Here is a 53266-nt window from a genome sequence, read left to right as displayed (position 1 = left end):
ACGCCCCGGGCTGGCGCATCGTGCGCCGCATCCCCATCATGGGGCCGGAGGAGCATGGCGGGCATTGCGAGCTGGAGTTCGACGGCCTCACCATTCCCGCCGGGGACGTGCTCATGGGCGAGGGCGACGGCCTGAAGGTGACGCAGATCCGCCTCGGCCCGGCGCGCCTCACCCATTGCATGCGCTGGCTGGGCCTCGCCATGCGTTGCGTCGCCATTGCGCGGGACTATGCGGCGGTGCGCGAGGGCTTCGGCGTGCGCCTCGCCGACCGGGAGAGCGTGCAGACCATGCTGGGCCGCGTCGCCATGGAGATCGAGATCGGCCGCCTGCTGACCATGAAGGCGGCGTTCGAGCTGGACCGCGGCGGCCTGGCGCGCAAGGAGGTGTCCATGGCCAAGATCAAGGCGGCCAACACTTTGCACCTCGCCGCCGACACCGCCATCCAGATCAACGGCGCGCGCGGCTATTCCAAGGACACGGTGCTGGAGTGGATCTACCGCTATGCCAGGCAGGCGCGCATCGTCGATGGCGCTGACGCGGTGCACGAGATGGTACTGAACCGCTTCCTCGACAAGGAAGGCGACGCCTTCTGGAACTGGCCCGTCGGCGAGGGCGCGGCGTGAGCGCTCCGGACGCGATCCCGGCCGGCGACGGGCCCGGCTTCGATACGGCGGCGCTGGATGGCTGGCTGAAGGCGCGCGTGCCGGGCCTTTCCGGAATTCCGCGCTTCGCGGCCATTTCCGGCGGCCAGTCCAATCCCACCTTCTTCGTCACCTATGACGCGCGCGCCCTCGTGCTGCGCAAGCAGCCGCCCGGCACCCTGCTCCCCTCCGCCCATGCGGTGGACCGGGAATACCGCATCATGCGGGCGCTGGCCGGCAGTGGCGTCCCGGTGCCTCCGGTACTCGCCTTGTGCGAGGACCGCGCTGTCATCGGCACCTTGTTCTACGTGATGGAAAAGGTGGAGGGCCGGGTCTTCCACGACTGCACCCTGCCGGGCGTCCCGCCACAGGAGCGCCGGGCCATGTATGACGCCATGGCCCGAACGCTGGCGGCGCTGCACAATGTGGACGTGGAGGCCGCCGGCCTTTCCGACTTCGGCCGCCCCGGCAATTACTTCACCCGGCAGATCGCCCGCTGGACGCGGCAGTGGGACCTTTCGAAGACGCGGGAGGATGCGAACATCGACCGCCTCGTGAAGTGGCTGCCGGAGCATGTCCCGGCGGACGACACGAGCCGCATCGCCCACGGCGATTATCGCATCGGCAACCTCATGTTCCACCCCACCCGGCCCGAGGTGGTGGCTCTCCTGGACTGGGAATTGTCCACCCTCGGCCATCCGCTGGCCGACCTTGCCCACTGCGCCATCGCCTGGGTGTCGCGGCCTGAGGAATATGGCGGCATCGACGGTCTGGACCTCGATGCCCTGGGAATCCCGCCCCTTGAGGCCTTCACCGCCCAATATCAGGCCTCGGCGACCCACGGCCTAAGCCTTGAAGGCTTCCACATGGCCTTCGCGCTGTTCCGATGGGCAGTGATCTTCGAAGGCATCGCGGCGCGCGCCAGGGCGGGGAATGCGGCGGCCGAGGGCGCACAGGAAACCGGGCGCCTCGCCGCCGCCTTCGCCAAGCGGGCCGTGGCGTTCACGACCTAGGGCGCGAGCGCCTTCGCGACGAAGGCGGTGACGCGGGCTGCGTAGGTGGCGGCGTCGATGCCGCGCTCGCGATACTTGCCGCGCTTCACATACCAATCCTGCAGCAGCGGCTTGAGCAGCGTCGCGACAAAGGCCGGATCGTCCGACTCGAAGACCCCTTGCGCGACGCCTTGGGCGATGACCTCGGCGAACATGCGCTCCGTCGCCCGCTCACTTTCCACCGCGCGCTTTCGCGCCTCGGGCGGAAAAGCCTTCGCCTCCATATAGGCAAAGACGAACCACGCGTGCATCTCCTCGGTGAGGCGAACGTGGGCGTCGATGAGCCATGCGAGATGGGTCGCAGGGTCGGTGCGCGCCGCGGCCGGCGCTCCAGCCAAAGCCTCTTCAGCCGCCTGCGCCACCTCCTGAAGGATCATCAGGAGGAGGGTGTCCTTGCTGTCGAGATATGAATAGAGCCCGCCCATACTGAGGCCCGATTCTTCGGCCAGCAGACGGAGCGTCATGGCGTGAAAGCCGTGGCGATTAGATAGGGTCAGCGCCGCCGCGATGATGCGGGCGAGGTTCGCCACGGCAACGTGCGGTTTCTGAACCTTGATGGTGTCGCGGTGCCGCGCATGAATGCGCGCGGCACGAACTTCTAGGGCGCTGGCTTCCAGGGCACTGACCTTCAGAGCGCCTCTGCCGGCAGCATCCGCACTCGCGTCGGCGTCCAATCGCGTTCCCCGTGTCACACGGGCGCCAGACTGGGCGGGCGAGGGCGAAAGTCAAGCCGGGGCGGGCACCCCCGGCTCAGACCATGGCGCAGAGCGCTTCCATACGGGCGCAGAAGTCGGTGAGGCTCGCCGGGTGGCCGGTCGGCTGGGACAGGAGCAGGTCGGCGAGGTCGCCGGCTTCCTGCTGGCGAAGGAACTTCACAACGTCGGCGACGCTGGAGGCGTTGGTTTCGGCATCGCCGATGACGATACGGAGGGAAGAGGCATCATTCAAAGGAAGGCTCTGGCCCATGTCGGTCTCCGTTGCGCCCCTCGGCGCTTGAAATCAACCGGAGAGTAAACGCGGCCGTGGCGTACCGGTTCCCTGTCCTTTCATCCCGCCTCGGCCGGGCGGGGCCGGCGCCGGAGGGCGGCGCCGACGCGGCCTCAGGCGCCGTGCTGGATCAGGTCGGGGAGGCGCCGGGCAAGGGTGCGCAGGACGCTCTGGGAGCCCTTGGTCATCACGTCGAACACGCCGTCGGAGGCGGTGTCGGTGCCGAAGCCCTCGTGAACAAAGCGGAAATGGGTGCCGCCCGATGCCGTGGGGGTAAGCGTCCAGGTGACGAGCGTGTCGATGAAATGGCCGAAGCCCTTCAGCTCCTCATGCCCGCCCTTCCAGATGAAGGACAGTTCGCGCGGGGCCACGGCGGTCTTCACCTGGCACTGGAATTCTCCGTCCCAGCGCTCGATGGGGCGGCCCCAGATGGTGAACTTGTGGCCGTCCAAGGGCTGGATATCATTGGGAAAAAACCACACTGCGAGCCACTCGGAATCGGTCATGGCGCGCCAGACGGTCTCGATCGGGTGGTCGAACTCGGCCTCGGTCTCGATGGAACGGGTCTCCACAACGTCCGACATGGCAAGCAGCTCCAGTATGCGGTCAATGAATGGCGGGTCGGCCCGCTCCGGGTGAAAAAGGGCAGAAGGCCCGACTTCGGCGAAGCAAGAACCGGGCCTCACGGCCCCGCCGCACCGGCCAGGGCCGTGGCGAACCGTTCGGCAAAAGCGGCGCTGTCCACCGGGTTTTCGAACAGGATATCGGCGCTCCACTCGGTCGTTCGGCTGCCGTCGGTCCAGAACCGCTCGGCCCGATGCCAGGCGAGGCGCGGCCAGCGCGGGTTGCGCGCCGTCGACCCGTCGGCCCCGCGCGCCGCCGGACGGCCGAGATGGCCGCTCAGCCAGTCCACCGCCTCAGGCCGGAAGGCGAGGGCGAAGGCGACCCCGTGGCGGATGGTGCGGGGCGGGGCGCGCAGCAGGCTCTGGCCGATCACGGCATAGCCGGCCGGGCCGTCGCCGGACGCGAGCTCGCGCAGCACCAGCAGGCGGAAGCCGGAGGGCAAGGCGGTGGCGGGGACAGCGGCGATCGCGGTGGCGTCGGGCGGGGCGAGGTTGGTCACGGCGCAGGCCCCTGTGGCATCGATCCTGCTAGGCCCGATCCTGCGAGAGGCGGCCTTGCTCGATGCGATCCGGCGCGACGCCCGGGCTGGCCCGGCCGGAGCTGCGCGGAACGGAAGGAGGCGGCGTGACCAAGGCGGACTACATCCCGGAACTGAGCGAAGCGCGCATGGAGCGCCGGGCACCCGAGGCGCCATTCCGGCTGGAGGCGGAAGACCGCGCCTATGTGGAAGGCTGCCTGCGGCAGGTGGAGGCGGCATTCGGCGAAGACGCATTCCCCGGCATGCCGTTCGAGGCCATATCGGGACGCGCCCTCATCCGCCGCTTCATCGTGTGGTGGCGCACCCTGGAGCCGGAGAACCCGGCCCAGGTGGAGGCCCACGCCCAATTGCCCGGCGCGATCCGTCTGCTGGACACGGTTTCGACCTTCATGGCGGAGCGCGCCGCCCGCGGCAGCCGGTGATCCGATCCGCGTGGGCGGCGTGGGCGGCAGCCGGGGCCGCAGCCGGGGCCCCATGGCTCAGGCCTTCGCCGCGCCCGGCTCGGGCGGCGGGCGGTCGGCGGCCTTGAGCGCGTCGATGCTGGCGAACAGTGCCTGCCGTCCGTCGGCCTCGGCCGCCTCGGGCGTCTCGCCGACGCCGAGGCAGCCGGGCACGTCCGGGAAGCTGGCGACGAAGCCGCCGCCATCCTCGTCCGGCACCGGCGCGACGGCGCAGGGATAGGCGGCAAGGTCGAGGGGCGTCTCGGTGCTCGCCGGCTTGTAGCGGATGGGCGGCCCGCCGGCATCCATGCGGTCCACCATGGCGACGAACGCCTTCACGTGGACCGCGCGGATCCGGTTCTTCATGGGCACCGCCACGCAGTCCGGCACGGACGGGTGGGTGAACACCACGTGGGTTCCGGTCACCTTGCGGAACTTGATGGCATATTGGGAGGCGGTGATCTCCAGATCCGCCGGCCGCCGCTCCTCGCCGGGATTGGCGCGCAAGGCCTCAAGCCTCTTATTGTGCATGACACGATCCATTCAATGAAAAAGCAGCGGCTTTGAAAGGCTTCAGTGTAGGCGCGGGCGGCCACCGGGCAAGCCGAAAAGCTGGGCAGCGGGGAGGGGAGGGGCAAGGGGAGGGGGCTCGACGCGAGCGGCTCCTCGGCCCCTCGCGCCCGCCTTTCCCCCCACCCTTGCCACCGCCGTCGCGGCGGGTGTAAGCGTCGCGCCTCGCCCGCTTTTTCAGTCTGCCCTTGCCTTGTCCCTCACTGTCTGCACCTGGAACATCAATTCGGTCCGCATCCGGCTCGACATCGTCCGCGCCGCTGTCGAGCAGCTGCGGCCGGACGTGCTGTGCCTGCAGGAGACCAAGTGCCAGGACGACAAGTTCCCGCTGAACGCCATCCGCGACATGGGCTTTCCCCATATCGCGCTCAACGGCCAGAAGGGCTGGCACGGGGTGGCGACCTTCTCGAAGCGCCCGTTCGCGGCGGTGGCCAAGGGCGACTTCTGCGGCAAGGGCGATGCCCGCCATGTGGCGGTGACGCTGGCGCCCGCGGACGCGCTGGGCAAGCCGCTCACCATCCATAATTTCTACGTGCCGGCCGGCGGCGACGTGCCCGACGTGGAGCTGAACCCCAAGTTCGCCCACAAGCTCGCCTTCCTCGACGAGATCACCCAATGGCCGCCCCTCGCCGCCCAGGCGCGGGATGCCGGCCAGCATGCGGTGGTGGTGGGCGACCTCAACATCGCCCCGCTCGAAACCGACGTGTGGAACCACAAGCAGCTGCTGAGCGTGGTGAGCCACACCCCGGTGGAGGTGGAGAAGCTGAACCTCTTCCAGCAGTCGGGGCCGTGGGTGGATGTGATGCGCACCTTCGTGCCACCGCAGGAAAAGCTCTTCACCTGGTGGAGCTACCGCTCGCCCGACCATACGGTGAACGATCGCGGCCGCCGGCTCGACCACGTGTGGGCCAATGAGAGCCTTGCGCCTTCGGCCAGCGCCATGACGGTGCTGAAGGCCGCCCGCAGCTGGGAGAAGCCCTCCGACCACGTGCCGGTGGCACTTACCTTCGGCTGACGGCGGGCCGCGGGACGGTCCGCGCCCCGGGGAGATCAGTGTCGCGGCAAGATCAGGGCTTGGGGGCTGGCGCGTCGCCACCGCCACCGCCAGCTCCGAGACCCAGACCGCCGAGGCCGGGAATGGCGCCGCCGAAGCCGAGAGCGGCGCCGAGCTTGCCCTTGGGGACCTTCAGCACCTGAACGCCCGGCGGGAGCTGGAAGAGCTTCGGGTCCTGCGCCGCCCGCGTCAGCTGGGTGGTCTCGAACACGGTCTGCTTGCGGCCCTTGATCTCCACCTCAGTGCGAAGAGCGATGCCGTCCGGCGTGATGCAGGCGGTCGCGGGGCCGACCGAGGAATTGACCTGCGGGTCCACGCGCCACAGATCGCACGGCTCCCCCGCCACCTGCTGGGCCTCGCCGATGCGCTGGCCCCGGCCGGCGAAAATGCCGAGGGCGTATTCCGCCGGCAGGTCGATCTCCAGCGCCATGTTGGCCAGATTGGGCGTGCGCACCACCATGCTGCGCGCCTTCAGGTCAATGAGGCTGACCACGCTGCCCGGCAGGTTGGGCTTCATGATCTCCACCCTGAGCCGGCCCTGGCTGTGGGCCACGTCCAGGCTGCCGCCACGCTTGAGATCGGCCTTGAGCGAAAAATCCGTGCTGGGCAGGGGCAGCGGATCAGCGAGGGCCGGCGGTCCCGGCAGCATCCCGCACAGCGCCATGGGGCCCGCCACGGCCGCCGCCATCAGGGGGCCGCGCGCGGCGACCGGGCGCCGGGGGTGCTCTCGCATGGTCATGGTCTCCGCTTCGAGTTTCATAGCAGAAGATGAAGAGAATCGGCCAAGCTCGTGTGACCCGACGCGGCCCAACCCTCATCAAAACGCGCGCGGCGCCCCATCCGACGCGAGCCGGCTCATCAAAATTGGGGTAGGAGCGCACGGGTGGGTGCCCCATGCATAGGGAAAGTCCGAAAAATCACCGTTCCGACACTGTCGTAATGCCTTCTTGGAGCGGCGCGAGCATCGAGAAAACATCACCCCCTCGGGCGATTCGCCACAGGGAGGACACGGGAGGTATGCGGCGCATGGTGTCGGCCGGACCAGAGGAAGGTATCCCTGCCGGGACCGGCGGGATCAAGGTCGATGCGCCGCCGCGCGGTTCGGGGTCCGTCGCTCCCGCCAGCCGTGCCGACGCCGCCATGGCTCCAGCGCGGCGTGATCCGGCCGCGGAAGCTGCAACCTTCGCGCTGGCGGAGGCCGCCGCCGCCGCTGCTCCCGTTTCTCCTGCTCCCGTTTCTCCTGCTCCCGTTGCGCCTGCCCCTGCCGCGCCGATGGCGCGCCTTCTTCCCCGTTCGCCGTCCGTGGCAACGGCGCCCTCAGGCGGGCGCAGCCTTTGGGCCTCCCTGCTGCTCGGCGCCTTGGGCCTTGCGGTGGTGGCCGGGGTGATCGCAGACGGTATCCATCCGGCGCTCGGCGCGGTGCTGGCGGTGCTTCTGGTGGCGCTGGCGCTGGTGCCTGCGCGCGCGGGGGCTCCCACCATCGAGCCGGTGGTGCGCGCGCCCGAGCCGGTCACCCCGCCGCCACCGCGCGAGGCCCAGGCCGCCGCCGTGGTCGCCGCCTTGCCCGAGCCTGCTTTGCTGCTGTCCGCCAGCGGCGAGATCGTCACCGCCAACGAGCGGGTGGCCCTCGCCATCGGCCCGACGCGGGTGGGCGATCCCCTGTCCTTCGTGGTGCGCGTGCCCGAGGTGCTCGATGCCGTGCGCGCCGCGGCCGCCGACGGCCTGCCGCGCCGGGTCGAATTCGCCGAGCGCATTCCCCTCGACCGCTGGCTGGAGGCCCATGTGGTGCCGCTGCGGCTGGAGCCGCCCGGCGGGCGCAACGCCCCGGACGCGCCCGACGCGGTGCTGCTGACCTTCCGCGACCTCACCCAGCAGCGCCGGGTGGAGCAGATGCGCGCCGACTTCGTCGCCAACGCCAGCCACGAGCTGCGCACCCCGCTCGCCTCCTTGTCCGGCTTCATCGAGACGCTGCAGGGTCCGGCGCGCAACGATACCGCCGCGCGCGAGCGCTTCCTCGCCATCATGGCCTCCCAGGCCCGGCGCATGTCGCGCCTGATCGACGACCTGCTCTCGCTCTCGCGCATCGAGCTCAACGCCCATGTGCGGCCGCAGACCAAGGTGGACCTGTGCGGCATCCTCGCCCACGTCTGCGACACCCTCTCGCCCCTCGCCCGCGACCGCGGCGTGACCCTGGAGCAGGTGGCGGACGCCGCCGACCTCGAGGTGTTCGGCGACCGCGACGAGCTGATCCGCCTGTTCGAGAATCTGGTGGAGAACGCCCTGAAGTACGGCGCCGCCGGCAAGAAGGTGGAGGTGCGCCTCGCCCGCGAGAACGGTACGGCTGTGGTGAGCGTGCGCGACTTCGGCCCGGGCATCGCGCCGGAGCACCTGCCGCGCCTCACCGAACGCTTCTACCGGGTGGACGTGGCGGCCAGCCGCGACCAGGGCGGTACGGGGCTGGGACTGGCCATCGTGAAGCACATCGTGGCCCGCCATCGCGGCCGGCTGGGGGTGGAAAGCGAGCTCGGCGCCGGGGCAATTTTCTCCGTTCGCCTGGATGTTTTGCCGGAACGAGAAAAAAAGCGCGAAACCGCAAAGGCCTAGATGGTCATCTCCGTGTCATGGGCGCGTCATAGAACCTTGGCCCGCGGGGACTAAGAGTCCTGAGCCCAATGTTGCCCCGGCGCTTGCCTGGGATGCGCAACGAATTTGGCAAGGAGATATACCGTGAAGCTCACCACCGCTCTCGGCGTAATCGCCGTGGCCGGCACGCTGTGTGCTGGCAGCGCTTATGCCGTCGATTTCACTGGCGCTGGCGCGTCCTTCCCGGCCCCCGTCTACCAGGCCTGGGGCGCGAAGTTCAAAGAGAAGACCGGCAACACCCTGAACTATCAGTCCATCGGCTCGGGCGGTGGTCAGAACCAGATCATCAACCGCACCGTGGACTTCGGCGCCTCCGACGCCACCGTGCCGAGCGAGAAGCTCGCCTCCGCCAACCTGCTGCAGTTCCCGACCGTGATCGGCTCGGTGGTCGCGACCGTCAACCTGGACGGCATCGCCACCAACCAGCTCAAGCTCACCGGCCCGTTGCTCGCCGACATCTATCTCGGCAAGATCACCAAGTGGGACGACAAGGCCATCGCCGACCTCAACGCCGGCGTGAAGCTGCCGTCGCAGGCGATCGTGCCCGTGTACCGCTCGGACTCCTCGGGCACCACCTCCATCTTCACCTCCTACCTCTCGGCCGTCAGCCCCGAGTGGAAGTCCAAGGTCGGTTCCGCCACCTCGGTCCAGTGGCCGATCGGCGCCGGCGCCAAGGGCAATGAGGGCGTCACCGGCACCGTCAAGAACACCAAGGGCGGCATCGGCTACGTGGAGTTCATCTACGCCGCCTCCAACAAGCTGGTCGTCACCCAGCTGCAGAACAAGTCGGGCAAGTTCGTGAGCCCCGAGGTTGCCGGCTTCCAGGCCGCCGCCGCCTCCGCCGACTGGAAGGGCGCGAAGGACTTCGCCGCTTCCATGATCGACGCCCCGGCCCCCGAGGCTTGGCCGATCGTCTCCCCCACCTACATCCTTCTCCCTAAGGACCCGAAGAATCTGGACGCCTCCCGCGCGACCATGGAATTCTTCAAGTGGGCCTACACCAAGGAAGGCGCCGAGGTCGCCGAGAAGCTGCACTACATCCCGCTCCCCGAGTCGGTGGTGAAGCAGGTCGAGGAGGCCTTCAAGGCGGAGATCAAGGGTCCGGACGGCAAGCCCGTCCTCTGATCCAGGGCTGAAGCGTGCCGCCCCCTCGGGCGGCACGCCGCCTTGAAGTCATCGGGCCCATCGGTCCCGCAGGCTCCGACGAGGGCCGGTGACGCCGCCCGGCGTCCCGCCCACACAGCGCGAAATCGAGACCAGCCGCCGGCTGCGGCACGCGGGGGACAGGCATCCAATGGACGCGACGGTGGAGAGCATGCGGTCTGGCTCGGTCCAGCCCATCACCAAGGCCAAGGGGACCGGGGCGGTGACCGACCCCATCTTCGTTGGCCTCCTCTGGGCGAGCGGCATCTTCGTCCTCGTCCTGCTCGGCCTCATCATCGCCGAGCTGTTCAAGGGCGGCTTTCCGGCGCTCCAGCACTTCGGGCTCGACTTCATCTGGTCGCCCGCCTGGAACCCGGTGACCGAGAATTTCGGCGCCCTGGTGATGATCTACGGCACGCTGTTCTCCGCGGTGATCGCCGTGGTGGTGGCCCTGCCGCTGTCGTTCGGCATCGCCTTCTTCCTCACCGAGATCGCGCCGCAGCCGCTGAAGCGCCCGATCGGCGTCGCCGTGCAGCTGCTCGCCGCGGTGCCCTCCATCATCTACGGCATGTGGGGCTTCTTCGTCATCGTCCCGCTGATGGCCGCCTACGTGCAGCCCCCGCTCATCGACACGCTGGGCAACGTGCCCATCATCGGCGCCCTGTTCGCCGGCCCGCCCCTCGGCTCGGGCATGCTCACCGCCGGCCTGATCCTCGCCGTGATGATCCTGCCCTTCATCACCGCCATGTTCGTGGAGACGCTGGAAAGCGTGCCGCCCATGCTGAAGGAATCGGCCTACGGCGTCGGCGGGACCACCTACGAGGTCTACAAGAACGTCTCGATCCCCTATGGCAAGACCGCCATGGTGGGCGCGGTGATGCTGGGCCTCGGCCGCGCGCTGGGCGAGACCATGGCCGTCACCTTCGTCATCGGCAACGCGACGCGCATGTCGGCCTCGCTCTTCGCCCCCGGCGCCACCATCGCCTCCACCATCGCCAACGAATTCCCGGAGGCCCCGATCGGGTCGCTGAAGCTGACCTCGCTGCTGCAGCTCGGCTTCATCCTGTTCGTGATTTCCTTCATCGTGCTGGCACTGTCCCGGGCGCTCGTGCGCTCGCGGCTCGACTGACCCCGGAGCACAGGCAGACCATGGCCTCCCTCGCAGCGCGCCGCGCCAAGGACACGACCATCAAGGCGGTGTCCACCGCCTTCGCGGTCTTCGCCATCTTCCTCCTGGGCTGGATCCTGTGGACCCTGCTCTCGCGCGGGCTGCCCGCGCTCGGCCTCAACGTCTTCACCGAGGTCACCAAGCCGCCGGGACAGGGCGGTGGCCTGCTCAACGCCATCGTCGGCTCGCTGATCCAGATCGGCATCGCCATGGCCATCGGCGGCCCCATCGGCATCTTCTGCGGCACCTTCCTCGCCGAGAACGGCAAGGGCACGAAGATCGGCGCCGCCGCCCGCTTCGTGAACGACATCCTCCTGTCGGCGCCGTCGATCCTCGTCGGCCTGTTCATCTACACGCTGCTGGTGGTGCCGTTCGGCGGCTTCTCCGGCTGGGCCGGCGCCATCGCCCTCGCCATCCTGGTGATCCCGGTGGTGGTGCGCACCACCGAGGACATGCTGAACCTCGTGCCGGTGGGCCTGCGCGAGGCGGCCTTCGCCCTTGGCGCGCCGCAGTGGAAGGTGGTGATGTTCATCACCTGGCGCGCGGCCCGCGCCGGCATCGTCACCGGCATCCTGCTCGCCATCGCCCGCGCCGCCGGCGAGACCGCGCCGCTGCTGTTCACCTCGCTGGGCAACAATGCGCTGTCCACCGACCTGTCGCGGCCCATGGCCAGCCTGCCCATCGCCATCTATCAGTTCGCCGGCAGCCCCTTCGACGACTGGGTCTCCCTCGCCTGGGCCGGCGCGCTCCTCATCACCGTGGGCGTGCTCGTGCTCAACGTGGCGTCCCGCCTGTTCCTCGCGCGGGGCCACTAGGCTCCGCCGCGCCACACCCATTCCGCCTTCCTCCGAAGCGAGGCCGACCAGATGACTTCAGCCGTCGATCCCACCTTCAACATCTCCTCCTCCGTCGCCGCGCGGCCCGACGCCCCGCCGGCGCCCGCCAAGATCAAGGTGGAGAGCCTGCAGTTCTACTACGGCAGCAACCACGCGCTCCGGAACATCAACTTCGAGGTTCCCGAGAAGCGCGTGACCGCCATGATCGGCCCGTCGGGCTGCGGCAAGTCCACCCTGCTGCGCGTGTTCAACCGCATGTACGACCTCTACCCCGGCCAGCGGGCCGAGGGCGCGGTGCTGTTCGACGGCGTGAACATCGTGGGCAAGGAGCTCGACCCCACCATCGTGCGCACCCGCATCGGCATGGTGTTCCAGAAGCCGACGCCCTTCCCCATGACGATCTATGACAACATCGCGTTCGGCGTGAAGCTGCACGAGCGGCTGAACAAGGCGCAGATGGACGAGCGGGTGGAATGGTGCCTGCGCAAGGCCGCCATCTGGGACGAGACCAAGGACCGCCTGCACACCTCGGCGCTCGGCATGTCCGGCGGCCAGCAGCAGCGCCTGTGCATCGCCCGCACCATCGCGGTGCGGCCGGAGGTGATCCTGCTGGACGAGCCTACCTCGGCCCTCGATCCCATCTCCACCTCGAAGATCGAGGACCTGATCGACGAGCTGAAGCAGGAATTCACCATCGTCATCGTGACCCATAACATGCAGCAGGCCGCGCGCTGCGCCGACATCACCGCCTTCTTCTACCTGGGCGAGCTGATCGAGGTGGCGCCTTCGGACGTGATCTTCACCAACCCGAAGGAAATCAAGACGCGCGACTACATCACCGGCCGCTTCGGCTGACGCGGGAAAGGCGCCGGCGGGCTCGCCCGGCCGGCGCATCTTCCCTCAACCCCAAGGGAGCGAACGCCTCCGCCGGCCGGCCTGTTGGCCCGGGCCGGCTGGCGGGCTCCAAGGAAGGACCGATCCCATGCCGGAGCATACCGTTGCCTCTTTCGACGTCGAGCTGAAGGAAATCGGCCGCAAGGTGGTGGAGATGGGCGGCCAGGCCGAGCGCCTCGTGGCCGACGCCGTCACCTCGCTGATCCGCCGCGACGGCGCCATCGCCCAGAAGGTCGTGCTGCTCGACGCCACCGTCGACCAGGCCCAGCGGGAGATCGAGGACCGCGCCATCCTGGTGATCGCCAAGCGCCAGCCGGTGGCCAACGACCTGCGCGAGATCGTCGCCGCCATCCGGGTCGCCAACGACCTGGAGCGCATCGGCGACCTCGCCAAGAACGTGGGCAAGCGCGTGATCGCCATCGAGGGCGAGTATCATCCGCAGAAGCTGGTGCGCGGGGTGGAGCACATCTCCGACCTGGTGCTGGAGCAGCTGAAGGAGGTGCTCGACGCCTACGCCGCCCGCAACGAAGCCAAGGCGGTCGAAGTGTGGGGCCGCGACGGCGCCATCGACACCATGTACACCTCCCTGTTCCGCGAGCTCCTGACCTATATGATGGAGGATCCGCGCAACATCTCGGTGTGCACGCACCTGTTGTTCTGCGCCAAGAACATCGAGCGCATCGGCGACCACGCGACCAACATCGCCGAGATCGTCTTCTACATGGTCACGGGCCAGAACCTGCCCGAGACCCGCCCGAAGGCCGACGCCTCGAGCGAGACCACGCTGCCCTTCCCGGGCCGCACCGTCCAGGGCTGAGGCCCGGACGGGCGCATGACGGAGCGCGAGCGGCCGGATCGGGTTCGGTCCGATCGCCCGCCCTCTCATTTTGCCAAGAGGACGCGTGGCGCGGGTTGCCCAGCAGCCGGCCGCCCCGGTCTAACGAACGGATGAATGACAGTGCCGGCGCGTATTCTGATCGTCGAGGATGAGGAGCCTCTGACCCTCCTGCTCCGTTACAATCTGGAGTCGGAAGGCTACGGCGTGGAGAGCGTCGGCCGCGGCGACGAGGCCGAGACGCGGCTGCGCGAGAGCGTGCCGGATCTCGTGATCCTCGACTGGATGCTGCCCGGCCTCTCCGGCATCGAATTGTGCCGGCGCCTGCGCACCCGGCCCGAAACCGAGCGCCTGCCCGTCATCATGCTCACCGCGCGCGGCGAGGAGACCGAGCGGGTGCGCGGCCTCGCCACCGGGGCGGACGACTATGTGGTGAAGCCCTTCTCGGTGCCGGAGCTGCTCGCCCGGGTGCGCGCCTTGCTGCGCCGGGCCAAGCCCGAGCACGTGGCGACGCTTTTGCGCGCCGGCGACATCGAGCTCGACCGGGAGACCCACCGGGTGCACCGCGCCGGCCGCGAGGTGCATCTCGGCCCCACCGAGTTCCGCCTGCTGGAATTCCTGATGCAGTCTCCCGGCCGCGTCTTCTCCCGCGAGCAGCTGCTGGACGGGGTGTGGGGCCAGGACGTCTATATCGACGAGCGCACCGTGGACGTGCACGTGGGCCGCTTGCGCAAGGCCATCAACCGCGGCCGCCAGTCCGACCCCATCCGCACCGTGCGTGGCGCAGGCTATTCCTTCAACGAGATGTTCGCCCGCGCCCATTGAGGGCGGGCCGTCGGGCTGCTACGGCCCGCGCGTGCGGCTTGCGAGGGTGGCGCGGGTCGCCAGGTGCTCCGTCGGGGCGCAGACGCCCGCCCCCTCAACCGGAGCGCACCCCGATCAGTCCCAGAACCTGCTTGGCCGCCCGCTCGCCCGAGAGCCAGGCGCCGCCCACCGTGCCCCACAGGGTCTCATGGGCGTGCTCGCCGGCGAACACGAGGCGGCCGGCAACCGTCTCGGTGAAGGCGCGGCGCATGTTACCGAAGCCGGGGAGGGCGCAGGAGAAGGCACCCAGCGCCCACGGCTCCTTGCTCCAGCGGGTGGCGAACACCTTGCCAAGTCGGGCCGCCGTGTCGGCGCCGAACTCGCGCGTGAGCGCCGCCTTGACGAAGGCTGCGGCGGCATCGGGCGGGCTGTCGGCGAGGCCGGTGGCCACGTCCCCGCCCACCTCCAGGCTGTAGAGGTCGCTGCCGCCGATACGGGCCCGCAGGGCATAGGCGCGCGGCCCCTCGGCGCGGAAATAGATCAGCTCGTCCACGCCGAGCCCGGCGGGATTGCGCGGCAGGCGGAAGCCGATGTGGTCGAAGGCGCCGAGGGTGATCTTCTCCACCGCCGTGCGCTGGCGTTGCGGCAGGCCGGGCTGGATGCGCAGCTTGCCCGACGCCATGAGGCTCGGCGGCACGGCGATGATGACGGTGCGCCCGAGCACCGTGCCCCGGCTTGTCTGCACCGAGACGAGACGCGGGCCGAGCTCCACCGCCCGGGCCGGGGTCTCCAGCCGCACGGTCAGCGGCCGCGCCAGCTGCGAGACGAGGGTGCCCACGCCCTGCCGGCAGATGTCCTCGCCCTCGCGCTCGTCGGCACGCGAGACGTCGACGGTGGAGATCTGGTCCAGCTCCTTGGCGCAGGCGAAGGGGCCGAGCACGAAGCGCGCGCTGGCGCCGTAGGCGCCGAGGTCGGGCAGGGCACGGGCGGCGGGCATGTCGCGCCCGGCGTCGCCCGCCGCCACGATGGCCCGCTCCCCGCGCCGCACCGTGGCGATGAAGTCCTCATAGTCGGCATCGCCCGCCTCGCGGCCGTCCTGATAGAGCCGGCCGCCGTCGGGCGCGCGGTAGATGTCGAGCCCCTCGGCCCGCCCGTAGGCGGCCATGGGGCGTGCCGCCGGCATGTTCAGGCGCGGCGCGCCGAGATCGAACGGCACGCCGAACTGGGCGGTGTCGGTGACGGTGCGGCCGCCCACGTGGTTGGAGGCTTCCAGCAGGATATAGCTGCGGCCCGCCTCGGCGATGCGCCGCGCGGCGGAGATGCCCGCGGCCCCGGCGCCGATGATGACCACGTCCGCCTCGTTCTGCGGCTGGCCGAGCGCGCGGGATGTCGCCAGCGTCATGCCGGCGAGGGGCGCCGCGGCGATCGCGACGCCGCGGGCGATGAGGGCGCGGCGCGTGAGGGAAGAGCGGTCGGGATCGGTCACGGGCGGAACGCTAGCATGGCGCGCACGGACGGGCGAGGCCGTCGCCTCAGCTGCGCCGCGCCGCGACGAAGCGCGCCGCCTCGGCCAGCACGGCGCCCTTTTCGCCGAACGGCGCGAGGGCCTCGCCCGCCTCGGCGACCAGCCGGTCCAGCACGGCGCGGGCGCCGTCGAGGCCGAGGCGGGAGACCAGCGTCGCCTTGCCGGCTGCCTCGTCCTTGCGCACGCTCTTGCCCACCTCCTCGGTGGTGCCCTCCACGTCCAGCAGGTCGTCGGCGATCTGGAAGGCGGCGCCCAGCGCCCGCCCGTAGGCGGCGAGCGCCGTCCGCGCCGGGGCGTCGGCCCCGCCGAGGATGGCACCGGCCTCCACCGAGACGGCGAGCAGGGCGCCGGTCTTCATGGCCTGCAGGTCGCGGATGGCGTCCTCCTCCAGGGCGAGGGGCGCGCCGCCGGAGAAGCGGCCCTCGGCGGCGAGGTCCAGCATCTGGCCCCCCACCATCCCGCCCATGCCGGAGGCGCGTGCGAGTGCGCGCACGAGGGCGATGCGCACCGCGGCGTCGGGATGGGCATCGGTGCCGGCGAGGAGGTCGAAGGCGAGGGTCAGCAGCGCGTCGCCGGCGAGGATGGCGGTGGCCTCGTCATAGGCCTTGTGGACGGTCGGGCGGCCGCGGCGCAGGTCGTCATTGTCCATGGCCGGCAGGTCGTCATGCACCAGCGAATAGCAATGCACGCATTCCACCGCGGCGGCGGCGGTGACGGCGGCGGCCGGCGGCAGGCCGAACAAGGCGGCGCTCTCGATGACGAGAAAGGGGCGCAGGCGCTTGCCGCCGCCCAAAGCGCCGTGGCGGATGGCGCCCATGAGGCGGTCGGGCCGCAGCCGCTCGCCTGCCGTCGGCGCGTCGGCGAGGGCGGCTTCGAGGCGGGCCTGCGTGGCGTCGGCGGCGGCGTCGAGACGATCCTTCAGGGAAAATGTCACCTTGGGCCTGCGTCGATGATAGCGGTGCGGGAACGCCCGGGCCGGGCGCACCGTTGACGGGGGCCACCGGGTGCCCCAATGCGGCGCGCAGGTCAAGCGCGCGCCGCGCGGGGTCGCGGCGGTGGCCGGTCGGGGCATGATGGGTTGCCGAAGGCAGCCGCGGGACGGGCGCGGGGTCGGCCGCGTCGGGGGAGGGCAAGGGATGGTCCGTCTGGTGCTGCGCGTGATCGGGGCCATCATCGCTTTGCCGCTGGTGCTCTCGCTGCTCTACAACGTGATCAATCCGGTCTCGACCCTCATGATCGGCCGCTGGATCACCGGCGAGCGGGTGGAACGCATCTGGACCCCCATCGAGCGCATGTCGCCGGCGCTGGTGCGCACCGTCATCGCCTCCGAGGACGCGAGCTTCTGCCAGCACTGGGGCGTGGATCTCGACGAACTGCGTGCCGCCCTCGACAAGGCGGACGAGCTGGAGGACACCCGCGGCGCCTCGACCATCCCCATGCAGATCGCCAAGAACCTCTTCCTGTGGCCGGGCCGCGAGCTGATCCGCAAGGCCATCGAGATCCCGCTCGCCGTCTGGCTCGACCTTGTCGTGAGCAAGCGGCGGCTCATCGAGATCTATCTCAACATCGCCGAATGGGGGCCGGACGGCGAGTTCGGCGTCGAGGCGGGGGCGCAGCGCGCCTTCGGCATCCCGGCCTCCCAGGTGGACGCGCGGCAGGCGGCCCTCCTCGCCGTGATGCTGCCCAATCCCCACCGGCGCGACGCGCGCAACCCCTCGGGCGGGGTCCAGCGCCTCGCGTCGCGCCTTCAGGCCCGGGTCCCGCGGGAGGGGCCGGAGCTCACCGCCTGCCTCGGCCTTGCGCCGTGAGCAGGCTTGATTGTTCCAACAACAAGCGCCACATGGGAAATGTCGCGCCGCCCGGCCGCTCCTCGGCCCGAGGCGGCGGTATTTTCCTCCTGCCGGCCCTCCCATGACCCGATCCGCAGCCGTCGCCCCCCGCAAGATGAGCCCATGGCTGAAGATTGGCCTGGAGCTCGGCCCGCTGGTCCTGTTCTTCGCCGCCAACGGCTATGGCGGCATCTATGTGGCGACCGGCGTGTTCATGGTGGCGACCCTCGCCGCTCTGGCCGCCATGTGGATCCTCGCCCGCCGCGTGGCGGTGATGCCGCTGGTGTCGGCGGTGGTGGTGATGGTGTTCGGCGGTCTCACCCTGTGGTTGCAGGACGAGCATTTCATCAAGCTGAAGCCCACCATGGTGAACGCCCTCTTCGGCGTGCTGCTGCTGGGCGGGCTCTATCTGAAGAAGCCGCTGCTGCCCTACGTGTTCGACGGCATGGTGAAGCTCACCGACGAGGGCTGGCGCCGGCTGACCATCCGCTGGGGCCTGTTCTTCCTGGCCATGGCGGTGCTGAACGAACTGGTGTGGCGCTCGGTCTCCACCGACACCTGGGTCGCCTTCAAGACCTTCGGCTACCTCCCGCTCACCTTCGCCTTCGCCATGGCGCAGGCCCCGCTCATGGCCCGCTTCGAGCTGAAGGACGAGCCCGGCGCCGGCTGACGCGGCGACGCCCGCCTTTCCCCGGTTGACGCCGGCCCGCCGGCTCCCCATAAGCCCGCGAGAGGGCGCAGAATGCTGACGAAAAAAGGAAAGTACGGTCTTAAGGCGGCGGTCCACCTCGCCCGGCTGCCGCCCGGCGGCTCGACGCAGGTCGCCGACATCGCCGAGGCCAACAACATCCCGAAGAAATTCCTCGACGTGATCCTCGGCGAGTTGCGCAACGCCGGCTTCCTCTCGTCCAAGAAGGGCAAGCTCGGCGGCTACCGGCTGGCCAAGTCCCCCGAGGACATCGTGGTGGGCGAGATGATCCGGGCGCTGGACGGCCCCCTCGCGCCCTTCCCCTGCGCCAGCCGCAACGCCTACGAGCCGTGCGAGGATTGCGACATCGCCACCTGCGAGGTCCGCCTGCTGATGGTGCGGGTGCGCGATGCCATCGGCACCGTGCTCGACACCTACACGCTGGCGCAGATGCGCGACCTGTCGCAGGAGCAGCTGGCCTCCTTCGTCGATTACATCTGACCGCCTTATTGCTGGGCGGCGAGGAAGGTGCGGAAGCGCGCCAGCGCCACGCCGAAGAACAGCGCCCCCATGCCGAACGTGGCGGCAAAGCGCGGCCACACCGTCTCGATCCCCGCTCCGCGATACAGGATGGCCTGGGCGAAGGCGACGAACTGCGTGGAGGGCGACACCTGCATGGTGGTCTGCAGCCAGGACGGCATGCTCTCCAGCGGGGTGAAGCCGCCGGACAGCATGTTCATGGGCAGCACCATCAGGAAAAACAGCAGGCCGAACTGGGGCATGGATCCGGACAGCGTGCCGAGGAAGATGCCGAGCGATGCGGTGAAGAACAGGTAGAGCGCCGTCCCCGCGAGGAACAGCGGGATGGAGCCGGAAATGCCCATCCCGAGCCCCCATTTCAGCACCACCACGACCGCGAAGGCGGTGGCTGCCAATATCACCGCGCCGTTGGCCACCACCTTGGACAGCATGATCTCGGAGGGGCGCACCGGCAGCACCAGCAGATGCTCCAGCGTGCCGTGCTCGCGCTCGCGGATCAGCGCCGCCCCGGCGAGCAGCACCGACAGCATGGTGATGTTGGTGATGAGCCCCATGGTGCCGGTGAACCAGGAGGATTCCAGCCCCTGGTTGAAGGCGGCGCGGATCTCGAGCCGCACCGGCGTGTCGATCCCCTCCGCGTGGCGCAGCACGAAGCGGTTCACCTCCGACTGGAAGATGCCGGAAATGTCGTTGGCCCCGAGGCCCGCCTGCATCAGCGCCGTGGCGTCGATGAGCAGCTGCACCGACGGGGAGCGCCCGGCCAGCACGTCGGCCTGAAAGTTCGGCGGGAAGTTGAGGACGAAGGTGTAGCGCGCCGCGTCCATGGCGCGGTCCACGTTCTGCGGCGCCAGCGGTACGGGCGTCTGGAAGCTCGGCGGCAGCAGCGCATCGAGAATGGCGTTGGAGAGCACCGAATTGTCCTCGTCCACCACGCCCACGGTGGCACGGTGGAGGTCGTGGCGCATGCCGTTGGCTTGCAGCACGATGGCGACGGTGAAGGCGTAGACCACCAGCACCAGCAGCGCCCGGTCGCGCCACAGGCTCAACAGCTCCTTCACCACCAGATGGCGCACGTTGCCGAGGGGCGAGCGGCGGGGAGCGGGAGCGCTGGCCGCCATCTCACGCCTCCTGCTTGCGCAGGATGAGGTACGCGAGGGCGAGCAGCGCCGGCCAGAAGGCGAAGGTGGCGGCCACGAAGGGCAGAAGCTCGAAGAAGCCGAGCCCCTTGGTGAAGGCGCCGACGCTGACGCGCATGAAATAGGTGGTGGGAAAGAAGGTGCCCAGCACCCAAGCGCCGCCTTCCAGCGTCGCCACCGGCTGCATCATGCCGGAGAATTGGGAGGCGGGCATCATGGTGCCGATGGCGGTGCCGAACAGGGCGGCGACCTGCGTGTTCGTCAGGGTGGAGGAGACCAGCCCGATGGCGGTGGTGGCGAGCACATAAGCGAGGGCACCGAGGGCGAGGCCGAGGAACGAGCCCTTCAGCGGCACCCCGAACAGGAACAGCGCCATCAGCGTCATGATGCCGAAATTGAAGAAGGCCAGCACCACGTAGGGCGCCTGCTTGCCCAGCAGGAATTCCAGCTTGGTTACCGGCGTGACGTAGAGATTGGTGATGGAGCCCAGCTCCTTTTCCGTCACCACGCCGAGGGCGGTGAGGATGGCGGGGATGAAGATGAGCATGAGCGCGATGGTGGCCGGCACCATGGCGTCGAGGCTGCGGAACGACTGGTTGTAGCGATAGCGCATCTCCAGCGTCGCGAAGGTGGAGAGGGTGCGGCCCGCGGCCTCGGCGGCATCGGCGAGGAATTGCAGGTGGACCGCCTCCACATAGCCCTTGATGGTTTCGGCGCGGAACGGCATGGCGCCGTCGATGGTCACCAGCACCTCGGTGGGCCGGCCGGCGTTGAGGTCGGCGCCGAACTCCGGCGGCAGCTCGATGGCGAAGGCGATGGCGTTGGACTTCAGCCGCCGGTCGAGGTCGGCGGGGTCGGCAAGGGGCGGCTGGACGCGGAAATAGGGCGAGTGGGCGAAGCCGTCCACATAGGCGCGGCTCTGCGGGGACTGGTCGCGGTCGAGCACGGCGAAGCGCAGCTTGTCCACGTCCAGGGTGATGCCGTAGCCGAAGATGATCATCAGGAAGGCGGTGCCCAGCAGGGCGAAGGCGAGGCGCACCGGATCGCGCTTCAGCTCCAGCGCCTCGCGCCAGGCATAGGCGCCGAGGCGGCGTGGCGAGAAGCCGGCAGGGCGGCCCTGCGCGCGGTCCGCAGCCGGCGGCAGGCGCACGTCGGCTCCCACCGCGCGGCCACCCATCTCCATGTAGGCAACGAAGGCCTCCTCCAGGCTCGGCGCCTTCTGCGCGTCCTTCAGCGCCTGCGGCGTTCCGGTGGCGATCACCTTGCCGGCGTGCATGAAGGAGATGCGATCGCAGCGCTCCGCCTCGCCCATGAAATGGGTGGAGACGAAGAGGGTGACGCCCTCCTCGCGCGACAGGCGCTGGAGATGGTCCCAGAAATTGTCCCGCGCGACCGGGTCGACGCCCGAGGTGGGCTCGTCGAGGATCAGCATCTCCGGCCGGTGCAGCACCGCCACGGCCAGAGACAGGCGCTGGCGCACGCCGAGGGGCAGGCCGTCGGCGAGGTCGTCGAGATGGGCGGCAAGGTCGAAGGTCGCCACCAGCTCGGCGATCCGGGCCCGCGCGGCGTCCTCGGGCAGGGAGAACAGGCGGGCGTGCAGCTCCAGATTCTGCCGCACCGTCAGCTCGCCATAGAGCGAGAAGGCCTGCGACATGTAGCCGACCCGTCGGCGGGTCTCGATGTCGTCGGGGTCCACCGGCACGCCGAACAGCAGGGCCTCGCCCGACGTCGCCGGGAGAAGGCCCGTCAGCATCTTCATGGTGGTGGACTTGCCGCAGCCGTTGGAGCCGAGGAAGCCGAAGATCTCGCCGCGGCGGATGGTGAAGCTCACATGGTCCACCGCCACGAAGTCGCCGAAGGCGCGGGTCAGGCCGCGCGCCTCGATGGCGACGGGCGCGTCCGGTGGGATGGCGGCGGGCGTTCCTGCGCCCGCGCCGTCGCCGCGCCGGCCGTCCGGCAGCAGCGAGATGAAGGCGCGCTCGAGGCTCGGCTGGCCGGTGGCGGCGAGCAGGTCCGCCGGGCTGCCGTCGGCGAGGATGCGGCCGGCATCCATCATCACCACCCGGGCGAAGCGCGCCGCCTCCTCCATGTCGGCGGTGGCGACCACGAGCGTCAGCTTCGGCCGTCCGGCGCGGATGGTCTCGACGAAGTCCCAGAACTGCCGGCGCGACAGCGGGTCGACGCCGGTGGTGGGCTCGTCCAGCAGCAGCAGGTCCGGGTGGTGCACCAAAGCGCAGCACAGGCCGAGCTTCTGCTTCATGCCGCCGGAGAGCTTGCGCATGAGGCGGTCGGCGAAGGGGTCGAGCCCGGTGGCGGCGAGCAGCGGCGCGACGCGCGGCCCGTCCACCGCCGCTTCCTCGCCGAACAGCCGGGCGAAGAATGCGATGTTCTCGGCCACCGAGAGGTTGGGATAGAGGTTGCGCCCGAGGCCCTGCGGCATGAAGGCGATGCGCGGCTGCACCGCCTCGCGCGCGGCGCGGCCGGCAAAATCGGCGCCGAGCACCTCCACTCTCCCGGCCTGGATGCGCTTCGCCCCGGAGACGAGGCCGAGCAGCGTGGACTTGCCCACCCCGTCCGGCCCCACGAGGGCCACGGAGGCGCCTTCGGCCACCACGAGGTCCACCCCGTCCAGCGCCACGGTCCGCCGGTAGCGGTGGCGGATGGCGGAGAGGCGGAGTGCGGCGGGCGGCGCCGGCTGCGGCTCGCGCGCGTCCGCGGTCATTTCGCCGGGGCGTCCTTGGCGGGCTCCTTGGCGGGCTCCTTGGCGTTGGTCGGGTCCGCCCCTTCCGCCTGCCGCACCAGATCGGACTGCAGCCAGGCGGGCCATGGCGCCGCCGGATCGAGCCGCACGTAGCCGACGCCGGTGATGCCGGTCTTCACCTGCTCCAGATGCTGCTCCACCAGCTGGCGGGCGACCCGCAGCTTGACGCGGAACATCATGCGGTCGCGCTCGCGCTGGGTCTCCACCTGCTTCGGGGTGAACTGCGCCCGCGCCGAGACGAAGGAGACGGCGGCCGGAATGGCGCGGTCGGGCAACGGCTCCAGCAGCAGGCGCGCCGCGGCGCCGATGCCGATGCGCCCCGCGTCGGCGGCGGGCAGAAAGATGGTCATGTACACGTCGGAGAGGTCGATGAGGGTCAGCACCTTGCCGCCAGCCGCGAGCACCTCGCCCGGCTCCGCGAGGCGGTAGATGACCCGGCCGGACTTGGGCGCGACAAGGGTGCCGTCCGCCACCATGCGCGTCAGCCGCTCCACCTCCGCCTCCGCCGCGCGGATGGCGCTCTCGCTCGCCGCGAGGCTCGACTGGGCGGCGGCCAGCGCCGCGGCGGCGGTGAGCTTCGTGGTGCGATACTGGTCCACCTTCTGCTCGGTGGCGAAGCCCTTGGCCACCAGCGTCTCCTGCCGCTCCAGCTCCTTGGCCGCGAGGTCGAGCTCGCCCTTGCGCTGCTCGACCACATGGGTGGCGGTGTCGCGCGACTGGCGGGCCTGCGCCGCCTGGGCCTCGGCGGTGCGCAGGGCGGCGGTGGTCTCGGCCACGTCCATGTGCGCCACCACCTGCCCCTGCTGCACGAAGTCGCCTTCCTCGGCCAGCACGTCGAGCACGCGGCCGGCCGCCTTGGTGGCCACATCCACCTGCGTCGCCTCGATGCGCCCGTTGCCCTGCGCGAAGCCGGCCGGCAGCGCCCGGCTGCGCTGCGCCAGATGCCAGGCGCCGGCGCCGCCCGCGGCCGCCACGGCGGCGATCACGGCGAGGATGGCGAGGGAGCGCTTCATGGCAGACCTTCCGGGCGGGCAGCATGCCCCGCGCGGTGCCGGAACGGCATGCGGCGCCCGCGGGGCATCGGGAACACGTCAGTCGGTCACCTTACCGCGGTGCAGCACGGCCACGTTGATCAAGGTCAAGCGGCCCAACTCAGCTCTTGTCCACCGCCGTCTGCAAGGCCATGGCGCCGGCCGGATTGCGCACCTTCGCGCCACTGATGAGATAGATGAAGACGTCGCGCGCCGGCGCCTCCGCCGACGCCTTCCCGGCGGCCGCCTTACCCTTGGCGGCGGCCTTGCCGGCCGACTTGCCGCCCTCGCCTGCCGCCGCCTGATCGAGCGGCGCGAGCCCGTCGGGCATGGTCCCCTTGGCCCAGGCCTGGCCGGCCTTGGCCCAGCGGGCGATGCCGGCGGCGGAATAGCCGGTCGTCACTTTCTCCTGCGTCTGCTGGAGGCGGGCATAGGTGAAGTCGGCGGTGAGATCGGGGATGGCGGGATAGGTCTCGTGGTCGGCGAAGACGACGGCGACCTCGTGCCGGCGGGCGAGCGCGACGAATTCCGGCACGGCGAAGGAGGGGTGCCGCACCTCCAGCGCGTGGCGCAGAGTCACTCCGTCGTGCGCCTTCGGGAGGAGAGCGAGGAAGGCTGCGAAATCGTCCGGGTCGAACGCCTTGGTGGCGGCGAACTGCCAGTTGATGGGACCGAGCCGATCACCCAGCTCGACGATGCCGGACGAGATGAACTTGCCGATGCTCTCCTGCGCCTCGGCCAGCACCTTGCGATGGGTGACGTAGCGCGTCGCCTTCAGCGCGAAGACGAAGCCGTCCGGCACCTGCCGCGCCCAGTCGGCGCAGGATTTGGCGCTCGGGGTGCGGTAGAAGGTGCCGTTGATCTCGATGGTGGCGAGATGCGTGGCGGCGTAGGCCAGCTCCTTCGCCTGGCTGAGGCCCTCCGGATAGAAGACGCCGCGCCAGGGCTCGAACGTCCAGCCGCCGATGCCGACCCTTATGGCCATGTGCTGCTCCTGAGGCGCCGGCCCCTCACGGCAGGGGCAGGACGTGGGAATATTTGACCTGCTCCAGCGCGAAGGAGCTCTCGATGGAGGCGATGCCGTCGAGCCGCGTGAGTTTCTCCTTCAGGAAGCGCTCATAGGCGTCGAGGTCCGCCGCCACCACCCGCAACAGGTAGTCGCGCGGGCCGGTCATCAGATAGCATTCCAGCACCTCCGGCCAGCCCCGGATAGCGGCGGAAAAGGCGTCCAGCGCCTCCTCCTGCTGGCGTTCCAGCTTGATGGAGACGAACACGCTCACCGGCAGGCCGGCGCGGCGCTGGTCCAGCACCGCCACATAGCGCGAGATGAGTCCGTCCTCCTCCAGCGCCTTCACGCGCCGGAGGCAGGGGGAGGGGGAGAGGCCGACCTCCCCGGACAGCTCGGCGATGCTCTTGCGCCCGTCCTGCTGGAGGGCTGCGAGAATCTTCCGGTCGATGGCGTCGAGGCGCACGATATCGCTCCCTGGGGGGTAATTGCCGACAGCTTATTGCGCATAACGGGTCTCTGTCAGTCGTATTCGACCGGAAGTTTCGAGCGTTCGGCGCTAGACTTGGCGTCGACTTGACGCGCCCGCCAGAAGGCGCAGCGCCAGCGCCCCGAGGACACCATGGGACAAACGCCGCTCCGCCCCGCCCCCGCCGCCCTCCGCGCGCCCTCCGCGCCGCCGAGCCCGGACGATCTCGCCGTCATGGCCGAGCTGGAAAAGAAGGTGCTGTGGCTCGCGAGCTACATGATCCACAACGCCAATCACCTGCGCCCCGGCGCGGACGGGCTGAAGGTCGGCGGCCACCAAGCGTCCTCCGCCTCGCTCTGCGCCATCCTGTGCGCGCTGTATTTCCATGTGCTGCGGCCGGAAGACCGGGTGGCGGTGAAGCCCCACGCGAGCCCCATCTTCCACGCCATCCAGTATCTGTTCGGCCGCCAAAGCCGGGAGCGGCTGGAGAATTTCCGCGGCTTCAAGGGGGCGCAATCCTATCCCTCGCGCACCAAGGACGCCGACGACGTGGACTTCTCCACCGGCTCGGTGGGCCTAGGCGTCGCGCAGACCCTCTTCGCCAGCCTGGCACAGGACTATGTCCACGCCCACGGCCTCGCCGGTGACCGCCCCAAGGGCCGCATGATCGCGCTGGTCGGCGACGCCGAGCTCGATGAGGGCAACGTCTTCGAGGCGCTGCTGGAGGGCTGGAAGCACGAGGTGCGCAACACCTGGTGGATCATCGACTACAACCGCCAGAGCCTCGACGGCGTGGTGCGCGAAGGGCTCTACGAGCGCTTCACCGGCATCTTCGAGGCCATGGGCTGGCAGGTGGTCGTGCTGAAGTACGGCACGCTGCAGCAGGCCGCCTTCGCCGAGCCCGGCGGGGATGCGCTGAAGCGCTGGATCGACGCCTGCCCCAATGCCGAATATTCCGCCCTCACCTTCCAGGGCGGGGCGGCCTGGCGCAAGCGCCTGATGGACGATCTCGGCGACCAGGGCGCCGTCTCCGCCCTCATCGCCCGGCGCTCGGACGCCGAGCTTTCGGCGCTCATGACCAATCTCGGCGGCCACGACATCGCCGCCCTCATCGCCGCCTTCGACGCCATCGACCACGACCGGCCCGTGGCCTTCCTCTGCTACACGGTGAAGGGCTTCGGCCTGCCCCTCGCGGGCCACAAGGACAACCACGCCGGCCTCATGACTCCCGCCCAGATGGAGGCGCTGCGCGCCGGCATGCGGGTGGGCGAGGGCCGCGAATGGGAGCCCTTCGAGGGCCTCGCGCGGCCCGAGCGGGAGGTGCAGGCCTTCCTCGACCGGGTGCCCTTCTTCCGCGCCGGGCCGCGCCGCTACAGCGCGCCGGCGCTCGCGGTGCCGCCCATCGCCCCGCCGCCCAACGCCACCCTTTCCACCCAGGCCGGCTTCGGTCTCATCCTGCAGGATCTCGCCAAGGGCGGCGGCGCGCTGGCGGACCGCATCGTCACCACCTCGCCCGACGTCACCGTCTCCACCAATCTCGGGCCATGGGTGAACCGGCGCGGCCTGTTCGCCCATGCGGAGCTCGCCGACGTGTTCCGCCGCGAGCGCATTCCCTCCACCTTCGCCTGGGAATTCTCGCCCAAGGGCCAGCACGTGGAACTGGGCATCGCCGAGATGAACCTGTTCCTCACCCTTTCCGCCTTCGGCCTCAGCCATTCCCTGTTCGGGGCGCGGCTGGTGCCGGTGGGCACGCTCTACGACCCCTTCATCTGCCGCGGCCTCGATGCCCTGAACTATGCCTGCTACCAGGACGCCCGCTTCATTCTGGTGGCGACGCCCTCGGGCATCACGCTGGCGCCGGAGGGCGGGGCGCACCAGTCCATCTCCACCCCGCTCATCGGCATGGCACAGGACGGCCTCGCCGCCTTCGAGCCGGCCTTCGTGGACGAACTGGCGGTGCTGATGGAATTTGCCTTCGACTACGTCCAGCGCGACGGCGACGGCACCGCCGACGAGCGCAACTGGCTGCGCGACGAGACCGGCGGCTCGCTCTACTTCCGCCTCTCCACCCGGCCGCTGGAGCAGCCGAAGCGGGTGTTTTCGGAAGCGCAGAAGCGCGCCATCGTGGATGGTGCCTACTGGCTGCGCGAGCCCGGCCCCAATTGCGACGTGGTGATCGCGGTGCAAGGCGCCCTGACGCCGGAAGCCATCGACGCGGTGGCGCTGATCGCCGAGGACCGGCGCGACGTGGGGCTCCTGGCCGTGACCTCCGCCGACCGCCTCAACGCCGGCTGGACCGCCGCCGCCCGCGCGCGCGAGCGCGGCTTCGCCGGCGCGCAGAGCCATGTGGAGCGGCTGCTCGCGCCGTTGCCGCGCCATTGCGGCATCGTCACGCTCATCGACGGCCACCCGGCGACCCTGGGCTGGCTCGGCGCCGTGGCGGGGCACCGGGTTCGGGCGCTGGGGGTGGAGCATTTCGGCCAGACCGGAAGCCTCGCCGACCTCTACGCCTATTACGGCCTCGACACCCCCGCCATCGTCGCCGCGGCGCAGGCCGTCTCCCCCGGCCGCCCCATGCGCCACCTCAAGGCGGTGTAGCGCGCTTGGTAGCAAGCCGCCGGGCCATCCCTCGATGCCCCAGCCTTCGCAAGAGCCGTCTTGTCCTCGTGGCGCGGCTCCGCTAGAAGCGCATGACCACACGCCCCGGCGCCCGCGCCGGGCTCTGCGGAGAGGTGGCAGAGTGGTCGAATGCACCGCACTCGAAATGCGGCATACGGGCAACCGTATCGGGGGTTCGAATCCCTCTCTCTCCGCCAGTTTCATCAGCTAATCACCTGAAAATAAAGCGATAATTGATGCTGTGCGAAATCGTGCCCCAGCATCTGCCCTAGCACGTGCGTTAGCTCGTGGTGGTCTGTGGTGGACACAAGCGGGATTTGCCGGGATCGCGCGGGAAGAGAGGGGACGGCGATGGTCGCCGCCCTGCCCGGGCGCTTCGGAGCGTCAGGCCGCTTTGGCTTTCGCCGGCTTCAGCGCCTTGGTCAGATGCTTTCGGACCCGCTCGGCGAGTTCGTGTTGCACCGCTGGCGCGAGAATGAAGTTGCGGCCGGCCATGGCCTCATCCCATGCTTCGGCGAAGTCGAAATTGTCCATCGCCTGAAGCAGCGCGCCACCAGCATCCCTCCAGTGGACGTTTCCGCCGAGGACTTCACAAAGGGCCTCCACCACTGTGGCCCGCACCCAGCCGGGGTTGCCGTCTCCGTTTTGCGTGATGCACTGAAGCGCGGTGATGAGCGTCTCCCTGCCATGGGCGTCAAGGCATCTCCGTAGCGCTCCGACGGCCTGCGTCTGCCCCTTCCTCATCTTCGCTTGGACCAGATTGCGCCGGTGATGAACACTTCAGCCGCGGCGCACACCTCCGCAAGTTCCTTCGCCTGCGAGTCGCCCGCCATCAGCCGCGCATGGAACAGCTGCTGGGGCGTCGTCTTTGTGACGTGCCCGTTCACGGCAGCGAACGCCTCGGCCTGCTTGGCCCGATCCGCCTGAACCACCTAGCATGGCACGCTCTCGATGCCGCGGAGCATGGCGGCAGTCGTGCGGTGCTGTCCATCTACGACGGCAAAACGTCCGCCCTCCACAGGCGCCACTATGACGGGCGCAAACTTCGACCAATCGAAGTTCTCAGAGATCCGGCGGACGTTGGAGACGCCCCGACGGCTCATTTCCCGTTGGTACTCCGGATCGACAACGAGCTTTTGGACCGAGAACCCTTCCGTTGAAAGCTCTTTGAGCATTGATCCCTCCTTTGCCGCGCGGGAAGCAGGCTCTGAAGGGCGAGGCGAGTCATGCTGTGGAGGCGAGATATCCCCGGCATCCCGAGCCGCAGCGCACACGCTTCAGCGGCGATAGGCGAGGCACCGGCGCGCAGGTGCCGCGATTGGGGCGTTGCGCTCCGCCGGAAATTCTGCCGCACCTCAACCTCCGTTCTTAATCCGACCTACGGCGCAGGGCTGCCACGGGAGCCTTGCAGGAACTGCATGCCGTTTTCCCAGGCGGGCCGCTATAGAAGTCTCGCCAACGACGGCCGCCGGACTTCGACCACACCACATCATGAACGTTCCTGCGGGCATTGCCCTGCAAATCAGCGCGACTTTCTTCTTCGCCATCATGTCTGCGCTCGCGCGGGTGTTGGCCGAGGACGTGCCGAGCGGCCAGATCGTTTTCTTCCGCAGTGCCTTCGGCCTGCTTCCGCTCGTTCCCTGGCTTTTGTGGACCGGTCGCCTCACGAGCGCGCTGGTGACGCGCCAGCCGTTCGGTCATGTGGTTCGCGGCCTAGTGGGGGTCACCGCGATGTGGTTTAGCTTCGCCGCCCTTGCCTTTATCCCGCTCGCGGAGGCAGTCGCATTCACCTACACCACGCCAATGGTGGCGGTCATTCTCGCCGCAATTCTGCTGGGCGAGCGGGTGCCCGCCTTTCGATGGTTCGTACTGTGTATCGGCTTCAGCGGAGTGATCCTCATGCTCTGGCCGTCCTTATCCCATGCATCTCTGGGAGTGGGGAACGGCCCGATCATCGGCGCCGGATGGCGCTGGCAGGGGCGATCGGGGCCGGCTTCGCCATCACCCAGGTGCGCCACCTGACGCGTAGCGAGACGGCGGAGGCCATTGTGTTCTATTTTTCCCTGGTCGCCTCGCTGGCTGGCCTCGCCACGCTGCCGTTCGGCTGGGTCAAGCCCGACCCCCAAACTGGCGCCATCCTCGTAGGACTGGGTGTTGCCGGAGGACTCGGCCAAATCTGCATGACGACGGCAACTCGCTACGCGCCTGCCTCGGTGGTGGCTCCCCTGAACTATGCGACCTTACTATGGGCGACCCTCTTCGGCGTTCTGGCGTTGGGCGAATGGCCGGACGGGCTAGTGCTGCTCGGCGCAGCCGTGGTGGTCGCCGCAGGCCTGGCGCTCGTGGTAAAAGAACACCGCTTCAAGAAGCGGAAGTAGGGTGAGGCAAAGTGTTCACCCTGCACTCGGTACAGGTTCTTCGGGCAGCTTTTGATTTTGCCAAACGCCCGGGTCAGTGCCACACCAACCGATCTCGAGGTGTGAAGCGTCCGACCATCCACCTACAAACACAAGCGCGACAATTGGGCTCGTTACCGCGCCTTCCACATAAGCGCCAGCAGGCAGGCAGCCTCGAGCACCAGCAATGTCCATAGGACCACAATCGAACTATTCATGCGGCACCCTCCTCGCGACAAAAAACAGGCGAGGCAGCCTTTTGTTTCGCGCCGCGACAAACTTGATAAATGCACTGACGGCTGCCCTGGTTGGCAGCTCGGACCTGGGCCAGTCCACCGATGGAAAATATGTAGCCACGTCTTCACCTTGACGACTGGCTTCAATCCCAAGGTGCAGCTACCCTCTCACTGCTTTCCCCGTTAACTTTCGCCGGGGAAATGTAGCCGGATGGCTGGCTTCACCGCCGGCCATCCGGTTCTCCGCAGCGAGCCCTTAATGTGCTATGCAGCATCTGCTGCCTTACACGCCATGTCGGGTAGCATGGACCCGGGCGTGGCCGCGAACTGTCGCCCGGGTCCCCTTTGGCCTTCGAGTTTGTGCGCCGAGCCTAGCCGCGGTCCCCTGTCTTGAGGTGCGCAAGCCCTCACGCATGACCAGCGGCCATCACGAACGTTCGGATGGCCGTGCAGATGGCTTCAAAGTCGTCGGCATCGGGGCTCGGGCCTCCGCCATAGCCGTCGTGATCCGTGAGCATGTCGAGATAGGCCAAAAGCCCGGCGCGCGTCGTGGGCGTAGTGTTCAGAAAATCCCACCACGCATCCGCGTCGGCATCGCAGGCCGCGTTGTATCGCTCCTCAATTTCGTCACCCTCCGGTGAGGACGCACAGAACGAGACGCCGCGCTCGGAGCACCGCGCCTCGTGCTCCTCCTGGATCTTGAGCACAGCGTTGAACGCCGAGCGCTTCGCCCGGAACTCGGCGATAGCCGCGAACACGGGATCGGAGACGGGAGCGGCCGAAATCACCGCAGCCGTTGCCCCGAGGGAGAGCGCGGCAGCTCCGAGGAGGGCGCCACGGCGGGAGAGGGGGCGAGGCTCACGCATGGGCCACCTCCCCCCCCATGTGATAGGCGCGGACGGTCGCGAGAATGGGGCGGACCTCCTCTTCGGGAATGGCGCCCTCCCAGGTGCCGGGAGCCCACACGAGGGCGAGCCACGCTTGCATTCCCTCCTTGGTAGTCGGGACCGTGCGCACGGTGCGGCGCAGTGCGGCCGAATAGGCCGAACAGGAGCCCATCACCTCGGCATCCGTCTCGGCAGCGATATGGCCCGCGGAATGCTCCACATCGAGCTTGCGGTAGAGGCGAGCGCGCTCCTGCCGGGCGCTGCGGACAGCCGCGAGTGCGGCGAACACCGGGTCGGCTTCCGCGGCTTCGACCTTCGGGAGGACGACGACCGGGGCCGCCAGCGCGGCGACGGTGCCGAGGGCAGCGCCGGCCTTGAGGAAGGCGCGGCGGGAGGATGCAGGCATAGGGGCGGCGTTTGCCGCCGCGGTGGGCTTCGGCATGGGTAGGCTCCAGGTGTGTGAGGTTCAGGAAATCGGAGGCGGTCGTGCCGCCTCGGGATCAGGTCGCCCGTTGCAACTGGCGCAGGGCCGAAGGGTCGGTGGGGTCCTCCTTCTTTTGAGACGGGGATCAGGCGATGCGAGCGAGCCGCAGGGCTTCGTCTGCGGCCCGGACCTTGGCCAGCGCTGCGGGGACACCGCCCCAGGGCACGACGGCCGTGCGGACCTTCTCGGCGAGCATGGCGTCCGTGCTGGTGAAGGCGAGCCGGTCAGCGGGACCGATCAGCCGGCCGAACTCGACGCCGTTGCGCTTGAGAACGTAGGCGGCACCATCGCGCTTCGCCGTGTAGCTGGTGGCAATGCCAGCCGCGGCCTTCTCGGTGCGCAGGATGGCTTCCACGTTGGCGACGCGCATCAGGTCGTTGGAGCGGTGCTTGCCCGCCGTCCACGACGATGGCGCGCCCGCCCGGCTGTACTTGGCGGACCGGGATCGGGCTTCGGCGAGGGCCTTTTCCAGCTTGCCGATCACCTCGGCCCGATGGGCACCGCGCGACACCACGATATAGCGCTGGAGCACCGCCCATTCCGTCACCGGGGCGTTGCGGGCCTCGTGCCAGGCCTGCCGCAGGTGGGCAGCGAAGGCCGGCCGGCTGTAGGGCGCCATCGACTGGCGCAGAAGCGACCAGGCGCGGCGCATGATTTGGGAGAGGTTGGGCATGGTGGGCGCTTTTGATTGGGTACCAACGCCATTAATCTGGCGTTAGTACCTAAGCGCTTATCTCATGTTGCTGTCAACCACAAAATTAGGTATCACACCCAATATGAGCTTGAGCACCGGAAACCAGTTGCGCGCCGCACGAGCCCTTGCAGGCGTCGAACAGAAATGGCTCGCCGACAAGTCGGGGGTCAGCATCAACACGATCCGAAATATGGAGGCGCGAGGCGCCGAACCGATCACGAGCGGCGCCATGACGGTTCGCAAGGTGCAGATTGCCCTCGAAGAAGCCGGCGTCGAGTTCCTGAACCATGGGCAGCCGGGGGTGCGGCTGAAAAACCAGGTCTGAACGTGAACAGCGGAATCAGCCCCATGCTGATGGTTGCCGTCGTCGCGCTGTTCCTTATAGGGTTCGCGACTGCCGCGGCGGCTTGCCGGCTTGCCAGCCGTCTTCGCGAGGTCGCCGAGCCGGAATGGCGCCGGCTCGGCTCGCCATTGGTCCGCCTGTTCGACCTCCGCCTTTCACCCGGAGCTTGGCGAAACCACTTCTCGACCCAGCGGCTGGTTTTCTGGGCCCTGCTGACGGAAGGCCATTCGCGCATTCATGATGCAGAATTGAGCCGATGGGTGTGCCTCGTCCGAGCGGGATGCTGGCTGCAAATCATCGCGTTGATCGGGGCAGCCTATTTTAGGCCGTGACCACCCCGCCGGCGTGATCTTCGTGGCGGAGAACGGCGAGGGCCCGGGCGTGAGGCTGAGGAAAGTGCCTGTTTAGCCTTGGTCGGTCCAGCGGACGGCCAACAAGCCATCAAGCGCTTTTGTCGCTCTCCCGATAGCTCTATAGCTTATATTTCCAGTGTGCCAGTTGCCCTTCTGGAAGTAGGGCTTTGTTCTGGCCATGTCGTCAAGATCGACCATGGAAATATTTAATTTGAACGCTCTAGCGCGAATTTGATCTATTGGAGGAATGCCGGTCGACTTGAAGGGTCGGCGTTGACGGTGAATGCCGGCTTCGCGCGCCTTTGCTTTGATCTGCCCAAGCTCCACCCCTGGGAATGCTGCCAGCAGAGTCTCCTTGTCGGCCGTGGGAAAGAGTTTGCGGAGGCGGGAAACTTCGGCGCCGGTCCACAGGTGCCGCGTCGTTGTAAGCCCCATTGCGCGGGCCCGCCCCCTTACGGCGGCGTACGTTCGCCGCTGCAATACGGCTACAGCGCGCTTGTAATCTGGGAAGATCACCGCCAGCAGCGCCATTTCGCGATCCGTCCAGACGGGGTGCCCACCCGGCGCTATCCCCGTTTTCGCAATGCGCTCTCTGGCCATCGCCGCCGCCCTCGCGCCCCTGGCTGCCCACCGCAGTTGCATGTCGCACTCCTCGGCCAGAATGCGAGCGTGATCCCGATGGAGAGCCAGGGAAAGGCGACGCCGGCAATGATCCTCGCTATCCTCAGGGGCGGTCTGAAGTACCGCAATCAGTGGCTGGCGCGATACCTTTCCACCATCTGCTCCGTAACGTCGCTCTCGTAACAGATCGGCGCATAGCCTCCCGGCTTCGAATATGCGCTCCGCGCCCCGCACCGTCGGCCACCTCGATCTGTGTCATAGGGGCATGCACAAGAGCCCGGATAGCTGGCCCGAGATTCGGCGATGAGACGCTGTGCAATGACGGCAATCGACAACGCGGGCGCTGCGGGAGGCTTCACCTCCGGAACTGGCTTCGTGGGCTTTGCTGGCTCCGCTCCGCCCTGGCCGTCCACTGGACCGAGGAGCCTGGAGAACACCCATCCTTCCCGGCCTGTCACCGGGTGTCGCACCTTGGACCATTCGCCGGCGCGGTCGATTTCTTCCACCTTCAGGCCCTTCGCGAGCCGATCGATGATCGCGGCGTCTCGCGATGGCCCGGCTCGGAACGCGACGTTAGATCCCCTGACCTGCAGGCGGTCCGGGTCCGGCGCCGTCGGCTGGATCTTCGACGACGTTGGCGGCGCGAGCGAAGCCGGAGGACCGGACGGCAGGACCATCGGTCGGCTCGGGGCTACTGCTTGCGGAGATGGACCAGGCGAACTCTGCGGCGCCCTGTTGCCGCTCCCGAGCTGGCCGATGAACCAAAGGGCGGTCCCGAATGCCACGACGGCTATGGTCGCACGGCGCCCCATATCAGGCGCGCCCTAGCCGAATTGCGCCGCCCCGACGCAACGGTGTGGCCTGAACGGCTGCGGGTGCGAGTAAACGGCCGTTAGGCGCGGGCCGGCGCCTCTTGCGCCACGTCGACCTCATGGCGCTCGCCACCCACGTTGATCGTGATCCGATAAGCCTTCTGATCGCCCGTCGACGTCTGCGGCGGATCAAAAACTACCTGCCCGCCGTACCACTCGCCGGGCATCATCGTATTGTCCTTGATCACGTCCCGCTCCAAAGCGGCCATGTTCTGTTGCCCACGCTCCACCGCGGAATTGATCATCTGGGCATTCTGGTAGGAGGCGTTCGCTTGGGCGATGGCGTTCGCCGTGGGGCTATAGCCAGAGGTTACGACCGTCGCCGATCCATAGGACGAGTAGACCCGTGACGTACTGTTGTAATAGCCGGCGTTGGCCGCAGCCGCAGCGTTGGCACCGGCGGCGACACCGACGAGCACGGCGGTTATCACTTGGCGTGTCTGCTCCTCGCGCACGAGTTCTTCGTAGCTGTAGACCTTGAGGGGCTTCACCGGCTGACCATCGATCAGCTGTTCAACAGTGATGTCTTCGGCCCTCAAGGTGATCGCGGCGCCGGTAGCGTTGAACACGCCCACCACGTAGACGGGCCGAGCCCCTGGCCGGAGGCCGCGGGAGGCGGGCCGGACGAGGGCCACCGTCTTCGTCTTCTTGGACACCAGGGCCGGCTGCCCATCGCGCACGATGGCTTCCTGTTGCGCCTTCGGCTGGAAGCGTGCCACTTCCGTGGTAACACAGCCAGCCGTGAAAAGCGCGGCCGTCGCCGCCGCGCCGATGCGAATCCCCCGCCTGAGCATTGCTTCCGCCCCCAACCTTTGGGAGCATCGTCAGGGATATGCAGCCGGCTGTCGAGATGAGTTAACGTTCAGTTAACAACCTGAGGCAGCAGCGTGGCTGTGGAGCCACACCCTGGCGCGAGGCTGGGCTCCCGGTCTATTGCCCCACAGCATCCTTGACGCACTTGGTTGTGAAGCTGGTTTGCGCAGCGCCGTGAAGCTTCTTGTCGGTCGCCTGGGTGTTGCAGGCCGCCGTCGCATCCTTCTGGCACTTGGTGAGGAAGCTGGTGCGGGCCGCGCCGGCGAGCTTCTTCGCGTCGGCGTTGGCAACGCAGGTGTCCGCCGAGGCGGCGGCGGCAGGAAGTGACAGCAGGGCGAGCGCGATGGCGAGCGTCTTCATGATTTCCTCCTACGGACGAAGCCGGTGACGGGAGGCTATCACTGCTCGGGCCGAGGCTCGATGGCGCCGCAGCGTCAGGCCGCGAACCACCAGCGCCACAGCCGGACGATGGGATCGAGAAGCATCAGGATCCACGCGCCGACGATGCAGAGCGTGAGGATCACGCTCCCAGCCCAGCGCTTCCAGCGCGGTGCGTCAGGCGAGGTCCAAGGCTGGTCCTTCATCTGCCCTTTCCTACTGGAACTGGTTGCCTCCCGGCTTCGTCCATCTTAGCTCAAGGAACACGCCAGCCGCGTTCACCGCTGCCATGAGGTCCGAAAGCGCGCGGTACTCGGGCGAGCCGATCGGGCAACGGCTCAGCAATGCGATGATGCTGTGTCGGATCGAGCACACTGCTTGGATGAAGGCCTCTTGATCCGCGTGGCTCCAATGCCGCGCGCTTCGTCGGACCATCTCAATCACCCAGCGCGTGGCGGCGCCGGCGGAAGCCGGACGACGCGTCCGCCTGGAGGCGGGACATCTCGTGCTCAAGGTAGGCTTGCCCGACGAGGAGTGAGCGGATCGTCGCGCGGGGATCCCCGTCGCAGGCCGCCAAGGCCTCCTCGATCTCCGCGTCGCTGACGTCAAAAGGGGTCTGCTCGGCGGGCTGGGGCTCGCTCGACATGGGTCATCTCCGGCGCTGATCTGCTCCTATGGATTCCACGAGAACGAAAAGAGAACAAGCCACGAGATATAGGGGGTGGAACGGCGGCCAAGCGGGTTAGCCTTGCTGGAGCAATAGGCGTCGCGTTGACCCCCTTGACGGGCTCAAAGTCGTTTCCAAAATCAACCGCGCCGGCATAGTACCGGCGAGGCATCGCACAGACGTGCGAGGTGCTTGTACCCATGTTGCTCGAAGGAGGATGTGGCTATGAGAACCACGCGAAGCGGGCGGCCAGTGGCGCCGCCGTCCATGCAGTCATCAGCTGTCCTGGTTCACCCGGACCAGATTCTCGATCACCCGTCGATGAGCTTGGAGGAGAAGCGCGCGACGCTTTCGTCCTGGGCGTCGGATAGCCGCGCCGTCGAGAACGCGCCTGCTCTCAGGCGCCTGGACAGCGGCGCGGTCGTGCCGGTGGACGACATTCTTGCCGCCCTGGCGTCGCTTCCCGACGAAACCCCGCCAAGCTCAGATTTGGCCTGGACCCCGCTTGACCGGCGCCAGCGTCCATTTCTGGCGTCTTGGCGGAAAGCACTCGCCCGCGGCAAAGGTGGACTTCCTCCGCGAGGCGGCGGGGGGGGGGCGGCCGCGCTCCGGCTGGTGCCGGCTTTGAACGTGAACGCGTGACGAGCTAAGGCACGGCACTGGTGCAAGCCGGCGCCCTGCCGTAGCCTCGGCCCATGTGCAACCTCTACAGCCACACCTCGAACGTCCAGGCGATCATCGATCTGGTGCGCGCGACGCGGAACCTCGCCGGCAATCTGCCGCCGCAGCCCGGCATTTTCCCCGACTATGAGGCGCCCATCGTTCGCACTGGCGCCGACGGCGCGCGCGAGATTGCGATGGCGCGATGGGGCATGCCGTCGTCCCAGCTGGCGCTCATGGAGGCCGCGAAGAAGCGCGCGGCGAAGCTGGAGGCGAAGGGGCAGCCGGTCGATTTCAAGGAACTGCTGCGCCTGGAACCGGACGCCGGGACGACCAACATCCGCAACACCAGCAGCAAGCACTGGCAGCGCTGGCTTGGCCCGGCGACCCGCTGCCTCGTGCCCTTCACCAGCTTCAGCGAGTTCAATAAAGCCGCCGGCGGGGACGTGTGGTTCGCCTTCTCGGAGGCGCGCCCGCTGGCCGTGTTCGCCGGGATCTGGACGCCAGGATGGACCTGCGTCCGCAAGATGAAGACGGGCGTCGAGACTGTGGACCTGTTCGGGTTCCTCACCACCGAGCCGAGCGAGCCGGTCGCCAGCATCCACCCGAAGGCCATGCCGGTGATCCTGAGGGAGCCCGAGGAGATCGAAATCTGGATGACGGCGCCGTGGCAGGATGCGAAGGCGCTGCAAAGGCCCCTCCCCGCCGACACGCTTCAGATCGTGGCGCGTGGCACGAAGAAGGACGAGAGGTAGGCCATGGCCCGCAACAAGGATAAGCCCACCCCTGTCATCGAGCCGCGCTGCCTGACGTTGCAGCAGGCCGCGGATTACTGCGCCCTCACGCGCAGCGGCTTTTCCGCCTGGCAGCGGCAGGGGCTGGTGCCGGGTCCGATCCCAGGCACGAACCGATGGGATCGCAAGGCGCTTGACGCGGCCCTCGACAAGGCGAGCGGCCTGCACGAGGCTCAGGCCCAGCCGGAAGACGCCTACACGGCATGGAAGCGCGAGAGAGATGCGGCAATCTGCCGGGGCTCGCTAGCGCCAGCAAGGCGCTCGCGGATGGCTCGAGGCGAACCTATCGAGGATGATCATGAGCGCTAATCACGACAATATTGATAAGTTTAAAATTGTTTCTGGGATTGTTATACAGTCGTTGATGGAAAAATTTCCCCAACAAGAATTTGTTGAATACGAAGATATATGTGGCGTTTATTGCGAAAAGTTCTATCCAGAAGCAGTGAAAAATAACACAACCGAGTTTGTTATTGACGAGGAGTTCGTTGAGTCAACGATAGAATGGCTCGTTAAAGAGGGGTACCTTAGGCGAGAGGCCGGAATGTTTACTCTGACGGAGAAAACATTGGCAGCTTTGAATGTTATTCCGCTCGGTAAGAATGAGACTATTGGGGCAACTCTTTCGGGCGCAGCCAAAAAGGCAGCCGGTGAAACAGCAAGATCCGCGATTAGCTCTGTAGTTGGAGAGCTTATTGGCGCTGCCGCAAAAGGTTTTATAGGAGCGTAGCTGCCTCTCGACCATCAGCCAGCGTCACCCCTGTAAGGGGTAATGCCATCCACAATGCGCAGCAAATGATTGGCAAGCATGATAATTTCTGCTGCTTCATCAGGGTCGTCCAGCGCAACGTTACGATGAGAGTGCGGATTTTTGTAGCTGCCAATGGCGCCTGCAAAGAAATGCGCTCGCGCCTCTCGCTCACCCTCCGGTGCATTTACATCTCGTAGAGGTCCAGCATTCTTATCAAAGGCTCTTCGCATTAAGGCAATGCCGAGTTCAGCTTTAAGTCCGGACGCTTCTCTAACTGCAATTTCAACACCTTTCATGGCGACGAAAACCGCGGTGTCAAACTGTGCCCGATGGAAGAGCGCCCATACCTCTTCCCGGATAGATGGATGCAACGGTCCTTTTGGAAGATGCCGAGGAACCGTCACCCTTCCGGATTGGTCTTCTTTGGCAAGTCGCTGGGCTTTTCGGCTGAGCCGCCTGACGTCGTGATGCCCGACAAACTGCGGCGAAGTTATCAAGAGGGCCGCTCCTTCGAGCCAAGCCCAAGCTTCGCGCACGGCCCACTTAACATCATCCGCTCTGGGTCCGTATGCGCTGTCCATCTGGCGTAAAGCCGCGCCTAATTCGCATTCCGCAGCGGGCAAAGATGCGAGCCATGGGAGCATTCGCAGACCGAGCTCATCAGGCTCGAGCGCTTGGATCACGTCGGCGTCTGGAAGAATGTCTGCAATGTGCATCGGCGAATCGCTTCATTCGGGACACCACAGCCTCGAGATTGCGACTGTCGACCTCTCCTCCGCAAGGCAGGCGTCGGCGGCCTGCCTCCCTGTCGCCCGCCCCCCTCAATGCACCGCCTCGCCCTCGCCGAACGTGAGGCCGAGCGCTGCCGCGAGCTGGCGGATGCGGCGAGGTTATCCCGACACCTTCAGCAGGGCCTGCGCCACCTGTTCCAGGCGGGGGCTGTGCGAGGCGCTTACAAGGCCTCGCAGCATCATTGCTTCGGCAACTGCTGCATGTGCAGGGTTGCCGTCCTTGAGGCTGCTCCGCCGGGGGGCGGCATTCCGGACCGATGGCACGGTGGGTGTCAGGCTTTGCGGCTGGCCTTCGTCCCGGTCCGGCAGAGACAGCGCCCTCATGTAAACGCGGGCCAAGCTTAGGGCTTCCTCGGCGGTCGGCTCGCCGTTCACCTGCGCCAGCAGCGCGCGGGCACGTTCGGGATTGAGCATCGCGTCGGTTACGATCTGGTCCACGCTCTGAAGGCCGGCCTGACGCATGGCCTGGATGACGCGGCCGAGTTGGGCGCCCCCGCCGGCCCCCGCCGCCGCGCCGATGCCACCACCTGCCACGCTCCCCGCCGCCGCGCCGGCGCTGGCGAGGGCGCCCGGCGACAGGATGCGGGAGAGCCAGCTTTCTCCGCCGTTTACCTTGGCGATGCCGTTCAGGTCCTGCGCCGTGTTGGAGCCGCCGGGCAGCTTCACCGCCGCAATCGAGCGGTTGGACCGCTTGAGGTCGGCCGCGATGGCCTGGAGGGTCATGATCTCCGGGCCGGAGAGCACCTGCCGCAGGGCCGGCGTGTTCTGGCGTAGGAACTGCTGGAAGGCGTCCGAGCGCATCATGTCGGTGCCGGAGGTCGCCCCCTCGGTGTTGCTGATGAAGCGCAGGTTGACAAAGTCGGCCACGGCCTTGCGCAGGCCGTTGCGTGCCTCCTCATTGCCGGCGGTCTCGCGGGCGAGGCGCGTCATCTGCTGCACCGCGTCCTGACGCGAGAAGATGCCGCCGATGATCTTGGACACGTCGGCCGGGTCTTCCACGTTCAGCAGCCGGGCGACGGCGCCCTGCTGGAAGGCGTCCATCTGCTCCTTGCGGGCCGTGGCGAGCCGCGCCAGCGTCTCCGACGCCTGCACTGGATCGGCAAGCATGCGGTCAACCTCGGGCATGGCGCGCAGTGCGTCGGCGTGCTTCTGCCGCCAAGCCTGCACCTTGGCGGGGTCGAGCGTGCCGTCAGCCGGGCTCTGCGCGGCCTTGCGGAGCGTGCTGATGGCATATTCCCGGACCTGCGCCATCGCGCCGGGAGAGGCGTTGCGCAGCGCCTGCATGGCCTCATAGCCGCGCGGGCCGGGCACGAAAAACCGGCCGGGCACGACAGAGGCTTCCATCTGGAAAGGCCCGGTCGCGCCGCTGCGCTGGATGGTGCCGCCCACCCGGCCGCTGTCGAAGGTCTGCGCGCGCTGCTTGGTCGCCTCGCTGGCCGCCTTCAGTCGTCCCGCGGCTCCGGCGTCGAAATTGGGCTGGAGGTCGTTGGGGAGGAAGCCAGTATCGCCTTGCAGGCCCGAATCTCCCGCAGATACGCGAGGTCCCCGTCGCGCCGGGCCTTGGCTTCCATATCCTGAAGGAACAAAGGTCGCTGATGCGGTTCCAGCGTTTCCAACGCCAACAGCATCGCTTCGCCCGGCTTCGTTGGCCGCCTGTCTGGCTTTCCAGGCATCCGCGTCCTGCTGCGCCCGCCGGAGCATCGCCGCCATCGTGTCCTCTTCGGACATCGTGCCGGCCTGCACCGCCTGCTGTTCCATCTCCGCTTTCGCGGCCACGGCGTTCTCAATATCACGCTCGATGGCGCCGCGAAGCTGCGACAGGCGAGCATACACGCGCGTCTGCCCGTTCGTCATCATCTCCTGGCGCATGGCGTCCGATACCCGGCTGCGGAGCGCCGTCATCTCGCGGAACGGCACCACATCGGGATACTTCAGGGCGGTGACGATGGTGGCGCGCTCCTCGCCGACCAAGGGCGCGGCGGACTTCTCCAGCCCCTTCACGATGGTGCGGGCCGTGTCGCGCACGCCGGTCGCCGGCAGGTTCAAGTCGCCATTGGGGTCCACAGCCTGCCACAGGGCGCGCTCGCGCTCCTTGGCCACGCCGCGGGCGTCCATGATGCTCTGGCGGATCGCGCCGCCATAGGCCTCCGGTGCACCCTCGCCTCCCAGCCTGCCCGTGGCCTGTCGGGCCGTGGTGGTCGCAGCTTCCAGGGCCTGCCCGGTCTGCTGATCGAGTGCGGCAAGGTTCTGGCGCAGCACGCCGACCACCTGCTCCGGCGCGCCCTTGGGCTGGATCGCCTCCAAGGCGCCGACGCGGGCCGTATTCTGGTCTGCCCTGCGCGTCATGAACTCGGCCGGGTTCTGCGCCGCGCTCGCGCGCTCGAGGGCGCCAAGGCCCATGTCTCCCGTCAGCTGGAAGGTCGTGGGCTCGGAGCCGGCCACCAGATTGCGCGCCACGGCGCCCGGCTCGGTCGGCAGGCCGACACCGCGCGAGGCTGCGGCCGCGTCCAGCGTGTCGCGCACCGCGGCGGGATCGGTCGCCCACTGCTGGAGGCGCTCTCCCGCCACACGCCCTTGCGTTGCCGGGTCGGACAGGCGGAAATCACGCCACGCCTGCGGCAGGCCGGCCACGCCGCGCCCGGCCGCCACGGCGCCGACACCCACGCCAGCCCCGGCCATGCCGCCCACCGTCTCCGCCAGCGGCTTCCACGGCTCCGGCACCACCTGGCCCGCCATCTGCCCACCGACGCCGGCCGCGGCGCCGACACCTGCGTTCACGGCGGCATCGCCCACCGAGGCCGAGCGGCCGAAGACTTGGCCCAGCATGCCCATAGCGCCTTCGCCGACCACACCGGCGCGGTTCAAGCCGCCGAGCACCGCCTCGGGCGCAAGCATGCCGCCTGCACCGGTGCCCGCGGCGCGCGCCAGCTTCTCGCCCATGCTGCCAGCCTGCACCTTGGCGGGATCGTTCACGCCCACGGCCTCGCCGGCACCCGCAAGCCACCGGCTCGAACCGGGAAGGTTGGTGCGCGCCTGCGGCAGCTCGGCACCGGTCACGGCGTTGATGCCCTGCACGGCCTTGTTCGTGAGCCATGTGGCCGCGTCCACCGGTGCGCCCAGGGTCGAATAGATCGCCTCATTGGCGCCGGCCGTAAGGTTGTTCCACATGCCGGACGGCGGCGCGGGCTGCTGGGGCGCTTTGGGGGCTTCAGGCGTGCTCCAATCCATCTCCCACGGCATCGGCCCGGCCTGCTGGGCGGTCTGAGGCTGCGGAGCGGCGTTCGGCCAGTCCATTTCCCACGGCATGCGGGTATCAGGCCGCGCCTGTGCCGCCGAAGGCCGGGGCGGGATCGGATCGGCGCCGGGGACCGGGCGGATGGCGCCTTCGATGGCCTGCACGCCGGCCGGGCGCGGCTGTTCCGCCATGTAGGCCATGGGTCCACCCTGTCGCGGCACGAACTGCACCCCGGAAAGCCCCTGATTGGTGTCGGCCGGTCCCATGTCGCGCCCAACGGGCACGTCGAACCGGCCCTCGGGTGCATTGCGGAACGCGCTGCCGGTGTCGTGCACCACCACCGGAACGTTCTTCAGCACATGGCGCTGACCGCCGGCCTGATAGCTGACCTCGGGAATGGTGTATTCCCGCCCGTAGAGCGCCGGGTTGCCGGCGATGGTGACGAACGGCGCCTGTCCCGTGCGGAAGTCCTCAAGGGTGCGCACCACGGCATGCCCGTCCGGGCCCGGACGCGACGACTCATAGCCGCCTTCCATCGGGTCCCCGCCACGCTGCGGCGAATAGGTGGTGACGCGGGGTGCCGACGGCTGGAGGGGGGATCGCCGAGTGGCGGCGGCGGGAGCAAGTTCGCGGGTCCAATCCATGTCCCACGGGTTCATTGCGTGCGCCCCCATGAGTTCGGGTCCTTCGGATTGCCGCCGCGATAGACGAAGCCGTTGACCACCGCGCCGGGCGCGAGGGCGCCGGGCTGTGGCGCGGACCGCGACGGCGCCGGCTGGGCACCGCCCGTGCCCGGCTGCTGCCCACCCGGCACCATGCTGGCCTGCGACCGCAGCTTGGCGAGGCCGGTGGAAAGCGCGTCGCGGAAATCGGCGAGGGCGGCCCGGTAGTCCTGAAGGTTCTGCGCTGCGCTCAGGCGGGCCATGGCGTTCTCAGCCTTCAGGCCCTCCACCTCCGTGATGGCACCGCCGCCCTTGAGCATCTGATAGCCTTGGAGGAACACGCCGCCCTTGAGCTGATCCATCCGGGCTTGCACACGGGCGGCGTCCGCCGACACGTTCGGCATGCGCGAGGCCAACGGCCCCAGCATGTTCGGCAAGTAGGGATCGTTGGCGAGTTCGTCGATGTGCTTGCCGATCTGGCCCGCCATGCCTTCGGCGCCGGGAAGCTGCGCCTGTGCTTCGCCGGACGCGGTGCCGAGGGCCTTCTGTTGTGCGGCTCCTGCCACGTTCTTCGGAACCTGCCCGATGGGCTGGCGCGTCACCGGGTCAATGAGCACGAAGTGCGTCCCGGCATCCATCTGGAGCGGCTTGTTCGAAACCGTCACGCCCTGCGGCATGACCGAGCGCACAACGGTTCCGTCATCACCCGGCTGCATGACAACCGGGTTGCCCTGCTCGTCCACGCCATAGATCGGCTGGAGGCTGCGGCGCGGCCCTTCACCGGCGCCCCGCGCCGGAACGCTCGCAATCGGCTTCCCATCCGCTCCATAGCGTACCGAGCCGGGAGAGAGCGTGAACGGTTCCGGCGGCTTCATGGCATCCATTTTCTGCTTCAGCAGAGCGCCGACAACGCCGCGCTGCCCGGTGGAAAGCCAAGGATTTTCGGATGCTGCCATCACGTCGGCCGTCGGCGCCTGCCCGCCGCCGGAAAGCGCCTGAGCAATCCTGCTGTAGGCCTCGGACGCCTGCGCGCGGCCCTCGGATGCGGCTTGATCGGCATCGCGCCGCTCCAGCCCACCGCGAATGGCCTTCGCCACACGCGCGAGGCCCTGAGTCCAATGCCCGATAGGGGAGTAATCCGAGCCCTGGGCGACTAGCGCGTCCGCGGCTTCGCGCCGCCGAGCGACTTCCTCTGGCGTGAGCATGGCGCCACCAGCGCCCCACATGAACGGTGATTGCGCTTGCGTCGCCATGGTCGCCCCCTCAATACCAGCCAGTGGTCTTGGGCCGCATCATGCCCATGCCGGCGCCGGCAATATCGCCCGCCGCTCCGAACAGCCCGCCCATCATGGAGCTATAGGCCTGCTGCTCGGCCTGGTACTGGTCAGACACCAGCCCCGCATAGTCCACGCCCGCGACCTGCGTCTGCGGGGTGTTCACGAACTGCGGCTGGCTCACCTGCGAGCCGGTCAGGAGCGCGTTCAGTTCGTTCAGGTTCTGATTGCGCTCGGCGGTCAGCTCCTGGTCGGCGAGCTGGCGCCCCTGGAGCAGGAGGTTGTTGTAGGCGTCGTTCCGGCCGTAGCTGAAATTCGCCATCTCGCGGTCGAACGCCGCCGAGCCGGGCTTGATGCCGGCATTCGCGAGGCGCGTGCGCATGGCATCCTCGGCCTGGGCAAACTGAGGATCGAGCCGCTTGGACCCGAGCTCGTAAAGCCGCGCTTCGGTCGCCTCGTTGCCCAGCTTGAGCGGGTTGCTCATGGCCTGTTGCGCATTGGCGGACAGCGTGGATGCCGTGTTCGCCATGTTGGTGTGCGCCTGCTTGGAGGCGTCATAGATGCCCTGGTTCACGTCCGACAGCGTCTGTGTCGCCGTGTAGACCGGGATTTCCCGCGTCTTGCCGAAGGCGTCCACATAGGTGCGGGTGCCGTTCTGTGTGTAGTTCAGGGAGCCGTCCGGCGTCACCTGATCCATCATGTTCATCTGCTGCTGCTGGATCGCGGTGTTCTGGTTCAGCTTCGCCTGCATGAGGGCCGTCGCCATCGGGTCGGGCGCGGAGGGCTGTTCCATCAAAATCTCCATTCCGCCCTGAGGAAGGGCGCGAAGCGGCTCGACATAATCAGCCCTCCCGTTTTGAAAGGGGCTTCACGGCCGGCGGAGTGACGCCCGTCCGCTCGATGCGCTCCAGGATGGCGCGGCGGACAAAATCGCTCGGCCTGAGGCTTTCCCGTGCTGCGGCTTCAATGATCGCCGCGTTGAAGCCCTGCGGGCCTCGGAGGCTCATCACCTCGATATGGGTTGCGGACATCTTCAAATCTCCAGTCGATGAAGAGTACCGCAGCTCGCGAAATCTAACTACGTAGTCATCAATTGAATTGCTTGATGTATTACATTTCGGCAGAGTTCGCTGACGATCATTTGGGAATAAGCTATCAATTTAATTGAAGCTTCCGGGCAATCTCGGCCTCTCGCTCCCGTTCGCCTTCGATGAACCGCTTCCAGTGCTCGGCCTCGTGCTGGGAGGCAGCGCAGAGGTCTAGAAGGCAGGCGTTACGCCGGCCGAGGTCGTCCATGCACTCCTGATGGATCTGGATTTGCAGGTGCAGGCGATTCCGCTCGGCATTCAGACTGGCCACCAGGTGTTGAAGAGCTTCCACCTGTACATCGAGATCCTGGCAGTAGCTTTGGAAGAAGTCTGAGAACGCTGCGCGGGCCTTCAGGCGCTGGCGAGAACGGCGGCGACGTTCGGCTCGGCCACTCTTGGGGACCCCATGGGGGGCATTGGCCCAATCCACGACAGTGCGCAGCATGGCGACGAAAAGCGAAGGCGTTTGTCTCGGCATCGAAGACCTCCAGATGATTTTTCCCGGTTTGTTTTTTCGAGGGAGCAAGGCGGCGGTGATCTATTTCCGCCTACTTTAGGCAGGCGTTCGAGACGTTCGCCTGCGCCATGCGGCTGCCGGTGCGACTGGTGGCGTGAGGCGAGGCCGGTCGGAGCGGGAGGGCTCGCACGCGCGGGCGTGCAGGCGCACGCGAGGCCGGGGACCGAAAGCCGGTCATTTCCCACCCCCCACGCTATCCAATGCCCCGAAGCCAAATTCCGCCAGGAGGGGTGGCGGAACGCGGCACCCGGAAAATCCAGGCCCTGGCCCCAGGCTTGAAGGCCAATTCCCGGAACGCTGGAAAGACATCACCAGTGCCCGCCAGTCCGGAGAGATGCTGGCGGTCGGCTCCGAAGGGCCAGCGTTGGCAAACTCCTCCCAAAGACGCCCGTTGAGCCAGGTCCGGGCCTGCTTCACGAACGGCGTTCCCTCGTCACCGCGTCGCCGGCAATCGGCCGCGTACCGCTCTGCTCCGCCGACGATGGTCTCCGGATCAACGCCGGCCTTCACGGCCCGGTCGAAACTCTCCCGCGCCTTTGGCCAATCCTGTGACCCGTCTCGGCGTGGATAGACTTTCCGAAACCGGTCAAACGCTCCTGCGTCAGCAGGATCATGTTCTTTCTCTTTCTTACTTCTATCTTCTATATTCTTAGCTTTATCCCCTCCCTTATCGTCTGGGTTATCCGGGGGGTTAACCCCCTCGTTAAACCGAAGGACATTCGGATTGCCACCCTTTTGGCCGTTTGCCTTATCCCTTTGTGCCTTATCCTCGTCCCGCCGCATGCGACGGCTATAGACCACCTCGCCGTCGCGGCTGAAGACGCCAGCATCTTCCAATTCCTCAAGAAATGCCGCCGCTTCCTTTAGCGAGCAGCCGCAGAGAGCCGCCAGCTGGCGCGCCGAAACCGGGTGGCCCTTGATGAGCAGCGAACCTCGCGGCTCAGCCTCGTGCATGAGGCAAAGCATCTCCATCCACATGCCGCGGGCACCCATGGAGCACATGCGCAAAGCCGGGTCAGCGCGCCAACTTGTGGGGTAGAATTTGAACCACGGCGCGGTCATCGCATCCCCCTGTCCCGCACAGCACTGGCGCCGGGATGGCAGAACGTCTCCACAACTCCGACCGCACCCATCCGGCATTTCGCTACGATGATCTCCAAGGCGAACTCGCAAGCCAGGAGGCGAGCCATGGACTCCGGGTCGGTCCTGTCTTTGAGGTAATAGGCCTCGCGAAAGAGCAGCAGCACCACGTCGGCGTCCGCCTCGATGTCCCCGCTCTCGCGAAGGTCGGAAAGCTCGGGCCGCTTGTCCTGCCGCTGCTCCAGCGCCCGGTTGAGCTGGGCGAGGAGCACGACGCAGACGCCAAGGTCTTTTGCGAGAGCCTTCAGCCCGGCGGTGATTTCGCCCACCTCATAGACACGCTGGCCACGGTAACGGTCGGAGGCGCGGACGAACTTGAGATAGTCAATCACCACCACCTTGAGCCGGACGCCGCGGGCCTTCATCTCGTCCGCCGCCGAGCGGGTGCGGGCGAGGATTTCTCCCACCGACACAATGGCCGGGGTTTCGATCAGCAGCGGAAGGCCAGCGGCAGCCGAGGCGGTGTGCTCCATCTCCCGCATCTCGCGGGCGTCCAGATGACCCTCGAACACCGCTTTCGATGTCACCGGCGAGCCATGGCGGAAGGCATGGTCGGAAAGGATGCGCGCGCCGATTTCCTCGGCCGGCATTTCCAGGGAGAAGAAGAGGCACCCGTTGCCCGCCGCCGCTGTGGCGCGGGCCATGTTCGCCCCCACAATGGTCTTTCCCATTCCCGGCCGGCCGGCGACGATGACCAGTCGTCCGGGTTGAAGCCCTCCGATCATCCGGTCCAGGTCCGCGAGGCCCGTGGTGGCGCCGGGCTCGATCCTGCCTTCCCGGATGGCGTCGACGCGGAGGAGCACGCTCGACATGCAGTCGGCGAGGGATTGGCGCCCGCGCTGTCGGTCGTCCAGTTCAGCACGGATGCCGTCGAGCTGGGAGAGCAGAGTGGCGATGGAGGCTTTCACATTGGCCTCAGGCTGGGCGACGGCGGCTGCGGCCTCCCGCGCCGCCTCCACCACGCCCCGGGCCGCCCACGCTTCCCGGATGGTCATGGCGTAGTCGGGCGCGTTCAGGACAGTGGTCGCCTCCGCCATCAGCCGGGCAAGGTATTCCATCGGCGTCAGGCCGGCGATGTCCAGATTGGACGGCAGCTTCGGCTTCAAGGTGATCGGAGTCGCCGCACGGCCGTCGAGGATCGCATCCCCGCACAGCTCGAAGAGCTTGGCGTGGATGGGCTCGTAGAAATGCTCGGGGCCGACGATGCCGCTCACCCGGCCGAACGCCTGGTTGTTGCAGAAGATGGCGCCGAGCAACGCCTGCTCGGCCTCCACGTTGTGGATGTCAGGGGATGTCACTCGCGCCCCCTGAATTTGCAGAGCACGCCCCGGCTATGGGGCGGCAGGAAGATGGCGAGGAAGTCCCGCCAGGCCTCGCCCGCGGCGATGCCGTCGCGAATGTCGAGAGTGGCTTGGGCGCGGTGCAGGGCGGCGGTGTAGGCGCACCACCGGGCATTCAGGAGGTGCTCCCGGCCCTCGGCAAGGGGGATGACGGTGGAACGGCTCATGCCGCCACCTCCCGTCCAAGGCCGGCGGCTTCGGCATGCGCCAGGGCCACGCCAAACGGCACGCCGAGGGCGGACGCGAGCCGATGGGCGGCAAGGTGAAGGGTGTTCGGCAGGCTGGAGGACGCGGGCTTCGCGCTGCTGGTGGGTGGCGGACGCTTGCCCGCACGGCGGGCGTGGGGTAGAGAAGAGGGCATGAAATTCTTCCTTGGCCGGATGGATTTCGACGCGACAACCCGCACCCGGCGCCTTCAGCAAGCGTCGGGTGTTCGCGTTTCAGGCGGCATTGCGGGCGGGGATGGCGGCGAGCCAGGCGTCCAGGTCGTTGCGCAGGATTAGCGTGCGACGGCCGATTTTCCGGCTGGGGATGCGGCCCGCCTTGATTTCCTCGAACAGCATCGTCTTGCCGATGCCGATGTAGCGGGCTGCGGTGGCGGTATCGAGCGCAGCAGGCTCAAGGTCGCGGACGACCGACGTAGAGGGCTGGGAAGCGGCGGCGGTGGCGTGGGGCATCTGAACCTCGCTCATCGAAGCCGAGCGAACGTGCTCGGGCGATGGGCGAAGACTGCAAGGGAATTAACCCACGAAAAACGCCATTAAAAACCCCACAAAATTATATTTTCGTGGGTTGCCCATCCTTCAATTTCCGAAACTCAGCGCGCAACGCATTTTCAATGGTCCTTGCGGTCATAGGGTGTGCGTTCGGAATTTTCTCAAGCCATCCTTCGAGGTACTTGGCCTCGTACGAGAGTTTCAGGAACATTTCGCCCCGCATGTGCCTTTGATGCATTTCAGATCTGACGAGATGCCGAGACGTAGGTCGGCCCGGCGCACCTGTTCCTACAAAGGGTAAATCGTGAATAATAGAATTCGAGCGAAAGTCTGTTTCTGAATCGTTAGTTTCATCTGGGGATTGCGTGGTATCTTCTTTAAGTGAGCCTGTCGTATCCTCCTTATCACGGATGTCCGGTTCGTAGGTCGAGCAGTCGGATTCTTCGGGGGCATCCGATTCGGATGTATCCGAATGCTCAACTGGATCAGGGACTTTCGGGAAAGCTTGCAACAGCATGCCGGCATTTAGAGTGATGTCGCGAAATATGCCGACCTTTGAGAATTCGACGCGCCAGCCCTCTCGATCCTCTGTAAACTTCATGTAAACCCATTTGATGGGATCGAGGTCATCTATTTTTTGTCCATCCGAGCGGTGGCGGGCTACAATTTCCGCTGAGCGCAGTGTGTCCAGAAGGCTATCCAGAGCTGTTTCCACGGACACCGTAGGCGGAACAAGATCAATCCCGGCCTGAGCGAAGTGATACTCAAGGGCCATCCTCGAGGGTGATGCCTCGCGGAGTGCACGCGCCTTCCCGAAGTCCCGGAAAATGATCCAGGCTATCGCTTCGGGCAGCGGCACCCATGCGCCGCTCAATGAAGCCGCAGAAGATGCCTCCGACCTGCTCGGGGGCATAGCCTCGCCGCGGCCGTCCGAAACGGGAGCAAGCGCCGCCTCTTGAAGTTCGACCTTGATCGGCGCCATGGCTAGACCGTCCTCAGGTTCAATCTTTGTTCGCTCAAAATTGCCGGTATTCGCGAGCGTTCGCAAGGGTTCAGAGTGCGAGCAAATGAGCATCACGTATCGGCCCCCCGGCGCGTCGGCACGACCTTGCCGCCAGCGCCACCGGTGACGAACATTGCCCAAGCCTCCATCAGCTTACGGCGCTTCTCCAGTGCGTCGGCCCGACGATAGGCGCGCTCGGTCGCATCGCCCACAGTGTGGGCCAGGGCGGCCTCGGCAACCTCGCGGGCAAAGCTGGTCTCCTCGCCGGCCCAATCCCGGAAGGACGAGCGGAAGCCGTGCGTCGTCACATCGAGCTTGAGCCGCCGGAGCTGCATGTCGAACGCCATCACGGAAAGGGGCTTGTCCGCCTTGGCGCCGGGGAAGAGCAGGGCAGGGCCGTCCGGCTTCTGCTGCAATTCCTTCGCGCGTTCCAGAATGTCCATGGCAGCGGGCGACAGGGGCACGCGGTGGGCCTTCCCGGCTTTCATCCGGGCCGGCGGCACAGTCCACACCTTGGCTTCGAGGTCGATTTCCGCCCAGGTGGCGCCTCTCACCTCGCCCGTGCGCGCGGCGGTGAGTATGAGGAATTGGAAGGCGAGCGCGGTGCTGCCTCTCAGGCCTCGTTGGCGTGCCATGAAGGCCGGCACGTCCGAATAGGCCATGGCGGCATGGTGGCCGCGCTGGAGCTTCTGGCGCTTCGGCAGCAGGCTATCGAGGTGGCCGCGCCAGCGGGCCGGGTTCTCGCCGGAGCGATGCCCCTTCGCCTTGGCCGCGTCCAGCACGCGCTCGATCCGGCCGCGAAGCCGCGAAGCCGTCTCCTGCTTCGTGGCCCAAAGGGGCTTCAGGACCGCCAGCACGTCCTCGGTAGTGATGTCGGCCACGGACTTAGTCCGCATCGGGCCGGCGTACTCCTTCAAGGTCATGCGCCATTGCTCGATGTGCTTCGCGTTCCGGAAGCCGGAAGCGATGTCATCCACCAGCGCGTCGGCGGCGTCGCCGAAGGTCGGAATGATCGCCTCTGCCTTCCGAGCTGCCAGCGGGTTTAGCCCTTCAGCAAGCTGCGCGCGGGCGGTGTCGGCAAGTTCGCGGGCGCGAGCGAGCGAAACGTCGCGAGCGGAGCCCAGTCCCATCTCAAGCTGCTTCCCGCCCCAGCGGTAAAGGAAGATCCACCGACGCCCGCCGTTCGTGGAGATGGAGAGATAGAGGTTGCCACCGTCCGCGTGGCGGCCCGGCTTCGTGAGCGTGGCAACCGTCCGAGCGCTCAGTCTTTTCGTCTCTCGGCCCATTTCTGCCCCAGCATCTGCCCTAGCAGGAGACGCGGATTGTAGCGAACGCCAGCGGGCGTCAGCAACCGAAACCGAGGGGGATGCATTGGAAAATATGGGATAATTCTGTCATCAGCGAACTCGTCCGATCCTCAGCGAACGACAGTATGTCGGACTCCCTCTCCGCCAGTTTCCCCTAACGCATTGAAATCGCTGTTTGATGCGAAAGATCAAGAGCTTACGGAGCCGCTTGCTACACACGCCTGCTACACAAGGTGGCGAAATGGCAAGGGATAGCAGGCTCTTCAAAAGAGCAGGAAAGTGGACCTTTCGCGTTCGGGTTCCGGCCGACATCCAAGGCAAAATCGGCAAGAAGGAAATCTGGAAGTCGCTCGGCGACGTTCCCCACGCTGAGGCACGCCGCTTGGCGCGTATCGAAAGCGTGAAAGCTGATGCCCTGTTTGCTGAGGCTCGCGCGCCCGCATCCAAGATCGCTCTCAGCCAAATCTCCGATGCGGATCTCCAGCACTTGGCGCTGACCTATCTCCACCGGCTGGAGGCGGGGGCGGAGCCGATGCCTTTGGATGCGTCCCTGCGGGGAGACCTTGCGTCTGAAGCCTCCGAGAAAATCATGCTCGTCGGCCAATCCCCGGAAGACGCTTCGCTGCAACGGGTTGCAACGGCGTTGGCTCAGGAGGCCCTTATCGATCTCGGCCGAGACGCCACTATCATTCCGCGGCTGGCGGAGTATGTGCAGAGGGCGCTGATCGAGCACTACTCGCGTGAGATCGATCGAGCCGACCTCGCGAAGGAGCAGGCCTACGATCCGCTTTTCGCCAACGTCGATCGCATGTCACCGCCACCGACTTCGCGCCTGACTCTTGCGCGAGCGGTCGAGCTGTACAAGGCGGAACCTGACAGGGCAGGTGTGTCTCCGAAGACCCGCGCTGCTTATGAGTTTCGGTTTGCAATGCTCCTGGAACTGCTGGGGCCTCAGAAGGCAGTCGACGAGATCAGCAGAGCGGATGTTCGGGAGGTCCGCGATCTCTTGATGAAGCTCCCGCCAAATGCGACCAAACGCTTTCCGGACATTGGCCTCCGACAGGTTGCCGAGATCGCGGACAAGAATGGCCTAGAGCCGATGTCTCCGAAGAGCGTCGGCCTCTATGTGGAGGCGCTGTCGGCGCTATTCCGCTGGCTCACCAAGGAAGAGCTTGTCAATCGGCACGGAAACCTGACCCCCTATCGGCGCCGAATGTTGACCCCTGTCTGGGGCATTGACCCCACTGCCGCGGAGCGTTGGTTTGGCGCAGCGGCAGTGGGGTTAATGGTGGCGGAGGTCAGGCGCGGTTCTTGAAGCGCCAGCTCTCGTTTCCGGTCTCGACGATGTCGCAGTGGTGGGTGAGGCGATCGAGGAGCGCCGTGGTCATCTTGGGGTCGTTGAAGACGCTCG

Annotated in this window: 64 protein-coding genes and 1 tRNA gene (1 of these 65 cut by a window edge); 25 read left to right on the top strand and 40 right to left on the bottom strand. The window is 67.5% G+C overall.

What is annotated here, in order from left to right; translation table 11 throughout:
• Nucleotides 1-623: the 3' portion of an acyl-CoA dehydrogenase family protein gene (locus ABLE93_RS15155; RefSeq protein WP_348840675.1), read on the top strand. It extends 595 nt beyond the left edge of the window; 623 of the gene's 1218 nt are visible here — the last part of the coding sequence; its start codon lies beyond the left edge, outside the window; the stop codon is at nt 621-623.
• Nucleotides 620-1654, top strand: coding sequence for a phosphotransferase family protein (locus ABLE93_RS15150; protein ID WP_348840674.1), 1035 nt, complete (start codon nt 620-622; stop codon nt 1652-1654). Before ABLE93_RS15155 ends, ABLE93_RS15150 begins: the two co-directional genes overlap by 4 nt.
• On the opposite strand, the gene ABLE93_RS15145 is transcribed toward ABLE93_RS15150, so the two are convergent.
• From ABLE93_RS15145 to ABLE93_RS15130, 4 genes are all read right to left on the bottom strand, one after another.
• Nucleotides 1651-2367 (bottom strand): TetR/AcrR family transcriptional regulator, encoded by a 717-nt coding sequence (locus tag ABLE93_RS15145; protein WP_348840673.1) that lies wholly within the window; start codon nt 2365-2367, stop codon nt 1651-1653. The genes ABLE93_RS15150 and ABLE93_RS15145 overlap by 4 nt on opposite strands.
• A 76-nt stretch (nt 2368-2443) precedes the next feature.
• Nucleotides 2444-2659: a hypothetical protein gene (locus ABLE93_RS15140; protein ID WP_348840672.1), complete on the bottom strand. Its 216-nt coding sequence runs from the start codon at nt 2657-2659 to the stop codon at nt 2444-2446.
• 134 nt (nt 2660-2793) lie between these two features.
• The gene (locus ABLE93_RS15135; RefSeq protein ID WP_348840671.1) at nt 2794-3264 is read right to left on the bottom strand and encodes an SRPBCC family protein; all 471 of its coding nucleotides are present in this window, start codon (nt 3262-3264) and stop codon (nt 2794-2796) included.
• A 98-nt stretch (nt 3265-3362) separates the two neighbouring features.
• Complete coding sequence (locus ABLE93_RS15130; RefSeq protein ID WP_348840670.1) at nt 3363-3803, bottom strand: hypothetical protein; 441 nt, start codon at nt 3801-3803, stop codon at nt 3363-3365.
• Nucleotides 3804-3928: 125 nt separating this feature from the next.
• Here ABLE93_RS15130 and ABLE93_RS15125 point away from each other — a divergent pair, with 125 nt between their 5' ends.
• Nucleotides 3929-4264, top strand: a complete 336-nt coding sequence (locus ABLE93_RS15125; protein ID WP_348840669.1) for a hypothetical protein — start codon at nt 3929-3931, stop codon at nt 4262-4264.
• A 57-nt stretch (nt 4265-4321) separates the two neighbouring features.
• Here the strand turns inward: ABLE93_RS15125 and ABLE93_RS15120 are convergent, their stop codons facing one another.
• A complete protein-coding gene (locus ABLE93_RS15120) occupies nt 4322-4813 on the bottom strand; it encodes a type II toxin-antitoxin system HicB family antitoxin (RefSeq protein WP_348840668.1) in 492 nt (163 codons plus the stop codon).
• Nucleotides 4814-5045: 232 nt separating this feature from the next.
• Between ABLE93_RS15120 and ABLE93_RS15115 the strand changes: the two genes are divergently transcribed.
• Nucleotides 5046-5867 carry an exodeoxyribonuclease III gene (locus tag ABLE93_RS15115; RefSeq protein ID WP_348840667.1) on the top strand — a complete coding sequence of 274 codons (822 nt, stop codon included), beginning with the start codon at nt 5046-5048 and terminating at the stop codon, nt 5865-5867.
• A 52-nt stretch (nt 5868-5919) separates the two neighbouring features.
• Here the strand turns inward: ABLE93_RS15115 and ABLE93_RS15110 are convergent, their stop codons facing one another.
• Nucleotides 5920-6639: a hypothetical protein gene (locus tag ABLE93_RS15110; RefSeq protein ID WP_348840666.1), complete on the bottom strand. Its 720-nt coding sequence runs from the start codon at nt 6637-6639 to the stop codon at nt 5920-5922.
• 539 nt (nt 6640-7178) lie between these two features.
• Between ABLE93_RS15110 and ABLE93_RS15105 the strand changes: the two genes are divergently transcribed.
• The 7 genes from ABLE93_RS15105 (at nt 7179) to phoB (ending at nt 14250) form a co-directional block, all read left to right on the top strand.
• Nucleotides 7179-8510, top strand: a complete 1332-nt coding sequence (locus ABLE93_RS15105) for an ATP-binding protein (protein WP_510183033.1) — start codon at nt 7179-7181, stop codon at nt 8508-8510.
• A gap of 123 nt (nt 8511-8633) precedes the next feature.
• A complete protein-coding gene (pstS, locus tag ABLE93_RS15100; RefSeq protein WP_348840664.1) occupies nt 8634-9674 on the top strand; it encodes a phosphate ABC transporter substrate-binding protein PstS in 1041 nt (346 codons plus the stop codon).
• A gap of 169 nt (nt 9675-9843) precedes the next feature.
• The gene (gene pstC / locus ABLE93_RS15095) at nt 9844-10821 is read left to right on the top strand and encodes a phosphate ABC transporter permease subunit PstC (RefSeq protein ID WP_348840663.1); all 978 of its coding nucleotides are present in this window, start codon (nt 9844-9846) and stop codon (nt 10819-10821) included.
• Between the two features lie 20 nt (nt 10822-10841).
• On the top strand, nt 10842-11675 hold the full coding sequence (gene pstA, locus ABLE93_RS15090) for a phosphate ABC transporter permease PstA (protein ID WP_348840662.1): 834 nt from the start codon (nt 10842-10844) through the stop codon (nt 11673-11675).
• Between the two features lie 51 nt (nt 11676-11726).
• Nucleotides 11727-12551, top strand: a complete 825-nt coding sequence (gene pstB, locus ABLE93_RS15085; protein WP_348840661.1) for a phosphate ABC transporter ATP-binding protein PstB — start codon at nt 11727-11729, stop codon at nt 12549-12551.
• Nucleotides 12552-12678: 127 nt separating this feature from the next.
• Nucleotides 12679-13407: a phosphate signaling complex protein PhoU gene (gene phoU, locus ABLE93_RS15080; RefSeq protein ID WP_348840660.1), complete on the top strand. Its 729-nt coding sequence runs from the start codon at nt 12679-12681 to the stop codon at nt 13405-13407.
• Nucleotides 13408-13548: 141 nt separating this feature from the next.
• The gene (gene phoB / locus ABLE93_RS15075) at nt 13549-14250 is read left to right on the top strand and encodes a phosphate regulon transcriptional regulator PhoB (RefSeq protein WP_203194853.1); all 702 of its coding nucleotides are present in this window, start codon (nt 13549-13551) and stop codon (nt 14248-14250) included.
• 94 nt (nt 14251-14344) lie between these two features.
• Here phoB and ABLE93_RS15070 read toward each other — a convergent pair whose 3' ends face one another.
• Nucleotides 14345-15715 (bottom strand): flavin monoamine oxidase family protein, encoded by a 1371-nt coding sequence (locus tag ABLE93_RS15070; protein ID WP_348840659.1) that lies wholly within the window; start codon nt 15713-15715, stop codon nt 14345-14347.
• 46 nt (nt 15716-15761) lie between these two features.
• On the bottom strand, nt 15762-16688 hold the full coding sequence (locus tag ABLE93_RS15065) for a polyprenyl synthetase family protein (protein ID WP_348840658.1): 927 nt from the start codon (nt 16686-16688) through the stop codon (nt 15762-15764).
• A 202-nt stretch (nt 16689-16890) separates the two neighbouring features.
• On the opposite strand from ABLE93_RS15065, the gene ABLE93_RS15060 reads away from it, so the two are divergent.
• The 3 genes from ABLE93_RS15060 to ABLE93_RS15050 all read left to right on the top strand — a co-directional run bounded on the left by ABLE93_RS15060 (nt 16891) and on the right by ABLE93_RS15050 (nt 18772).
• Nucleotides 16891-17562 carry a biosynthetic peptidoglycan transglycosylase gene (locus tag ABLE93_RS15060; RefSeq protein WP_348840657.1) on the top strand — a complete coding sequence of 224 codons (672 nt, stop codon included), beginning with the start codon at nt 16891-16893 and terminating at the stop codon, nt 17560-17562.
• Nucleotides 17563-17665: 103 nt separating this feature from the next.
• Nucleotides 17666-18253 (top strand): septation protein A, encoded by a 588-nt coding sequence (locus tag ABLE93_RS15055; protein WP_348840656.1) that lies wholly within the window; start codon nt 17666-17668, stop codon nt 18251-18253.
• Between the two features lie 72 nt (nt 18254-18325).
• Nucleotides 18326-18772 (top strand): RrF2 family transcriptional regulator, encoded by a 447-nt coding sequence (locus ABLE93_RS15050; protein WP_348840655.1) that lies wholly within the window; start codon nt 18326-18328, stop codon nt 18770-18772.
• Nucleotides 18773-18777: 5 nt separating this feature from the next.
• Here ABLE93_RS15050 and ABLE93_RS15045 read toward each other — a convergent pair whose 3' ends face one another.
• The 5 genes from ABLE93_RS15045 to ABLE93_RS15025 all read right to left on the bottom strand — a co-directional run bounded on the left by ABLE93_RS15045 (nt 18778) and on the right by ABLE93_RS15025 (nt 25214).
• The gene (locus ABLE93_RS15045; RefSeq protein WP_348840654.1) at nt 18778-19929 is read right to left on the bottom strand and encodes an ABC transporter permease; all 1152 of its coding nucleotides are present in this window, start codon (nt 19927-19929) and stop codon (nt 18778-18780) included.
• A gap of 1 nt (nt 19930) precedes the next feature.
• Complete coding sequence (gene rbbA / locus ABLE93_RS15040) at nt 19931-22669, bottom strand: ribosome-associated ATPase/putative transporter RbbA (protein WP_348840653.1); 2739 nt, start codon at nt 22667-22669, stop codon at nt 19931-19933.
• Nucleotides 22666-23721 (bottom strand): HlyD family secretion protein, encoded by a 1056-nt coding sequence (locus ABLE93_RS15035; protein WP_348840652.1) that lies wholly within the window; start codon nt 23719-23721, stop codon nt 22666-22668. Before ABLE93_RS15035 ends, rbbA begins: the two co-directional genes overlap by 4 nt.
• Before the next feature lie 139 nt (nt 23722-23860).
• Nucleotides 23861-24724, bottom strand: coding sequence for a DUF72 domain-containing protein (locus ABLE93_RS15030; protein ID WP_348840651.1), 864 nt, complete (start codon nt 24722-24724; stop codon nt 23861-23863).
• 25 nt (nt 24725-24749) lie between these two features.
• A complete protein-coding gene (locus ABLE93_RS15025) occupies nt 24750-25214 on the bottom strand; it encodes an Lrp/AsnC family transcriptional regulator (RefSeq protein ID WP_348840833.1) in 465 nt (154 codons plus the stop codon).
• Between the two features lie 234 nt (nt 25215-25448).
• On the opposite strand from ABLE93_RS15025, the gene ABLE93_RS15020 reads away from it, so the two are divergent.
• Nucleotides 25449-27812 (top strand): thiamine pyrophosphate-binding protein, encoded by a 2364-nt coding sequence (locus ABLE93_RS15020; RefSeq protein WP_348840832.1) that lies wholly within the window; start codon nt 25449-25451, stop codon nt 27810-27812.
• A 128-nt stretch (nt 27813-27940) separates the two neighbouring features.
• Nucleotides 27941-28030 (top strand) — tRNA-Ser (locus ABLE93_RS15015).
• Nucleotides 28031-28217: 187 nt separating this feature from the next.
• Here ABLE93_RS15015 and ABLE93_RS15010 read toward each other — a convergent pair.
• From ABLE93_RS15010 to ABLE93_RS15000, 3 genes are all read right to left on the bottom strand, one after another.
• A complete protein-coding gene (locus ABLE93_RS15010) occupies nt 28218-28442 on the bottom strand; it encodes a hypothetical protein (protein ID WP_348840650.1) in 225 nt (74 codons plus the stop codon).
• Nucleotides 28443-28573: 131 nt separating this feature from the next.
• Entirely contained in the window at nt 28574-28765 is a 192-nt protein-coding gene (locus tag ABLE93_RS15005; protein ID WP_348840649.1) for a hypothetical protein, read from the bottom strand.
• On the bottom strand, nt 28766-29008 hold the full coding sequence (locus tag ABLE93_RS15000) for a ParB N-terminal domain-containing protein (RefSeq protein WP_348840648.1): 243 nt from the start codon (nt 29006-29008) through the stop codon (nt 28766-28768).
• A 316-nt stretch (nt 29009-29324) separates the two neighbouring features.
• Here ABLE93_RS15000 and ABLE93_RS14995 point away from each other — a divergent pair, with 316 nt between their 5' ends.
• Nucleotides 29325-29855: a DMT family transporter gene (locus ABLE93_RS14995; protein ID WP_348840647.1), complete on the top strand. Its 531-nt coding sequence runs from the start codon at nt 29325-29327 to the stop codon at nt 29853-29855.
• Nucleotides 29798-30211, top strand: a complete 414-nt coding sequence (locus tag ABLE93_RS14990) for an EamA family transporter (protein ID WP_348840646.1) — start codon at nt 29798-29800, stop codon at nt 30209-30211. The genes ABLE93_RS14995 and ABLE93_RS14990 overlap by 58 nt, the downstream gene beginning before the upstream one ends.
• A 661-nt stretch (nt 30212-30872) precedes the next feature.
• Here the strand turns inward: ABLE93_RS14990 and ABLE93_RS14985 are convergent.
• From ABLE93_RS14985 to ABLE93_RS14975, 3 genes are all read right to left on the bottom strand, one after another.
• Complete coding sequence (locus ABLE93_RS14985) at nt 30873-31331, bottom strand: hypothetical protein (protein ID WP_348840645.1); 459 nt, start codon at nt 31329-31331, stop codon at nt 30873-30875.
• Complete coding sequence (locus ABLE93_RS14980) at nt 31324-31794, bottom strand: twin-arginine translocation signal domain-containing protein (protein ID WP_348840644.1); 471 nt, start codon at nt 31792-31794, stop codon at nt 31324-31326. The genes ABLE93_RS14985 and ABLE93_RS14980 overlap by 8 nt, the downstream gene beginning before the upstream one ends.
• 127 nt (nt 31795-31921) lie before the next feature.
• Nucleotides 31922-32509 carry a hypothetical protein gene (locus ABLE93_RS14975; protein WP_348840643.1) on the bottom strand — a complete coding sequence of 196 codons (588 nt, stop codon included), beginning with the start codon at nt 32507-32509 and terminating at the stop codon, nt 31922-31924.
• Nucleotides 32510-32612: 103 nt separating this feature from the next.
• Between ABLE93_RS14975 and ABLE93_RS14970 the strand changes: the two genes are divergently transcribed.
• Nucleotides 32613-32855 carry a helix-turn-helix transcriptional regulator gene (locus tag ABLE93_RS14970; protein WP_348840642.1) on the top strand — a complete coding sequence of 81 codons (243 nt, stop codon included), beginning with the start codon at nt 32613-32615 and terminating at the stop codon, nt 32853-32855.
• A gap of 23 nt (nt 32856-32878) precedes the next feature.
• Nucleotides 32879-33205, top strand: coding sequence for a hypothetical protein (locus ABLE93_RS14965; RefSeq protein ID WP_348840641.1), 327 nt, complete (start codon nt 32879-32881; stop codon nt 33203-33205).
• Nucleotides 33206-33277: 72 nt separating this feature from the next.
• On the opposite strand, the gene ABLE93_RS14960 is transcribed toward ABLE93_RS14965, so the two are convergent.
• From ABLE93_RS14960 to ABLE93_RS14935, 7 genes are all read right to left on the bottom strand, one after another.
• Complete coding sequence (locus ABLE93_RS14960) at nt 33278-33757, bottom strand: hypothetical protein (RefSeq protein WP_348840640.1); 480 nt, start codon at nt 33755-33757, stop codon at nt 33278-33280.
• A gap of 218 nt (nt 33758-33975) precedes the next feature.
• Nucleotides 33976-34524 (bottom strand): SH3 domain-containing protein, encoded by a 549-nt coding sequence (locus ABLE93_RS26995; RefSeq protein ID WP_510183032.1) that lies wholly within the window; start codon nt 34522-34524, stop codon nt 33976-33978.
• A 215-nt stretch (nt 34525-34739) separates the two neighbouring features.
• Nucleotides 34740-35513, bottom strand: coding sequence for a hypothetical protein (locus ABLE93_RS14955; protein WP_348840639.1), 774 nt, complete (start codon nt 35511-35513; stop codon nt 34740-34742).
• Between the two features lie 136 nt (nt 35514-35649).
• Nucleotides 35650-35892, bottom strand: a complete 243-nt coding sequence (locus ABLE93_RS14950) for a hypothetical protein (protein WP_348840638.1) — start codon at nt 35890-35892, stop codon at nt 35650-35652.
• 74 nt (nt 35893-35966) lie between these two features.
• A complete protein-coding gene (locus ABLE93_RS14945; protein ID WP_348840637.1) occupies nt 35967-36116 on the bottom strand; it encodes a hypothetical protein in 150 nt (49 codons plus the stop codon).
• A 230-nt stretch (nt 36117-36346) separates the two neighbouring features.
• Nucleotides 36347-36556, bottom strand: a complete 210-nt coding sequence (locus ABLE93_RS14940; RefSeq protein ID WP_348840636.1) for a hypothetical protein — start codon at nt 36554-36556, stop codon at nt 36347-36349.
• Between the two features lie 332 nt (nt 36557-36888).
• A complete protein-coding gene (locus tag ABLE93_RS14935) occupies nt 36889-37017 on the bottom strand; it encodes a hypothetical protein (RefSeq protein ID WP_348840635.1) in 129 nt (42 codons plus the stop codon).
• A gap of 255 nt (nt 37018-37272) precedes the next feature.
• Here ABLE93_RS14935 and ABLE93_RS14930 point away from each other — a divergent pair, with 255 nt between their 5' ends.
• Genes ABLE93_RS14930 through ABLE93_RS14920 form a run of 3 tightly spaced genes read left to right on the top strand, consistent with a single transcriptional unit; the run spans nt 37273 to nt 38761 of the window.
• Nucleotides 37273-37992, top strand: coding sequence for an SOS response-associated peptidase (locus ABLE93_RS14930; RefSeq protein WP_348840634.1), 720 nt, complete (start codon nt 37273-37275; stop codon nt 37990-37992).
• A 3-nt stretch (nt 37993-37995) separates the two neighbouring features.
• On the top strand, nt 37996-38340 hold the full coding sequence (locus tag ABLE93_RS14925) for a hypothetical protein (protein WP_348840633.1): 345 nt from the start codon (nt 37996-37998) through the stop codon (nt 38338-38340).
• Nucleotides 38330-38761, top strand: a complete 432-nt coding sequence (locus tag ABLE93_RS14920; protein ID WP_348840632.1) for a hypothetical protein — start codon at nt 38330-38332, stop codon at nt 38759-38761. Before ABLE93_RS14925 ends, ABLE93_RS14920 begins: the two co-directional genes overlap by 11 nt.
• 14 nt (nt 38762-38775) lie before the next feature.
• On the opposite strand, the gene ABLE93_RS14915 is transcribed toward ABLE93_RS14920, so the two are convergent.
• From ABLE93_RS14915 to ABLE93_RS14905, 3 genes are all read right to left on the bottom strand, one after another.
• Nucleotides 38776-39498 (bottom strand): TIGR02391 family protein, encoded by a 723-nt coding sequence (locus ABLE93_RS14915; protein ID WP_348840631.1) that lies wholly within the window; start codon nt 39496-39498, stop codon nt 38776-38778.
• Between the two features lie 174 nt (nt 39499-39672).
• Nucleotides 39673-43482: a hypothetical protein gene (locus ABLE93_RS14910; RefSeq protein ID WP_348840630.1), complete on the bottom strand. Its 3810-nt coding sequence runs from the start codon at nt 43480-43482 to the stop codon at nt 39673-39675.
• The gene (locus ABLE93_RS14905; RefSeq protein WP_348840629.1) at nt 43464-44213 is read right to left on the bottom strand and encodes a hypothetical protein; all 750 of its coding nucleotides are present in this window, start codon (nt 44211-44213) and stop codon (nt 43464-43466) included. Before ABLE93_RS14905 ends, ABLE93_RS14910 begins: the two co-directional genes overlap by 19 nt.
• A gap of 109 nt (nt 44214-44322) precedes the next feature.
• Between ABLE93_RS14905 and ABLE93_RS14900 the strand changes: the two genes are divergently transcribed.
• Nucleotides 44323-44469 carry a hypothetical protein gene (locus tag ABLE93_RS14900; RefSeq protein ID WP_348840628.1) on the top strand — a complete coding sequence of 49 codons (147 nt, stop codon included), beginning with the start codon at nt 44323-44325 and terminating at the stop codon, nt 44467-44469.
• Between the two features lie 264 nt (nt 44470-44733).
• On the opposite strand, the gene ABLE93_RS14895 is transcribed toward ABLE93_RS14900, so the two are convergent.
• The 10 genes from ABLE93_RS14895 to ABLE93_RS14850 all read right to left on the bottom strand — a co-directional run bounded on the left by ABLE93_RS14895 (nt 44734) and on the right by ABLE93_RS14850 (nt 51834).
• A complete protein-coding gene (locus ABLE93_RS14895) occupies nt 44734-45537 on the bottom strand; it encodes a tail fiber domain-containing protein (RefSeq protein WP_348840627.1) in 804 nt (267 codons plus the stop codon).
• Nucleotides 45538-45586: 49 nt separating this feature from the next.
• Complete coding sequence (locus ABLE93_RS14890) at nt 45587-45775, bottom strand: hypothetical protein (protein WP_348840626.1); 189 nt, start codon at nt 45773-45775, stop codon at nt 45587-45589.
• Between the two features lie 124 nt (nt 45776-45899).
• Nucleotides 45900-46310, bottom strand: a complete 411-nt coding sequence (locus ABLE93_RS14885; RefSeq protein ID WP_348840625.1) for a hypothetical protein — start codon at nt 46308-46310, stop codon at nt 45900-45902.
• 213 nt (nt 46311-46523) lie between these two features.
• Nucleotides 46524-47411: a hypothetical protein gene (locus tag ABLE93_RS14880; RefSeq protein ID WP_348840624.1), complete on the bottom strand. Its 888-nt coding sequence runs from the start codon at nt 47409-47411 to the stop codon at nt 46524-46526.
• Nucleotides 47408-48787, bottom strand: a complete 1380-nt coding sequence (locus ABLE93_RS14875) for a replicative DNA helicase (protein ID WP_348840623.1) — start codon at nt 48785-48787, stop codon at nt 47408-47410. Before ABLE93_RS14875 ends, ABLE93_RS14880 begins: the two co-directional genes overlap by 4 nt.
• Complete coding sequence (locus tag ABLE93_RS14870; RefSeq protein ID WP_348840622.1) at nt 48784-48996, bottom strand: hypothetical protein; 213 nt, start codon at nt 48994-48996, stop codon at nt 48784-48786. Before ABLE93_RS14870 ends, ABLE93_RS14875 begins: the two co-directional genes overlap by 4 nt.
• Nucleotides 48993-49190, bottom strand: a complete 198-nt coding sequence (locus ABLE93_RS14865) for a hypothetical protein (RefSeq protein WP_348840621.1) — start codon at nt 49188-49190, stop codon at nt 48993-48995. The genes ABLE93_RS14870 and ABLE93_RS14865 overlap by 4 nt, the downstream gene beginning before the upstream one ends.
• A 79-nt stretch (nt 49191-49269) precedes the next feature.
• The gene (locus tag ABLE93_RS14860) at nt 49270-49506 is read right to left on the bottom strand and encodes a helix-turn-helix domain-containing protein (protein WP_348840620.1); all 237 of its coding nucleotides are present in this window, start codon (nt 49504-49506) and stop codon (nt 49270-49272) included.
• Nucleotides 49507-49606: 100 nt separating this feature from the next.
• Nucleotides 49607-50527, bottom strand: a complete 921-nt coding sequence (locus tag ABLE93_RS14855; protein ID WP_348840619.1) for a hypothetical protein — start codon at nt 50525-50527, stop codon at nt 49607-49609.
• Nucleotides 50528-50619: 92 nt separating this feature from the next.
• A complete protein-coding gene (locus ABLE93_RS14850; protein ID WP_348840618.1) occupies nt 50620-51834 on the bottom strand; it encodes a tyrosine-type recombinase/integrase in 1215 nt (404 codons plus the stop codon).
• 262 nt (nt 51835-52096) lie between these two features.
• Here ABLE93_RS14850 and ABLE93_RS14845 point away from each other — a divergent pair, with 262 nt between their 5' ends.
• Nucleotides 52097-53170, top strand: coding sequence for a DUF6538 domain-containing protein (locus ABLE93_RS14845; protein WP_348840617.1), 1074 nt, complete (start codon nt 52097-52099; stop codon nt 53168-53170).
• On the opposite strand, the gene ABLE93_RS14840 is transcribed toward ABLE93_RS14845, so the two are convergent.
• On the bottom strand, nt 53154-53266 hold a 113-nt coding region (locus tag ABLE93_RS14840), incomplete at its 5' end, for an ATP-binding protein (protein ID WP_348840831.1). The two genes, ABLE93_RS14845 and ABLE93_RS14840, sit on opposite strands and share 17 nt — an antisense overlap.

The organism is Xanthobacter pollutisoli, assembly GCF_040044995.1.
In the GTDB taxonomy this organism is placed as follows: domain Bacteria; phylum Pseudomonadota; class Alphaproteobacteria; order Rhizobiales; family Xanthobacteraceae; genus Xanthobacter.
Note: the sequence above shows the minus strand (reverse complement) of the source record. Positions and strands in the feature narration are given on the sequence as shown.

Excerpts from the sequence above, each read along its gene's own strand:
- ABLE93_RS15135 (WP_348840671.1), bottom strand. The coding sequence starts at position 3,264 with ATGTCGGACGTTGTGGAGACCCGTTCCATCGAGACCGAGGCCGAGTTC.
- ABLE93_RS15140 (WP_348840672.1), bottom strand. The coding sequence starts at position 2,659 with ATGGGCCAGAGCCTTCCTTTGAATGATGCCTCTTCCCTCCGTATCGTC.
- ABLE93_RS14960 (WP_348840640.1), bottom strand. The coding sequence starts at position 33,757 with ATGGCGCTGCTGGCGGTGATCTTCCCAGATTACAAGCGCGCTGTAGCC.
- ABLE93_RS14940 (WP_348840636.1), bottom strand. The coding sequence starts at position 36,556 with ATGTCGAGCGAGCCCCAGCCCGCCGAGCAGACCCCTTTTGACGTCAGC.
- ABLE93_RS14925 (WP_348840633.1), top strand. The coding sequence starts at position 37,996 with ATGGCCCGCAACAAGGATAAGCCCACCCCTGTCATCGAGCCGCGCTGC.
- ABLE93_RS14945 (WP_348840637.1), bottom strand. The coding sequence starts at position 36,116 with ATGAAGGACCAGCCTTGGACCTCGCCTGACGCACCGCGCTGGAAGCGC.
- ABLE93_RS15110 (WP_348840666.1), bottom strand. The coding sequence starts at position 6,639 with ATGCGAGAGCACCCCCGGCGCCCGGTCGCCGCGCGCGGCCCCCTGATG.
- ABLE93_RS14955 (WP_348840639.1), bottom strand. The coding sequence starts at position 35,513 with ATGCTCAGGCGGGGGATTCGCATCGGCGCGGCGGCGACGGCCGCGCTT.
- ABLE93_RS14990 (WP_348840646.1), top strand. The coding sequence starts at position 29,798 with ATGGCGCTGGCAGGGGCGATCGGGGCCGGCTTCGCCATCACCCAGGTG.
- ABLE93_RS14880 (WP_348840624.1), bottom strand. The coding sequence starts at position 47,411 with ATGACCGCGCCGTGGTTCAAATTCTACCCCACAAGTTGGCGCGCTGAC.
- ABLE93_RS14995 (WP_348840647.1), top strand. The coding sequence starts at position 29,325 with ATGAACGTTCCTGCGGGCATTGCCCTGCAAATCAGCGCGACTTTCTTC.
- ABLE93_RS26995 (WP_510183032.1), bottom strand. The coding sequence starts at position 34,524 with ATGGTCCTGCCGTCCGGTCCTCCGGCTTCGCTCGCGCCGCCAACGTCG.
- ABLE93_RS15060 (WP_348840657.1), top strand. The coding sequence starts at position 16,891 with ATGGTCCGTCTGGTGCTGCGCGTGATCGGGGCCATCATCGCTTTGCCG.
- ABLE93_RS14985 (WP_348840645.1), bottom strand. The coding sequence starts at position 31,331 with ATGCGTGAGCCTCGCCCCCTCTCCCGCCGTGGCGCCCTCCTCGGAGCT.
- rbbA (WP_348840653.1), bottom strand. The coding sequence starts at position 22,669 with ATGACCGCGGACGCGCGCGAGCCGCAGCCGGCGCCGCCCGCCGCACTC.
- ABLE93_RS14895 (WP_348840627.1), bottom strand. The coding sequence starts at position 45,537 with ATGGAACAGCCCTCCGCGCCCGACCCGATGGCGACGGCCCTCATGCAG.
- ABLE93_RS15045 (WP_348840654.1), bottom strand. The coding sequence starts at position 19,929 with ATGGCGGCCAGCGCTCCCGCTCCCCGCCGCTCGCCCCTCGGCAACGTG.
- ABLE93_RS14920 (WP_348840632.1), top strand. The coding sequence starts at position 38,330 with ATGAGCGCTAATCACGACAATATTGATAAGTTTAAAATTGTTTCTGGG.
- ABLE93_RS14855 (WP_348840619.1), bottom strand. The coding sequence starts at position 50,527 with ATGGCGCCGATCAAGGTCGAACTTCAAGAGGCGGCGCTTGCTCCCGTT.
- pstA (WP_348840662.1), top strand. The coding sequence starts at position 10,842 with ATGGCCTCCCTCGCAGCGCGCCGCGCCAAGGACACGACCATCAAGGCG.
- ABLE93_RS15120 (WP_348840668.1), bottom strand. The coding sequence starts at position 4,813 with ATGCACAATAAGAGGCTTGAGGCCTTGCGCGCCAATCCCGGCGAGGAG.
- ABLE93_RS14885 (WP_348840625.1), bottom strand. The coding sequence starts at position 46,310 with ATGCCGAGACAAACGCCTTCGCTTTTCGTCGCCATGCTGCGCACTGTC.
- ABLE93_RS14975 (WP_348840643.1), bottom strand. The coding sequence starts at position 32,509 with ATGCCCAACCTCTCCCAAATCATGCGCCGCGCCTGGTCGCTTCTGCGC.
- ABLE93_RS15000 (WP_348840648.1), bottom strand. The coding sequence starts at position 29,008 with ATGCTCAAAGAGCTTTCAACGGAAGGGTTCTCGGTCCAAAAGCTCGTT.
- ABLE93_RS14865 (WP_348840621.1), bottom strand. The coding sequence starts at position 49,190 with ATGCCCTCTTCTCTACCCCACGCCCGCCGTGCGGGCAAGCGTCCGCCA.
- pstB (WP_348840661.1), top strand. The coding sequence starts at position 11,727 with ATGACTTCAGCCGTCGATCCCACCTTCAACATCTCCTCCTCCGTCGCC.
- ABLE93_RS14860 (WP_348840620.1), bottom strand. The coding sequence starts at position 49,506 with ATGCCCCACGCCACCGCCGCCGCTTCCCAGCCCTCTACGTCGGTCGTC.
- ABLE93_RS14870 (WP_348840622.1), bottom strand. The coding sequence starts at position 48,996 with ATGAGCCGTTCCACCGTCATCCCCCTTGCCGAGGGCCGGGAGCACCTC.
- ABLE93_RS14850 (WP_348840618.1), bottom strand. The coding sequence starts at position 51,834 with ATGGGCCGAGAGACGAAAAGACTGAGCGCTCGGACGGTTGCCACGCTC.
- ABLE93_RS14935 (WP_348840635.1), bottom strand. The coding sequence starts at position 37,017 with ATGTCGTCCACCGGCACGACCGCGCCGCTGTCCAGGCGCCTGAGAGCA.
- ABLE93_RS14845 (WP_348840617.1), top strand. The coding sequence starts at position 52,097 with ATGGCAAGGGATAGCAGGCTCTTCAAAAGAGCAGGAAAGTGGACCTTT.
- ABLE93_RS15105 (WP_510183033.1), top strand. The coding sequence starts at position 7,179 with ATGGCGCGCCTTCTTCCCCGTTCGCCGTCCGTGGCAACGGCGCCCTCA.
- ABLE93_RS14965 (WP_348840641.1), top strand. The coding sequence starts at position 32,879 with ATGCTGATGGTTGCCGTCGTCGCGCTGTTCCTTATAGGGTTCGCGACT.
- ABLE93_RS14950 (WP_348840638.1), bottom strand. The coding sequence starts at position 35,892 with ATGAAGACGCTCGCCATCGCGCTCGCCCTGCTGTCACTTCCTGCCGCC.
- phoU (WP_348840660.1), top strand. The coding sequence starts at position 12,679 with ATGCCGGAGCATACCGTTGCCTCTTTCGACGTCGAGCTGAAGGAAATC.
- ABLE93_RS14890 (WP_348840626.1), bottom strand. The coding sequence starts at position 45,775 with ATGTCCGCAACCCATATCGAGGTGATGAGCCTCCGAGGCCCGCAGGGC.
- ABLE93_RS14970 (WP_348840642.1), top strand. The coding sequence starts at position 32,613 with ATGAGCTTGAGCACCGGAAACCAGTTGCGCGCCGCACGAGCCCTTGCA.
- pstC (WP_348840663.1), top strand. The coding sequence starts at position 9,844 with ATGGACGCGACGGTGGAGAGCATGCGGTCTGGCTCGGTCCAGCCCATC.
- ABLE93_RS14930 (WP_348840634.1), top strand. The coding sequence starts at position 37,273 with ATGTGCAACCTCTACAGCCACACCTCGAACGTCCAGGCGATCATCGAT.
- ABLE93_RS14980 (WP_348840644.1), bottom strand. The coding sequence starts at position 31,794 with ATGCCGAAGCCCACCGCGGCGGCAAACGCCGCCCCTATGCCTGCATCC.
- ABLE93_RS15030 (WP_348840651.1), bottom strand. The coding sequence starts at position 24,724 with ATGGCCATAAGGGTCGGCATCGGCGGCTGGACGTTCGAGCCCTGGCGC.
- ABLE93_RS15050 (WP_348840655.1), top strand. The coding sequence starts at position 18,326 with ATGCTGACGAAAAAAGGAAAGTACGGTCTTAAGGCGGCGGTCCACCTC.
- ABLE93_RS15055 (WP_348840656.1), top strand. The coding sequence starts at position 17,666 with ATGACCCGATCCGCAGCCGTCGCCCCCCGCAAGATGAGCCCATGGCTG.
- ABLE93_RS14910 (WP_348840630.1), bottom strand. The coding sequence starts at position 43,482 with ATGGGGGCGCACGCAATGAACCCGTGGGACATGGATTGGACCCGCGAA.
- ABLE93_RS15035 (WP_348840652.1), bottom strand. The coding sequence starts at position 23,721 with ATGAAGCGCTCCCTCGCCATCCTCGCCGTGATCGCCGCCGTGGCGGCC.
- ABLE93_RS14915 (WP_348840631.1), bottom strand. The coding sequence starts at position 39,498 with ATGCACATTGCAGACATTCTTCCAGACGCCGACGTGATCCAAGCGCTC.
- ABLE93_RS15020 (WP_348840832.1), top strand. The coding sequence starts at position 25,449 with ATGGCCGAGCTGGAAAAGAAGGTGCTGTGGCTCGCGAGCTACATGATC.